Here is a 56137-nt window from a genome sequence, read left to right as displayed (position 1 = left end):
GTGCTGGCCACCGCGCGCACCGGCAGGAAATGGTCCGGTGGTGGCGCCGGCGGGCTGCCCCCCGCCCGATGATGGCGGTACCGCTCGGAATCACTCCTCGGCGTCAGGTCACGGTAAACCCGCCACTTCCACTCCCGCTGGTCGTCCGCGCGCGGCGGACGGCCAAGCCGGCGTAGCACGCCGAAGAGCGTGGAGAGCCGCTGATGACCGTCGAGCACGTAGGACACCGGTCGCCCGGCCGGTGCGTCCGGTATGGCGACCTCGCCGACAGCGTCGAGCGACAGCACTGGTTCGTTGGTCTCCCACAGCAGGACGCTGCCGATGGGATAGCCGCGCTCGATGCTGTCGAAGAGTTCGAGCATCTGCTCGGGACGCCAGACGAAGGGCCGCTGAAACGCGGGTACCCGGAGCGCACCGCTCGCGATGTCCTCTAGGACATGGTCCAGGTGAAGAACGGTGGGTTCCAGGCGGCTGTCGCCCCGGTCACTCAGCATGACGCCAGTGTCCTACAGAATCCGGTGAATCATCGCAAGCACCTGCCGCAGCTCATTCACCACGTCCGGCCCCAGCTCATGGAAGTCCGCTTCATTCAGCCGCATGTCCGTCGGCAGCAGCGGTGACGGCATGGATTTGTTCTTCCCCACGAAGTGCGTCTTGAGGTGCTCATAGCCCCTCCTCTGCGGAGTCCACGCGCGCAGCTCCTTGCGCTTCGCCGTCTTGTACGGAAAGTGGCGGTCCCACACCCGGAAGGGGACGTAGTTCTCCACCATCCGCCAGGTGAACATGTGGATGTGCGGGACTCCACCCTCGCGTGCCTCATTGACCTTGCGGTGGTTGCCGAGTTCGGCTGGCCCGCTCCGGTCGCTGTCGATCAGCATCGCCACCCGCACGATCATCGAAAAGTCGCCGCACTCGTCGACCGCGATGGCGGCCATCTGCCCAGTGCCGCCGCTGTGGCAGAACTTCAGCCAACGTTTCCTGAGGGCGTGCACCACCCGCTTGTCACCGAGTGCCTCGGCCACCGCCTGCACGAACCCGCCGTCACCGATCCGGTTCTCTACCACCAGGACCGCCGGTCGGCCCAGATCCTCGGCGGCCGAGGTGACGTTAGCCGAGTTGATTCGCACCGGCTGTCCATCAGGAGACGAGGTGGCCGATCCGCCACGGTCGGCGGCGGCCTCCGCCTCTTTCTGCGCCCAGAGCTCCAGGGCCGGCAACCTGATCTTGACAGCATCCATGTTAGCTACGAATGACGTGGCTCGGACCGCGTCCGCCGTTGTCGGGCGCCAATCGTGACGGCCACGCGCGACCTGCTTGAGGACCTCGATCACCGGCAGGTGATCGGCCCCGGCGAAGACCTCGACGTCGATGTCAAGAAGCATCGTCGAGCCGCTCCATCTGCGCCGCCGCGAGCGCCCGCACCTCGTGATAATCCTGCGAGAAGTAACCGTCCGGCCAGGTGTCCTCAAGGTTGCCCAGCTCGTCGACCTTGACCTGGCGTACCACCGAGGCTCCGTCCCGCTGCTCTACGACGTACACCTTGAGCATGTCCGCAGAGAACTCGTTGTCGACCTCGGCGATCCGCCGGCGCAGCCGCAGCAGCAGCGTCTCGCTGTGCGTCTCGATGAGGAATCGGGTGCCGGTCGCCTTGGCGGTGGCCAGGTAGAGGTCGGCCAACTCGGCGTGGGCGGCCGGGTGCAGGTGCATTTCCGGCTCCTCGATGATCTGCAACGGCGCACGGTCGGGCTCGCCGCGCAGCTCGTCTAGTGCGCACTGCACCAAGATCGGCAGCACCTGCGCCAGCCCCGTGCCCGCGTCAGCTAGGTTCACCCGCACCTCACTGCCCTTGCGGGTCAACACCGTCGACCAGAGCGGCCCGGCCGGCACCTCGGCGATCCTCCAGTCCGGCACGATGGTCGCCAGCAGCTCGTTGACCCGCTCGACCAGCGCCCCACGGTCCCTCCTGAAGTCGTGGGCGAGGATGCCCGCCATCCCCTCGCCCTGCGCGCCCAGCACCGAGGGCGTTCCAAGCGGCAGCCGGTGATGCCGTGCGACCCTCTCCCGGTAGGGACTGAGATAGCGGATTGGCCCGGGGCTCAGGTCGAGTGTGCCGACGTCCCCCAGCCCGGGCACCCCGCTCAGGTCCGGCACCAGTCCCCGGAAACCGACCCGGTGGGCTAGAGGCTCCTTTCCGGGCAGCCGAATTTCGTACTCGAGCTTCTCCCCACGCCGGATCTGCGGTTCGGGTGTCACCGCGATGCCATCAATATCCGGGGTGTCCTGCTGACCTGCCCCGACCAGCCGGGACGAGACGATCACCGCCTTGAACTGCGGGGACATGAGATCCAGGCTTGACACCACCGCGCTGTTGATGCTGTCTACATACTGGATTCCTGCTTCCAGGGAAAAGAGCAGCCGGTCGTCTTCGGCCACCAGCCCCAGCTTGATGGGCCGGCCCGTCAGGTGGTCGTGGAAAAGCTCCCGAAAGTCGTCCACGGTGTCCGGCCCGAGCCGATCAAGGTCCAACGGCGCGGTGGAGTCGGTATTGAACCCGGTCGCGATAACCAGCGGAGCGCGGGTCAGCACGCTCTTACCAGAGTTGTTCTTACCGAGGACGACCGTGACCGGGGCCAGCTCGATCTCCTGGCGATCTCGGAAGCAACGGTAGTTTTGAAGCACGATCTTGCGCAGGGGCATTCCTAGACTCCTACCACAGAGAGAGACTGGGCGCGTACCCACGCACGTCCAGCATGGAGTGGCCTACTGGCCGGCGATGGTCCGGACCCGCTCGCCTTCGTCGCGACGAGCAGGCTGGCGTGGCAGAACAGCTGCAGCAACCGGTCCGGTCAGCTTCCGCCACAGGAACTCCAGCGTCAGCGCCCACACGAAGGCCCGCTGCTCGTTGTTGGCCGCGGCACCGTGCCCGCCTTCGACGTTCTCGTAGTAGGACACGTCGTGGCCGTGCTCGCGCAGCCGGGCCGCCATCTTGCGGGCGTGCCCCGGATGCACCCGGTCGTCCCTGGTCGAGGTGATGAGCAGGACCGGCGGGTACGGCCGGTCGCCGCGGACGTTGTGGTACGGCGAGTACTCCCGCAGGTAGGCCCAGTCGGCCTCCCGATCCGGGTCGCCGTACTCGGCCATCCACGACGCCCCGGCCAGCAGCCGGTGGTAGCGCCGCATGTCCAACACCGGCACCTGCGCGACGACAGCCCCGAAGAGCGCGGGGTAGCGGGTCAGCATCACCCCCATCAGCAGCCCGCCGTTGCTGCCGCCCTCGATGCCGAGTCGCTCCGGCGTGGTGATCCCACGCGTCACCAGGTCGGCCGCCACCGCCGCGAAGTCCTCGTACGCCCGGGGCCGGTTCTCCCGCAGCGCGGCCCGGTGCCACTCGGGGCCGTACTCCCCGCCGCCGCGGATGTTCGCCACCACGTAGCTGCCGCCCCGGGCCAGCCAGCCCCGCCCGATGATCCCGCTGTAGTGCGGGGTCAGCGAGACCTCGTAGCCGCCGTACCCGGTGAGCAGCGTCGGCCCGCCGGCCGCGCCCGGGTCGCCCACCACGAAGTACGGCACCCGGGTTCCATCGACCGAGGTGGCGAAGAACTGACGGACCGCCAGGCCGTCCGGGTCGAAGAACACCGGTCCCCTCTTGAGCGTCTCGACCGCGCCGCCGACCTGGCCGAGCCGCAGCGTCGCCGGTTGCAGGAACCCTTCGGAGGCAAGCAGGTAGGCGTCGTCGTGGTCCGGGTCGGTCTCCACGATCCGGCTGTGGTCGAACTCCGGCACCCCGGCGAGCGGCTTCCGCCGCCAGCCCGTCTCGCCGGGCGTCAGCACCTCCAGCCGGCTCCGCACGTCGACGAGCGTGGCCAGGATCAGATGGTTCCGGGTCCAGAAGTAGCCGCTCAGCGCCGTGCGGGCGTCGGGCCGGAAGAGCACCGTAAGCTCCCGTTGACCGGCGAGGAACGCCTCGAATCGGGTCGCCAGCAGAACGCCGGCGGGATGGGTCACCCCACCGACCAGCCACGGCGAGCGCAGCCGGATCAAAAGCCACTCCCGGTGTACCTCCCACCAGGCGTCCTCCGGCACCTCGATCCGGGTCAGCTCACCCGCCCCGGTCAGCATGTAGCTATCGGTGCGGTAGAAGTCCAGGCTGCGAACGACGAAGTCGCGCTCGAAGTCGGGGCTTGGATCGTGCGAGGCGAACACCCCGACGTCCTCCGGCCGCCCCTCGTGCACCGTGTCGGCCGCGGACAGCGGCGTGCCTCGCCGCCAACGTTTCGCGACACGTGGGTACCCGGAGGAGGTCAGCGACCCCGGCCCGAAGTCGGTGCAGACGTAGATCTGGTCCGCGTCGATCCAGCAAACACGGCTCTTCGCCTCCGGCAGCGTGAAGCCGTCCTCGACGAAAGCCCGGCGGAGCAGGTCGAACTCGCGCACCACGACGGCATCGGCGCCGCCCCGGGACAGGCTGATCAGGCAGCGCTCATAGCCGGGCCGTAGCACTGTCACCTTCTGCCAGACCCAGTTCTCGCCCTCCTTCGCTGCCAACGCGTCGAGGTCGAGCAGCACGTCCCACTCCGGCTCGCATCGGCGGTACTCCTCGCGGGTCGTCCGTCGCCAGACCCCACGCGGGTGCGCCGCGTCCTTCCAGAAGTTGTAGTAGAGGTGATCCCCACGCCAACCCGGATAGGGAATGCGATCCTGAGCATCGAGCACCTGCCGGATCTCGGCCCGCAAGCCGGCGAACGCCTCGCCTCCGGTCAACGCGGAGACGGTCTCCGCGCTGCGGTCCCGCACCCACCCGGCGGCGTCCGCACCATCAAGATCTTCCAGCCAGAGGTACGGGTCATCGCCCTCGTCGGTCAGCCTCGCCACCTTCGCAACTATCCCGACGGGCGATCCGTATCCATGTCTGTTGTCAGCATGGCGACTCAGCGGGCTCTGATATCAAGAAGGCGTCAGATTGATATCATCGGCGAGTAGCGCCCACTAGAGGAGGCATCCGTGAGCCGGACGATCCTAGATGTCGATGACGAACTACTCGCCGAGGCCGGCAAGATCCTTGGCACCACGACGAAGAAGGCCACCGTCAACGCTGCCCTCAAGGCTGTCGTCGACCGCGAGAAGCGGCGGCAGTTCGCCGACTGGCTCAAGAGCGGAGGGCTGCCCGATCTGACGGGTCCCGTCGAGGCGGCCAAGCCGGACGCAGCGTGAATCACGAGCACTACCTGCTGGACAAGTCAGCCCTCGCCCGCTGGCCCAAGCCACGCGTGTCCCCGGTGCTCGGCGAACTCTCCGACCGAGGGCTGCTCGCGGTGTGCGGGGCGGTCGAGATCGAGGTCATCCACAGCGCCCGCACCGCCAAGGACGCACAGCGCGCCAGGTGGCTCATGAGCGGCTTTCGGTGGCTGGCCATGCCCGACGAAGTCTGGGATCGAGCGATCGACATCCAGGTGCAGGCGTTGCACAAGGGCAACCACCGAGCCCTGTCGATGGCGGATCTGCTGATCGCCGCTACCGCCGAACGACACGGAGTCACCGTCCTGCACTACGACGGCGACTTCGACCTCATCACCGCGATCACCGGCCAGCCCACCGCCTGGGTAGTCCCGGCCGGCACAGCCGACTAACCCAGCGTTCTCAAGCTCGCTTTACTCGTCGTCGATCTTGTCGCTTGCCGGACCGGTGTAGCCAAGCGCCAAAAGGTGACCTTCGAGGACCGTGTAGAGGGCGTTGCCCTCGTCAACGTAGAGGCGTCGCTCGCCACCACCGGCCTTGGCGGCCACGTAGTGGATGCGTCCTGCTTCGCCGCGTTGCCGCCAAGCCCTCAGAACGACACGATCGCTGATGTGTGGCATAGGCCTCCCTCTCGCCGCTGATCATTCAATCTGCTGTCAGAAGCCCCTGGTTGTCATCGATGGGATCTGGAAGCGCCAGCTTCAGCAAGCCAGCCGCTTCGAGGGCCTTCATCGTCACGAGAACCGGGTTGTTCCGGTACTGCTTTTTCTGCGCCGCTCGGACAACCTTGGCGACGACATCACTGACGCCGAAAACGCGGATCGGGCCGGCCCCGACCTTCTGCGTCGCACACCACTGCCTGATCTTCACTTCATGCACCCCGGTGGTCGGCGCCGCAAACCGACCAACATAGAGGCGAATCTCGATCTGCTCTGGGCGATAACCGAACCGCTGGGACGCGCCAAGGACGACCGCGTCTCGTACGGCGTCGTTGTTGAGCAGCGCGTAGAGCTTCCTCGCGCGGAGATTGGCGGTCGCGCCTGTGACATGCTCAGCGACCACACCCCGGGATCCGAAGGCTGACTTGACCGAAGCCAATACCAGGCGATCGCCACGAGCGGCGACCAGGTCGACTTCGAATCCGTGTGTCTGCACCTCGACATACGCTGATTTGGCGGTCGGCTGCTTCACTGGAAACTTCACTGCCTCCGAAACCACGAAGCCCTCGTCCTCAAGGGCGACGGCGACGAAGGACTCGAAGGCTTCCATGTCCGGAGACTACTGCCCAAGGTCCACAGTGCACCACTGTATCGAGCTGGGTCCGACGCACTCGACACCCCGATGCCTGCTACAAGGCTCGGGTCCTCGGCACGGCGGCTGCTTCGATCCAGTCGTTGGCGAGCCACAGCGATTGGCTGGCCGGTGAGGTCAGTGGCAACTGCACCCCGTCCAGCACCGCCGGCTCGGGGCGGCGCGCCGGCACCAGCAACAGCCGGGCCGCCGGCCGGGGCCGGGTCGGGTCGGCCAGCTCCTGGAGCAGCCCGAGCTGCCCGTACCGGGCCAGCGGCGCCGCCTCGGTGATGAGTACCGGCCCGTCGGCGGCGGCGATCGCCGTGCTGACCGCCGGCACCACCTGGTGCCGGACCAGGTCCACCAGGCTGCGGAAATCCGCGTCCAGCGCGGAGCCGTTGTCGGCCGCCACGATCGCCTCCCACGGGAAGCCCAGCGCACGCAGCCGGTCCAGCAGGATCGCGGTGACGTCCACCTCGGTCAGCGGCAGCCGGTCCAGCAGCGCCCGCCGGGCCGGCCCGAGCCGGCGCAGCGGCGCCAGCACCGCGAGGAAGGCGCGCCGGTCGATGGCAGAGGTTAGCTTGTCTCCCACCTCGTCGGCGGCGGTGAGCCCGAGCAGCGGTGCGTGGGTGGTGGCCAGCCGGGTGCCGGTCACTGACGCCGTCGTGGTCGCCGGCCCGTACACCCGGTCGTGCGGGTGCCAGGTCAGCGGTACCTCGGCCGCGGCGAGCAGGTCGTTCAGCGCGGGCCGCTTCGGCAGCCGCTCCGCGCGGGGGAAGCGGCTCTGCACCCGGTCGCGGATCTGCTCCTCGCTGAGCCGCTGCCCGATCAGGCTGCCCACCGACAACCGCAGCGCCCGCTCCGCCGGCATCCCCACCGGGTAGAGCTGTCCCTGCGCGTTGACGTCGACCCGATCGTTGCGGGCGGCCGCCGCGAGCTGCAACAGCCGCAGGTCGGCCACGGCCGGCATCCCCGCCGGCACGGGCAGCCGGCGCAGCTCCTCGACGGCACGTTGCCGGGTCGGCAGCGGATCGGCGCCGACCAGCTCGACGGCCCGGCCGCCCAGCTCCACCACGTACCCCAGGAAGTCGGCGGCGGTGACGTCGGACGCCGGATCGTCCGGTTCCCGGCCGACCAGGACCGTGCCGGAGGTGCGGAACCGGTGGATGGCCACCCGGGCGTCCCCGCCGGTGCTCAGCTCGGCCTCGACGGCGGCGCGGACCAGCCCGATTGCCTGTGGCAGCCGCTTCGGCGCGGGTGTGTACGAGCCGCGGGCGGCAATCAGCGCCTGGGCCAACTCCTGGGCGGACATCACCGCGCCGCGGGCGTCGAGCAGCGCCACGATCTCGTTGCGCACCGCCTCCAGTGCCGGCTCCCCCAGCCAGTTCCTGGCCTGGGCAGCGAGCAGCTTGGAGATCTGGGGCTGGCTCCGGCCGGTGGCCCGGGCCGCCTCACTCTGCGCCGGCCAGCACAGGAACTCACCGTCGTCGGTGGGCGTCTGCCCGAGCAGCACGGCCAGCGTCCGGTGGTTGCGGGACGTCGAGGCGGGAAGCAGAGTCGCGCAGAGCGCCTCCACGCCCTGCGCCAGCGGCTGCTCGTCGACGGCGGGCGACTCGCTGCCGCCGGGCAGCACGGCGCGCAGCGCCCGCGCCTGGGCGAGGACCTCCTTGCGGGTGGCGTCCGGCACTCCCTTGGCCCGGGTCAACGCCGACGGTTCCGCGTCCAGCAGCTCGCCGACGGTGTGCAGGCCGAGCCGTTCCAGCGCCGAGCGGGCCCGGGCGGTCAGCTCGGTGACCTCCAGCGGCGACTCACGAGTCAGCCCCACCGCCGCCGGCACCGGGCCGACCGGAGTCACCGCGGGCTGCGGGACCTGCTGGAAGATGGCCCGCCAGGCGTCGGTCATCTCGTCGACCGTGTCGAACCGCGCCGCCGCGTCCCTCGCCAACGCCCGGCCGAAGAACTCCACCAGCCGGTCGGCGACCGCCGGGTCGAACACCGCCGGGTCGAGGGCCACCTCGTCGCTGACCACGGCCGGGTTGGCGTTGTCACCCCAGCGGGGCAGCACGCCGGTCGCCATCTCGTAGAGCACGACGGCCGCCGCGAACCGCTCGGCCGCCGCGTCGTAGCGCAGCCGGCGCGGCGGACCGAGGAACGGATCGAGGTAGCCGACGGTGCCCGCGCCGAGCTGGTCGGCGGGGGCGGACGAGAGCGAGAAGTCGAAGACGCACAGGTGCGGCTGCTTGTCCTTCGGCCGGGGCCGGGCCGCCAAGTTGGCCGGCTTCAGGTCACGGTGCCAGACGCCTTGGCCGTCCAGGTAGTTGACGATGTCGAGCAGGTCCCGGCCGTATCGCTCCAGCAGGTCCAACGCCAGCCGGCCACCGCGCAGTTCCTCGGCGAGGGTCCGCGTACCGGCGCTCTCCATGAGCAGCGCGGTCCGGCCGCCGACCCGCACCGGGCCGTCGACCAGCGCGGCCACCTGTGGGTGCTTCAACCCCGCGAGGGTACGCGCCTCGGCCGTCAGCCGTTCCTCGTGCTGCTCGTCGCGGGCGACTTTCAGCACCAGGTCACGCGACTCCCCGTCGCGAGCGACCAGGAAGGCGACGGCGGTGGCACCGGAGCCGAGCCGGTCCTTCACCTCCAGGCCGCCGTCGAGCACGTCACCCCGGTGGGCGGAGAGCGGGTCGGCGACCGGCTCGGGCTCAGGCGCGGTCAGCTCCTCCCAGACCTTCTCCAGGTCCTTGTGGAACCGGGAGACGCTGGGCAGCCGTTGCGCCGGATCGCCCCGGGTCGCGTCATAGACCAGGGTGACCAGCGTGTGCGGCATGCCGTCGACCGCAGCATCGAGGTGCAGGCCGCTGTCGCGTACCGCGTTGACGAGTTCCTCCGGCGTGGCGGCCGGCACCGCCCCGGCGAAGATCCGGTACGCCAGAGCGCCGAGGGAGAACACGTCGAGCTGGTGGCCCGGCAGCCGGGTGGCGTTCTCGGCCTCCGGCGCCTGGTAGCGGCGGACCTCGTCGTCGAAGAACAGCTCCAGGCTGGCCGGGTCGCTCGACGGGCCCAGTCGGGTGAGCTGGGTCGTGCCGGCCAACCGGCCGCCGGTCTGCCAGTCGGTGACCACCAGCGTGGGGCGTGGCCCGTCCGGGTTACCGACGTAGATCGCCCGGGGCGAGAGCGCCCGGTGGGCCAGCCGGCGGGAGTGGGCATAGTCGATGATCTCGGCCAGATCCTGCACCAGTTGCAGTCGCTGGGCCAGGGTCAACGCGTCGCCGCGGCGCAGCAGCCACTGGTCGAGGCGTACCCACTCCTCCTGGTGGTCGAAGATGACCGCCGGGCCCCACGAGTGCTCAACCAGGTCGTGCGCCCGGGCCACGCCCGGATGGTGGATGCCCTGCAGCAGGCGGAACTCCCGCTCCGCCGCCCTGCGGATCGCCGGAACCTCATGCTCGGCGGCCCGGCTGGTGAGGTAGAACCGCACCCGACGCACCAGCGATGTGTCCAGCGCGTGCCCGGCGAGGAAGTCCTGCCAGCCGAGACCCTCGGCGAACGGCTTCGGGTGCAGCAGCAGTTGACCGACCTTGCGGTCCGCCACCGACGGCCGGATCTTCGCACCGCGCACCAGCTCGACGATCTCCCTGCCGCGCGCCTCGTCCACCAGATGGTCCGGGTTACGCGGCAGGGCGAGCAGCAGCTTCTTCAGGCCGGGCAGGCCGGAATCGTGCTGCTCCAGCCCGTAGATGTGCTGGCTGCCGATCGCGTCCAGCTCGGCCCGCATCGCCTTCGCGTGCAGGAAGACCGCCGCCCCGACATAGGGCGTCTCGCGCTGCCGTCCGTGTTGCTTGGCGTAGTAGCGGATCAGGCTGGCCAGCCGCTTCGCCTTCCGGTTGGCCAGGATGTACGGGTTGTCTTCGGGGATCAGTCGAGAATTCGGCGCCCGGCGCAGCCACTGGGTGCCGTCACCGCGGATCTCCCCCTGCCAGTGCTTCAGCTCCAGCACGTAGAGCCCGCTCGGCGTCAACACCAGGGCGTCGACCTCGTTGATCGAGCCGTCGGCGCCGACGAACTCGACGTTCGTCCAGACGTGGTACGGGTCGGCATCGGGCAGATAGCCGGCCAGCTCACGCAGACCGTCCTGCTCCCAGATGTACGAGCTGGAGTTGATCTGCTCCCAGCGCGGTGAATCCTCCCGCATGCGCCGACCCTTCCGCCCTGGCCGTCATGTTCCGGCTCAGGCTGCGCACTTTACCGTTTCGGCGCTTGATCAGCGGAGACCACCGCTCCGAGCACGTAGTGCATCTGGCCAAACACTGTGGGTGTCAATAGACTTCGCTCGACGTCCTTCCCAACCCCTCGGGAGGTCGGCATGGGCACCTCGACCCGTCTACCAGGTCCGAAGAACGGCAGCTGGACCGCTGCCAAAGGCCGGCTGGGCAACTGGACGCCGGACGCCAGCAGCCGGCCTGATCAACTACTCGAGCATGACCAACAGCGCGCCGAGGCGATCGCGGCCCAGTACCAGCGAGCGTTGCGAGACGCCCTGAACGCAGATCCGGAGGCGTTCGGCATCCGTGCCGCAGCGGAGCAGGCCGGCGGACGGCTGATCGAGCTGCTCGATGGCCTCGGGCGAGCGGATCTTCCGCTGGTGGCGGACTTGGCCGCGCAGGATGACGCCGACGAGTTCGTCCGGCGGTTCGTCGGACAGGTCGCCGGCGATGGCCAACTCATCGTGGACGCTGCCATCCGCCGGGCCGCCCGACGCGTCGGGGAACACCTGGTGACGCAGGAAGGACCACTCGCCGATCCTGGCCGTCCAACACCGGTCACCGGCGAGCTGTTCTGCGCCTTGTATCGCGCGTTCTTCGGTGAGGTGGTCGGCGAGTTCGTACACATTCTCATCGCGGAGAACATCAAGATCGCCGTACCGGCACTGGCCATCCTCGACCCGACCGACATGGTGGCTGGCTTCGTTGCCGATCAGGTCGTCAAGGTGCTGCCCAACCCCTGCGCCGAGGCGGTCAAACGTGGGCCGGAGCCACCACGGCTCGCCGATGTCGCCAAGGACCTGCTGACCACCACCGTGGCGGAGGCCCTCGGGCTCGGCGACAGCGGACTGGAGTTGGCGGCGTGAGCCGGGCCAGCTTCGCGTATCACTACGCCACCCGGGGCGGGGTGTCCACCGACCGGAAGCGGGAGACCATCGGATGGCCGCTGCTTGAGCATGCCGACGAGCGATTGCAGAAATTGGCCGAGGTACCCCAGGACCGCCCGGACTGGGCCCAGGACCTGCTGCAGATCGCCCGAGCCGTGTACCTGGCCGACAAGCTGTCGCTGCGCGAGTGCGCGATCGACGGCTGGACCCGAAGGATCGACCTGTCCGTGGAGGTGGTCAACTCCTCCGTCTGGAGCCCGCCGACGTTACGGCTGCTGTCTCACCTGTCGGAGACGTTAAGCGCGGATCAATGGACGATCAACGTCCGGACCGGCGGGCGTAGGTGGCCCCAGCAGGGACGGACCACCTACGCCGATGTGGGAGAGGTGGCCCTGTTCTCCGGTGGGCTTGATTCCACCGCGTGGGCGGCAGAGCGTGCCAAGGTTGCGGCCGGCCCTCTCCTGCTCGTCTCCTATTTTGAACCCCAGTGGGGCAGCCAGCAGGACCAGACTCTCAGCGCGATCGAGAGCTCAGCCTGTCGCGACATCGAGCAGCTCAAGGCATCGCAGCAGGTCCGTCTTACCAGGAAGCTGGAAAAATCTGCGCGTACCCGCGGGCTGCTCTATCTCGCCACCGCCATCTACCTCGCCGCCGCCCACGGGGTGCCACAGGTGGTCGTACCGGAGAACGGGCAGCTCGCCGTCAATCCCCCGCTCACACCGGCCCGGGTAGCCGCCTGCTCCACGAAATCTGTACATCCCGGGACACTGCACCTGCTCAACTCGTTGATCGACGCTCTCGGCGGCGGGGTGACCGTCATCAACCCGTACCTGCACCTCACGAAGGGAGAGGTCTGCCGGCAGGCCCTGGACGCTGGTTTGGCTCCGGCGACCCTCACCCATGCCACCATCAGCTGTGGGCGCCCACCACGGGACCGGCCGGGTGCAGAGCACTACCACTGCGGGACCTGCTACCCCTGCCTGGTACGCCATTCCGGTCTCCTTAGCGCACTGGGAACGGACAGCACCCCTTACAGGACGGATGTCTGGATGCTGGGCGACCGGGAGAAGGCTGCCGTCGATCGGCGGGCGCTGCACCGGTGGCTGTGCCGCCCCATCTCCGTTCGAGACCTGACCACCGACACTCCGCTGCCGGACACCATCGCCCCCGGTCCCCTGCTCGAGGTGGTGGAGCGCGGTCGGACGGAACTTGGGCAGATGTTCTCTTGGCATGACCAACCGATCACACTCACCGAGACGCCGCCTCGTCGACTGGCATGGGCAGGCTAAGCAGGGGTATGAGTCCGGAATGAGGGCAAGTTTCCGGCTCGGACGGATCGCAGGGGTGCCGGTCGGGGTCAACTGGAGCGTTCTGGTCATCTTCGCGCTGATCGCGTGGGGGCTGGCCGCGAACCAGTTTCCCCGCTCGTACCCGGACCGCTCGCCGGTGGCGTACACCCTCGCCGGTCTGGCCGCGGCGGTTGTCTTCTTCGTCGGCCTGCTCGCCCACGAGGTCTCGCACGCCGTGGTCGCCAAGCGCAACGGGCTGACCGTCGACGGCATCACGCTCTGGCTGTTCGGCGGGGTGGCCGAGCTGAAGGGCGAGCCGCGCGACCCCGGCGCGGAGCTGCGGATCGCCGGCGTCGGCCCGCTGGTCAGCCTGCTGCTCGGGGCGTTCTTCGGTGTCATCGCTCTGCTGTTCGCGCTGGCCGGGCAGGGTGGACTGCTCTTCGGCGCGATCGCGTGGCTGGCCGGCATCAACGTGCTCCTGGCGATCTTCAACGTGCTGCCGGCCGCACCGCTGGACGGTGGCCGGCTGCTGCGCGCGGCGGTGTGGAAGGCCACCGGCGACCGGAGCCGAGCGTCCGTGGTGGCCGCCCGGGCCGGCTGGGTGCTGGGTGTGCTGCTGATCGGCCTCGGGCTGTGGCAGTTCCTGTCCGGTATCGGCTTCGGTGGGCTCTGGCTGGCGCTGATCGGCTGGTTCCTGATCGGCGCCGCCGGGGTCGAGGAGCGGCAGGCCCGCGCCGGAAGCGCGCTGCGCGGCATCCGGGTCGCCGACGTGATGACACCGCAGCCGCAGACCGCCTCGGCGGACATGACGGTCGCCGACTTCGTGGACCACTACCTTTTCGCGTACCGGCACTCGGCGCTGCCGTTGACCGAGGACGGCAGACCGACCGGCCTCGTCACCCTGGACCGGGTGCGGGGCGTACCGGCCGATGCGCGGACGTCGACGACGCTGGCCGAGGTGGCCTGCCGGGCCGACCATCTGGTCCTCGCGCAGGCGGGGGAAGAGCTCAACGACCTGCTCCCCCGGCTCAGCGAGTGCGCCGACGGCCGCGCCCTGGTGGTGAGCGACGACGGCCTGCTCACCGGCATCGTCTCCCCCAGCGACATCAGCCGCGCCGTTCAGCGCGGCAGCCTGCGCACCCCGGTCGGTCAGCGGGGGAAGTAGCGGTCCAGCAGGTCGGTGCGGAACGTGCCGGTCGGGTCCAGGCGGGTCAGCAGGGCGGCGAAGTCGGCGTGGCGGGGGTAGCGGGCGGCCAGCTCGGTGGGGGCGGTGACGAAGACCTTGCCCCAGTGCGGGCGGGGCGCGAACGGCGCCAGCCGGTCCTCCACCTCGGCCAGCACCGGCAGCACCGCGTCGGCGTCGTCGACCCAGGTGAAGTGGACCACGAAGCTGTCCCGCTGGTGGTTCGGGCTGAGCCACAGCTCGTCGGCCGCCACCGTCCGCAGCTCGCACACCTGCAACACGGGGGCGATCAGGTGCGCCACCTCGGCCAGCGCGGCGAGCGCCCCGGCCGCCGCCGTACGCGGCAGGTGGTACTCGGACTGGAGCTCGTCACCGCTGCTCGGGGTGAAGCCGAGCTTGAAGTGCGGCAGCCGCTCGTGCCACGGGCCCGGCACGCCGAGCTGTGGGGTGCAGTTCTCCGCCGGCATGCCGAGCACCGGGTGTCGCGGCTGGTCGGCGGCCGTGGTGCCGAGCCAGTCCATCTCCGGCGGCGGCTGGTCCGCGAGCTGCTTGCGCCACACCTCCCGCAGACGCGGGGTACGCCAGTCGGTGAACACGCTCACGCTGTACGCCGAGTCGAACGCCTCGTCCAGCGCCTCGACGGGCAGGTCGAGGCGCACGTACTGACGCAGCTCGAACGCCGGCACCAGGTCCAGGGTGACCCGGGTGACCAGGCCGAACGCGCCGAGCCCGACCACCATGCCGGCGAACGTGTCGCCGTCGGTGTCGCGGTCCACGGACGTCAGGTCCCCGTCGGCGTTGACCAGCTCCAGGGCGGCTACCGAGGTGGCCAGGTTGCCGTGGGTGGGGCCGGAGCCGTGGGTGGCGGTGGCCACCGCGCCGGCGACCGAGATGTGCGGCAGCGAGGCGAGGTTGGCCAACGCGTACCCCTGGCTGTGCAGGTGCCGGGCGACGTCGCCGTAGCGCAGCGCGCCGGCCACGGTGACCCGCCCGCGCTCGCGGTCGATCTCGATCGTCGGAGGCAGGCCGGCGAGCGAGACCAGGTCCCCCGTGGTGTCGCCGAGGCGGTTGAAGGAGTGCCCGGTGCCCACCGCGCGGATCCGGGAGCTGCCGGCGACCAGCCGGCGTACCTCGTCGACGGTGGTGGGGCGGTGGAACTCCCGCGCGGCGTAGCGCACGTTGCCGGCCCAGTTGCGGCGTGGCACGTCGGTGCTCGACGTCAGGTGCTGTCCCTGCGCGGTCATGGGGCGGTCTCCCGATCGGTGGACTGGTGGTCGGCCAATGCGGCGACGAGGGCTTCCAGAACGGCATCCGCCTGGTACGTGGGGTAGCCGCGTTGAGCGATCGGCAGACCGGCGGCGGTGGCGCGTTCGATCTCGCCCCGGGCCGCCTGCCGGGTCGCCGCATCCCCGGAGATCAGGGCGTCCTGGCCGCGTCGGATCAACCTGTCGACCCGATCCATCTGGTAGCCACGCAGGCCGACCGGGAGGTCCGGGGCGGCGAAGGCGGCGCGGCGCAGAGCGAGCAGGTCGACGAACCGGTCCCCAGCGCAGCGCGCGAGCGCCTCGGCCACCTGCTCGGGTTGCTCCCGGACCTGGTCGAAGACCAGCAGCTCGACGGCTGGCCGGCCGTCGATCGGGTGGCGGGCGGTGACCGATTCGAATGCCGCACCCGGGGCGGGCACCAGCAGCAGGCGCGGCGGGGTGGAGTAGCCGTCGCGGCGGGGCGGCTCGTCGAGGACCAGCGCGTCGACCTCGGCCCACCGGATCTCCCGGCGCAGGCCGGGCCGCCGGATGCTGAGCCCTTCCGGGGTGATCCCGAAGCGGAACGGCCGCAGCGCGCTGACCAGCACCACCGCGCCGAGCGCGATCGCACCCACGGCGACGATCGTCCGTAGCAGGGCGCCGTCGCTGGGGTAGACCAACAAGAGCACCCCACCGAGTACGCACACCAGGGCGAGCACCCGGGCCCCCCGGCTCCGGCGCAGCTCCACGCTCGGACCCCCGTTCATGACCGTGGCGTCGGTCCTCGCATCCTCCGACAGACCGGGCGCCACGGACACCGGACGATCGGGCACGGTTGTTCTCGCCATCGTCGGGGAACCCTACGCCCATGAGCAGCTACCGTGATCCGGCCCCGCGGGGCGATGTCTTCCCCTCGGAGGAGGAGCTGGACCCGACCGGCAGCGCGGTCGAGCCGGCCAGCGCCCCGCCGGGCGCCCGGTTGTCGAGCCACCCGGCGCCCACGCCCGGCCCCCGTCCGACACCCGCCCCCGCGCCCGCGCCGACGCCCGTACCGTCGCCCGGTCCGCCGCCGCGCGAGCCTGGCGGCGGGTCACGGTCGATCGTGACGCGCCACCTGGACGGGTCGGTCGAGGTGGTCACCGACCTCGACGGCGACGGCCTCGCCGACGTCGTCCAGATCGACGTGGACGGTGACGGCGTACCGGACATCACCTATGTGGACAGCGACCGCGACGGCCGGCTGGACACCGTGCTGCGCGACCCGGGCCGCCCGGCCCACCACCGCGCCTGACGCGACGGCCGGCCGGCGGTCGGGTTGCCGGGCTCAAAGGTTCGCCATCACCTCGGTGGCGACCAGGTCGAGGTGGTCCAGGTCGGTCAGGTCGAGCACCTGGAGGTAGAGCCGCTGGCTGCCGATCTTCGCGTACCGGCCGATGGTGTCCAGGACCTCGTCGGGCGTGCCGGCGAGACCGTTGGCCCGCAGCTCGTCCGGCTCGCGGCCGATGGCGGCGGCCCGGCGGGCCACCTCGGCGTCGTCGCGCCCGCAGCACAGCACCAGGGCGTTGGACCAGACCAGGTCGCCCGGGTCCCGACCGATCTCGGCGCACGCCGCGCGGACCCGCTCGAACTGCGCGGCCGAGTCCGCAGGCGAGGCGAACGGCAGGTTGAACTCGTCGGCGTAGCGGGCGGCCAGCCGGGGCGTGCGCTTCGGACCCATGCCGCCGAGCAGGATCGGCGGGCGGGGCTGCTGCACCGGCTTGGGCAGGGCCGGGGAGTCGCTGACCGGGTAGTACCGGCCGTCGTGGCTGAACCGCTGCCCGTCCGGGGTGGACCACAAACCGGTGATGACCGCGAGCTGCTCCTCGAGCCGGTCGAACCGCTCGCCCAGGGCCGGGAACGGAATGCCGTACGCGGTGTGTTCGTCGGCGTACCAGCCGGTGCCGATGCCCAGCTCCACCCGGCCGCCGCTCATCTGGTCGACCTGCGCCACGGTGATCGCCAGCGGGCCGGGGAGCCGGAAGGTCGCTGCGGTCATCAGCGTGCCGAGCCGGATGCGGCTGGTGTCCCGGGCCAGGCCGGCCAGGGTGGTCCACGCGTCGGTGGGGCCGGGATCGCCGCTCACCCCGCCCATCTTGAGGTAGTGGTCGGACCGGAAGAACGCGCCGAAACCGGCGTCCTCGGCGCGGCGGGCCACCGCGAGCAACTGGTCGTAGGTGGCACCCTGCTGGGGCTCGGTGAAGATCCGCAGTTCCATGCGTCCGAGCATAGGGAGCCGATCGGCGGACCGCGTCCGGACGGGCGGCCCGGTCATATTCCTTGACGGTCATATAACGCTTGAGGCATATTGGCCTGGTGTCCACCGACGCCTTCACCGTCCTCGCCGAGCCCACCCGGCGACGGATCCTCGATGCGCTCCGCGACACCGACCGCAGTGTGGGCGAGCTGGTCGACGGGCTCGGGGTCAGCCAGCCGGCCGTGTCCAAGCACCTGCGGGTGCTGCGCGAGGCCGGCTTCGTCACCTGCCGGACCGCGGCCCGGCAACGGATCTACCGCCTCGAGCCGGGCCCGCTGCGGGCGGTGGACGGCTGGCTCGACCCGTACCGCCGGCTCTGGACGCGGCACCTGGACGCCCTCGAACGACACCTCGACAGTCAGGAGCAGTGAATGAACCGCGACGCGTTCCGCCCGAGCCCACCCGCCGAGGTGCGCGCCGAGCCCACCGACGGCGGCGCCGTCCTGGTCTTCGTCCGTGACCTGCGGCACCCGCCGGCCACCGTGTGGGCGGCGCTGACCGAGCCGGCACAGCTCGCCCAGTGGGCCCCGTTCCTCGCCGACCGGAACCTCGGCGACCCCGGCGCCGCCGTGCTCACCCTCATCGACGGCGAGACCACCGCGGAGCAACCGGCGACGGTACGCCGGGCCGAGCCGCCCCACCTGCTCGAATACACCTGGGGTGACGACCTGCTGCGCTGGGAGCTGACTCCCGTGGGCGCCGGCACCCGGCTCACCCTGCGGCACACCGTCGCCGACCGGGGCATGCTGCCGATGGTCGCGGCCGGCTGGCACCTCTGCCTCGACGTGGCCGAGAAGCTGCTCGACGGCGACCCGGTAGGCCCGATCCGGGGCGCCGAGGCCAAGGACTTCGGCTGGGCCGAGCTGCGCGACACGTACGCCCAGCGGTTCGGCCAGGGCTGAGGCGCGGCCCGACGCCCCGGACCTCAGAGCAGCCTGGCCAGGGCGTACGCCGAGGGTGTCTCCGGCGCCGCCTGGTAGGCGATGATCACCTGACCGTCGGCGCCGGCGACGGCAAGCGTCTCCCGCCGGAGGGTGAGCGGCCCGACGACGGGGTGGTGGAATCGCTTGACCTCGTCGCGTGTCGGCCGGACGTCGTGCGCGGTCCAGACGTCGCGGAAACGGCCGTCGGCCAGCAGCTCGGCGATGAGGTCGGTCGTCGCGGGGTCGCGCGGGTCGGCTTCGGCCCGGAGCGCGGCGACGCTCTGCGCGGCGATCTGGGCCCAGTCGGGGAACAGCGTGCGCACCGTGGGGTCGCGGAACATGCCGCGGACCAGGTTCTGACCGGGTGTGTAGAGCGGGGACAGCGCCATGGCGAGCTTGTTCGCCGCCAGCACGTCGAAGCGGCGGTCGCGGACGTACGCGGGCGTCTGGCCGAACGAGTCGATGAGCTGCTGCACGGCGTCGGAGGCCGCGGCGTGCTCGCGCGCTGGCGGCGCGGGGGTGGCCAGCGCGGTGAGATGTGCCCGCTCGTCCTCGTTCAACTGCAACGCGCTCGCCAGGGCGTTCAGCACCTGCGGCGACGGGTTGCGGTCCGTGCCCTGTTCCAGGCGGGTCAGATAATGCTGGCTGACGCCCGCGAGACGAGCCAGTTCGTCACGGCGTAGTCCTGGTACGCGTCGGCGCCCGAACGAGGTCACCCCCGCCTCGCCCGGCCGGACCCGCCCGCGACGCGCCTTCAGGAAGTCGCCCAGCGCGTTCTCGCCGTTCATTCCCGCCAGCCTAGCCCCGTCAGGGTGCTGGCAGGCCGGCGTCCGCTGGCGCAGGGTCGAGTCATGAAGACATGGTTCATCACCGGCGCGTCCCGCGGTTTCGGCCGCATCTGGGCCGAGGCCGCACTCGAACGCGGCGATCAGGTCGCCGCCACGGCACGGGACCTCCGGACGCTTGAGAATCTGACCGGGGCGTACGGGGACCGGGTCCTGCCGCTGACCCTGGACGTGACCGACCGCCCGGCCGTGTTCGACGCGGTGTCCCGGGCCGCGGCGGCGTTCGGCCGGCTCGACGTCGTCGTCAACAACGCGGGTTACGGGCTGTTCGGCATGGTCGAGGAGACGACCGAGCAGCAGGCCCGCGCGCAACTGGAGACGAACTTCTTCGGCGCGCTCTGGGTGACCCAGGCCGCCCTGCCGGTGCTGCGGGCGCAGGGCACCGGCCACCTCCTCCAGGTTTCCAGCATCGGGGGCATCGGCGCCTTCCCCACCCTGGGGCTCTACAACGCGTCGAAGTGGGCATTGGAAGGGCTCAGCGAGGCCCTGTCGGCCGAACTCGCCCCGCTCGGGGTGACGGTGACGATCGTGGAGCCGGGCCCGTACGGCACCGACTGGTCCGGGGACTCGGCCGCGCACACCGAGCCGATCGAGGCGTACGAGCCGGTACGACAGGCACGCCGCGCCGGGGCGTCCACGCGTACGCCAGACGATCCGGCGCTGACCGCCGGCGTCATCCTGCAACTCGTCGACTCCGCCGAGCCGCCGTTGCGCCTGTTCCTCGGGCCGTACCCGTACCGTCTCGCCGAGACGTTGTACGCGAACCGGCTCGCCACCTGGCACGACTGGCGCTGGCTGGCGGAGCAGGCCGGCCCGCCGCAGGGGGCGTGAGCGCTGGCCGGCGGACGGCGTGCCGGGCCCACTGCGAACGGTGGACGGCCGGGTCGACCGTACCGCCGGCTCCGGGCCCGCGTCAGACGTACGGCCGGGTGGCGTACGCGGTGCGCAGCGCGGCCAACCCGGCCGACTTCGGCGACAGCGTGCCCCACCCGGAGTTGAAGTAGTTGGTTCGCGCGATACGGGGTCCACGCTCGGCGTTGAGCTGGGCGATCGCCGCGGGAACTGTAGCGATCCAGGCCGCCTGGTCCGGGATCTCGGCCGACCGCACCCCGTACTCCGCGATGATCACCGGTCGGGACAGCGCCACCGGGCCGAGATCCGCGACCGCCCAGTCCTTCGTCCGGCGGAAGCGGGCCAGCGCGGTCTGGCCGACAGCTGTCGCGTAGGCGTTCCACTGCAGGTAGTCCAGCCGCGACATCAGCGACTCCGGGTGGGTGCGCTGGAAGCACGCCCGGTCGAAGCCGCCCAACCCGACCGAGAAGGTCGTCCCGGCCGGCAACGTGCGGGCCTTGAACCAGGTGACGATGTAGGTCATGGCCTGCACCGCCCGCGCGTCGGACTCGGCCCAGGTGTACGCCTTGCCCGCCTCGGTCGTGCCGAACTCGTGGTCCGTGTCCAACTCGGACGCGAGCTGGATGTTCACTCCGAAACCGAGCGTCCGGTACTGGGACAGGGCACGGGCGAACAACCCGTCGCACTGACCGTTGAGCACCTGGGTGTACCCGTACGCCTTCGGCCAGGTGGTGCCGGGTCGCTGCTGGATGGTCATCGACGGTGCCGGCACGGTGTAGCTGACGCCGTCCACCGTGAAGGTCTGCGGCCCGGCGTCGCCAGCGCCGTAGTGCTTCAGCTCCAGGACCATGTTGATCTGCACCCCGGCCTTGCCCAGGTTGATGAGCCATGGCCGGTTGTAGCCGGGAAAGACGTACCCGTCGGCGAAGCTGCGGTACTGGGTCAGCGAGCGGAAGTTGCCGCCGGCCATGTCGGCCGTGGGGTCGGCGCCGCCGGACAGGTAGTAGCCGCCGAGGACCGGTTGGCGCAGGCTGTAGTCGACGCCGGCCGTCGCGGTGTTGCCGGCCGCGTCGCGGACCTGGACGGTGACCCGGGGCATCACGCCACCGCCCGGTACACGGCGACCGAGCCGTTGTCGGAGACCCGGGACCAGGTACGCCCGGAGTTGTCGCTGACGGTCACGGTCAGCGGGTCGATGACCGCGGTGACCTTGACCGGCGCGCTGCTGTTGCCCTGCGCGTCGGTGACCACGATGGTGACGGTGAGCGGTTTGGTGTCGGCGTCGGAGTACGTGACGGTCAGCAGCATCTGGTCGCCCGGTGCGAAGACGGACGCGTTCAGGGCTGCGGTCGCGGTAGGAGCCGCCATGTCACTGCCTCTCTGATGAGGTCGCCGGGGCGGACGCGCGGGTGAGCGACGCCGGACCAGGCGAGATCCACGATGCGGGAAGGCTGGTGGAGCACGGGAGCGGCGGCGCGACCGGTGGACGGCGGCGCCGGCGGTGGGCGATGGCCACCGCCGCGGGCACCCGCGGCGGTGTGGGCGACCGCGCCGTACGTGTGGTCGGGCCGGCGGCTGTGCCGTGCCCGCCGTGGCGGGGTCGGGCTGGGCGAGGGCGGCACCGACGTGGACGATGCTGTCCGCGATGGGCCGGAGGACTGGGATGTGGCCCGACATCCGTCCGCCTCCTCGCCTGCCCTAAGCGTGCTCTACCAGGGGCTTTACCGTCTTGTCCGGTTAGCGACAATCGCCCTGGTGTCGGGCCATGCGTCCGACGGGTGGTGCTGGGCTACCGGCGTGCCGCGAGCGGACGACAGGTGGTGTCCTTCGCCTGTCGCGCCGGCCTCCGGCAACCGGCCCGAGCCGTCCCTGCTACGGCGCCGTGCCCGCCACGGCCCAGGCCCGCGCGGTAAGCCGGATCGAGCCGTCCGGCTCGATCGGCAGCCGGGCCGCCAACAGGTCCCGCAACGCCGCCCGTTGCGGCTCACCCAGCGAGGTGACGTACGACGGGGCGCTGCCCTGCCCGCCGAGGAACGGCCGCCAGTAGTCGTCGAAGTCGGCGAACACCGTCGGCACGTCCACCGGCCGGACCGACACGTCCCGCAGGCCGGCGTCCACCCACAGGTCTCGCAACGGTTCCGGCCGGCACATGCTGAACCGGCTCGCCTCGTCCCGCCCCGCCGCACCCGGGTCGAGGTGGGCGACGGCGGCCCAGAAGTGCCGCATCATCGCCATGCCCTCCGTGTAGTCCCACACGTACGCGGACACCGCCCCCGCCGGCCGGACGACCCGGGCGAACTCGGCGACCGCCCGCGCCGGCTCGGGCACGAAGTTGAGCGTCAGCCCGCTGACCACCACGTCGACGGCGCGGTCGGGCACCGGCAGCGCGCGGGCGTCACCGACGTGGAAGCTCGCCCGCGCGTCCTGGACGCGGGCACGCGCCTGGGCGACGAAACCCGCCGAGGGGTCGATGCCGGTGATCCGGGCGGGATCGGCCTCGGCGAGGACCGTCGCGGTCAACGCGCCGGTGCCGCAGCCCACGTCCAGCCAGTGCCGCCCGGGTGCCACGGCCAGTCCGCGTACGAAGTCGGCCGCGACCAGGCGGCTCCACCGACCCACGTACGCCTCGTACGCGTCGGCGTCCGCCCACACCGGGTGTGTCATGTCCGCACGATACGACAGCGTCCGTGGGCGCAAGGGCGAAGCGCCTCGTTGCCCCGGGCTGGCACACTGCCGCCGTGACGATGACCCAGACGTCGGCGGTACACCGGGTGCACGCGTGGCAGCGCCTCCTGGTGGTGGCCGCGCTGGTGGCTTCCGTGGTCCTTCTCGGCTGGGCGTACCAGACCGGGGGCGACACCCTGCGTTTCCGGTTCGGGTGGGTCGCGGTCGCGCTGACCGCGGTCCCGTTGTTCGTCACGCGGGGGCGGCAGTTCACGTACGCCTGCCTGGCGGTGGGTGTCTCGTTGCTCGTCCTGGCCTGCGGGCCGGTGCCGGCCGGGCTCCTGCCGGCGATGCTGGTCCTGCTGGCCACCACCGCGGACCCGCGGCGGTCGCCGTGGCGGGCCCGGCTGTCGGTGCTCGTCGGCGCGGCGCTGGTGGTCGTCCCGGTCGTGGCGTCAGCGGGAGCGGTGCACGACTCGCTGACGTCCCCGCCGGTCGGCTTCGTCGTCCACACCGACGCGGACACCGAGGTGACCGACCTCGTCGGGCCGGGAGACGTGAGCGTGGTCGGCGTGCACACCCGGTACGACGACGGCGACGGGGGGCCGATCAGCTTCGTCGAGTTCACCCCCGGTCTGTCGGCCGACGGGCAGGATCAACTGCGCCGCCAGCTGGCGCAGAAGCCAGGCGTGTCGAAGATCTGCTCGTGGTACCGGAACAATCACCTGCGGTCCGCCTGCTGAACCGCAGGTTCCGACCGCCCGCCGCGCCTCGCCCACTGCTCGGCGGGCCGCGCGACGGACGCGGCTACTGTCGAGCCATGCCGCTGCGTCCGGATGAGGTCGAGGTGTTCGAGCGCTCCAGGGGCCGCCTGGAGGCGATCGCCTACCGGCTGCTGGGCTCGGCCAGCGACGCCGAGGACGCGGTCCAGGACACGTTCCTGCGCTGGCAGTCCGCCGACCGGGAGCACGTCGAGACGCCCGAGGCGTGGCTGACGAGGGTGCTCACCAACCTGTGCCTCAACCAGCTCACCTCGGCGCGCGCCCGGCGGGAGACGTACGTGGGGACGTGGCTTCCCGAGCCGGTGCTCGCCGGGGACCGGATGCTCGGCCCGGTCGACACCGTCGAGCAGCGCGAATCGGTCTCCATGGCGGTGCTCACCCTGCTGGAGCGGCTGTCGCCCAACGAGCGCGCGGTGTACGTGCTGCGCGAGGCGTTCGGCTACCCGCACGGTGAGATCGCCGAGATCCTCGGCGTCAGCGAGTCGAACTGCCAGCAGATCTACCGGCGTGCCCGGCAGCACGTCACCGCCGACCGGGCCCGCGCGGAGGTCGACAGCGCCGCCGCGCGCAAGATCGTCACCGAGTTCCTCATGGCGGCCAACAACGGCGAGGTCCAGCGGCTGGTGGCGCTGCTCACCGACGACGCGACAAGCGTCGGCGACGGCGGCGGCAAGATCCCGGCCCGGACCACGCCGATCAGCGGCGCGCTGGCGGTGGCGAAGTTCCTGCGGGGCCTGTTCCGGCCCAGCGACGCCAAGCGGAACCTGGTCAGCGGCAGCCCGGCCCTCTACGCCGAGGTCGTCAACGGCGGCCCGGCGGTGGTCGTGGTGACCGGTGACCAGGTCGTCGGCGTCATGTCCCTGGAGGTGACACCCGACGGTGTCGCGGCCATCCGCATCCAGGTGAACCCCGACAAGCTCGAACGCGTCACGCGCCAGTGGTCCACCACCGAGCACTCGGAACCGCTCCTGCACGTCTGGTGACCCAGGTCATAGCCACCTCCTGTCAGCAATCGCGTCGCCGTCCGGTTCAGGAAGCGACCATCACCGAGACAGGAGTGCCGCCATGAAGCACCGCATCGTCGTCCTCGGAGCCGGATACGCCGGAGCGATCGCCGCCGGGCGTCTCGCCCGGCGACTGCACCCCGACGACATCGAGATCACCGTCGTCAACGCCGAGGCCGACTTCGTCGAGCGGGTCCGCATGCACCAGCTCGCCACCGGCCAGGACCTCAAGCGCCGCGAGCTGAGCCAGGTGTACGCGGGCACCGGCGTGCGGGTGCGACGGGCCCGGGTCACCGCCGTCGACGTCGACCGCAGGACTGTCGCGCTGACCGACGAGAGCGGCGCCGACGAGATCGCCTACGACACCCTCGTGTACGCCCTCGGCAGCGCCGCCGCCGACCACGGCGTGCCCGGTGTCGCCGAGCACGCGTACGACGTCGCCGGCCGGCCGTCGGCGCTGCGGTTGCGTGACCGCCTCGGCCAGCTCGCGGCCGGCGCGACGGTGCTCGTCGTCGGCGGGGGCCTCACCGGCCTCGAAGCGGCCACCGAGATCGCCGAGGCCCGGCCCGACCTCGACGTCGCGCTCGCCACCCGCGGCAGCCTCGGTGACTGGCTCACCGGAAAGGCACGACAGCACCTGCGGGGCGTCACGGCCCGGCTCGGCATCACCGTCCACGAGCACACCGACATCGCCCGGGTGGAGGCGACCGGCGTCGTCACCGTCGACGGTCGGACGATCCCAGCCCAGGTGACCGTGTGGACGGCCGGCTTCGCCGTCCACCCCCTCGCCGCCGCCACGACCCTGACGGTCGCGGCCAGCGGGCAGATCGTCGTCGACGACACCATGCGCTCCGTCTCGCACCCCGACGTGTACGCCGTCGGCGACGCCGCACTCGCCGCCGGGCCGGGCGGCAAGCCCCTGCGGATGTCCTGCGCCTCGGGAGGCCCGATGGCCTGGCAGGCCGCCGACGCCATCGCCGCGCGCCTGACCGGTCAGGTGAAGATCCCGAAGGCCCCGCTGGGCTACTTCAACCAGTGCATCAGCCTCGGCCGCCGCGACGGCATCATCCAGTACGTGACCGCCGACGACCGGGCCAAGCCGTCCCTGCTCACCGGACGGCTGGCGGCCCGCTACAAGGAGGTCGTGTGCCGGGGCGCCGCGTGGAGCATCACCCACCCCATCCCGTACCCGGTGCGCCGCCGCCGCGTCACCGCCAGCCGGACGGAGACCGCCGCGACCCTGTCGTGACCTCGCTGTCAGGAGAACGGGTCGGTCCCCGAACCCACGCGTCACACGGGCAGCGCCCCGCAGACCGGTGATCCGGTCCGCGGGGCGCGGTTGGAGCAACAGGTGCCGCCGCCTCAGTGGACGGTGCACAGCGCCGCGTCGACGCTGCCGTTCACGTCGGCGAGCATCTGCTCACCGGTCGGCAGACCGGTCACGGCGACGACGGCGCCGCGGCCGTCCTCGGTGACGAGGTTGCGGGTCTCGAAGCCCTGGATGTCGCCGCCGTGGCCCCAGGCGTCGCCGCCGCAGGGCAGCTCGTGCCGGGCGATGCCCAGCCCGTACTCGTACTCGCCGGACGGTTCGAAGCCGGGCGCGGGCACTGTCGTCATCATGGCCGCCTGCTGCGCGGGCTTGAGCAGCCGGCCACCGACGAGCGCCTCGAAGAAGGTCCGCAGCTCGTCCGGGGTCGAGACCAGTTGGCCGGCGGCCCAGCCCAGGGACGGGTCCATGTCGGTGACGTCCACCCACGCAGCGCCCGGGGCCACCGCGACGTAGCCGTGGGGGTGCGTGCCCCGAAGGCGCTGCTCCCCCACGCCCGGCCAGTACGTGTCGCGCAGACCGAGCGGCCCGATGACACGGTCGGTGATCTCCTCGCCGATGGGACGTTCGGTGACCTGCTCGACGATGAGCCCCGCGAGGACGTAGTTGGTGTTGCTGTACTCCCACTTCACCCCGGGCGCGAAGTGCGGGGCGTTCGTGAGCGCGGCGTCCACCAGCCGGCGCGGCTGGTAGTACGAGTGACTCTTGTCGATCAGGTCCTGCGGCTGCGTGAACAGCACGTCGTCGTAGTCGGGCAGGCCGCTCGTCTGCTGCAGCAGCTGGCGTACGGTGATCGCTCCGCCGTCGTTGCCGTTGCCCCGTACGACGCCGGGCAGGTAGTGCTCGACAGTGGCGTCGAGGTCGATGCGGCCCTCCCCCACCAGTTGCAGGACGACCACGGCGGTGAAGGTCTTGGTGTTGCTGCCGATGCGGACCTGGCCGTCGCGGGGAACCGGAGCGTGCGAGCGGAGGTCGCGCACGCCGGCGGTGTAGTCGTGGACGCGTCCGTCGGCTCCCCGCACCGAGGCGAGCACGCCGGGAAAGCCGTCCTCGCTGACCAGCCGGTCCAGTTGCCGCTGCACGGCGTCGCGTGGGCCGGCGGGCCGACCGGATTCGGCCGCGGCGAACGCCGGAGGGCCGGTCAGGACGGCGACGGCGGCCAGCGTCCCGGCGGCCGCCCGCAGGGTCCGGCGACGGCGGGCGGACGTGCGCTCTTGCAGGGGCATGACGGGCTCCTCGGTATCGGACTCGCTTGACTCCATCAATGGTTCAAGGATTCCGATTCCGGGACGATCCCTCCTGCTGCCCTCCTGCGGTACAGCCTGCGCTACCCCGTAGCGGAGCGGGAGGCGGTCAGGCCGACGCGGAACGTTCCAGATCGTGTCGACTGAGGGCGGCGCGCAACCCCAGCCCCTCGGCGGCGAGGTTCTGCCGCCCGCCCTGCTCACGGTCGATCGCGCACACCACGGTGTCGATCACCGCGCCGCCCGCGCGCAGTTGCCGGCACGACGCCAGTAGCGCCCCGCCCGTCGTGACCACGTCCTCGATCACCACGACGCGCCTGCCGTCCACCGGGCCACCCTCGGCCGCCTTGCGGGTGCCGTACTCCTTGGCCTGCTTGCGGACGAAGACCGTCGGCAGCCCGGTCATCTGTGACATGACCGTGGCGATCGGTATGCCGCCCATCTCCATCCCGGCCAGCACGTCGCACCCGGGCAGCAGGGCGACCATCGCCTCGGCCACGTCGCGCAACAGAGCGGGCTGCCCCTCGAACAGATACTTGTCGAAGTAGTCGGGGCTCACCTGACCGGATCGCAGCCGGAACGATCCGGTCAGGTGACAGGCTTCGTACACGCGACGCGCGAGTAGGGACGGCACACCCGTCAGCCTCGCATCCCGGCTGGCGCGGTCATTGGCCAGGCTCACCCGCTAGCCGGCGTCGGGGCCCTGAATCCTGGCCAGCGCGGCGGCGAACTCGGCGTCGGTGAGCGCGCCCCGCTGGTGCTGCCGGGTCAGCGCGTGGACGTCCCGTCGCTGCTCAGCCGTCGGGCCGCCACGGTTGGTCACGGACCGGCCAACCCCCGCGGACCGGCGTCCCGTGGCGGCACCGGCGGTGGACTGCCGCGCCGGCCCATCGGCCTGCGCGGCATCTCGGGGCTGCGCGTCGCGCTGGTGTGCCCGCAGTGTCGTCAGGATCTCGTCGTAGTGCTCCGGCCAGGTGGCCAGCCGTCCCAGTTCGGGCCGGAACGTGAACGGCCGCAGCAGGTCACCGCGCTGGAGCGCGGTCTGGACCGCGACCCCGTCGGTTCGCTCGATGATGATCGCGGAGCGACCCATGTCCAGTCCCGCGATGGTGGCGATGCCGCTGTGGATGGACGCCACCGATGCCCACGGAACCGTTGTCGTGCGCAGTAGCGTCCGGGACCGGACGCCGGCCGCGCTGACGTAGACCCCGAGCATCGCCTGCCGTACGGCGACGGCGAGGCAGATGGCCATCCACGCCCCGAAAAGGATCGCGACCGGGGTCGGCACCGGCATCGGCCACCCGCGCACGTACGCGATCACGAGTAACGAGACGGCGGCGGCCACCCCCACCAGCCCCAGCATCGCGAAGCCGGTCGTGGCGTCGAGAGAGTACGGGCGTTGCCACTTACCCATGCCGTCATGGTGACCGGTGGCGTCCACCCGCCGGATGTCCTGGACCGCGCGTGCGGGTGTTCAGTACCGGACGCCGTTGCCGAGGAAGGGCGACGGCGGGCTGGGCTGGCCGTCCACAGTCGCGCCGGCGAAGGCGAGCCTCGGCGCGAGGTACCGGTTGTTGTCGGCCGGGAAGTTGAGAGCCGGTGCCGACACCTCGTCGAGCCGTGCGGTCTGCTCCGGCGACAACCGCACGTCCACCGCGGCCAGGTTCGCCTTCAGTTGGTCGAGACGCCGCGCCCCGATCAGCACCGACGACACACCCGGTCGGGCGCCGATCCAGGCCAGCGCCACCGCCGCCGGTGTCACGCCGGCGTCGGCCGCGACCTCGTGCAACACGTCGATCACCTGCCAGTCGCGCTCGCTCGGGCCGCCCACCAGTGCGGCGCGGGTCGTGTCGATGTCGCTGGCGCCGCGCACGTACTTGCCGGAGAGCCAACCGCTCTTGAGCGGACTCCACGGCAGGACGCCGAGACCGTGCTCGCCCGCCATCGGGATGAGCTCCCCCTCGACAGTCCGTTCGAGCAGCGAGTACTCCAACTGCATCCCGATCGCCGGCGTCCAGCCCCGGAAGTGCGCGACGACCTGCGCCTCGGCGGCCTTCCACGCGGGCAGGTCGGACAGGCCCACGTAGCGGATCTTGCCGGCCGTGACGAGGTCGTCCAGGGCGCGCAGCGTCTCCTCGACCGGTACGCCACGGTCCCAGTTGTGCAGCCAGTAGATGTCCAGGTGGTCGGTGCGCAGCCGGCGCAGCGACTCCTCGGCCTGGGCGACCACCGCCTTGCGCCCGGCGCCGCCGCCGTTGGGGTCGCCCGGGAAGAGGTTGCCGAAGAACTTCGAGCCGAGAATGATCCGGTCGCGCAGGCCGGGCCGGGCGGCCAGGTAGTCACCGATGATCTTCTCGGAGTGACCGTTGGTGTAGATGTTTGCGGTGTCGATGGAGTTGCCGCCACGTTCCAGGTACTCGCTGATCATCGCCTCCGACTCGTCGACCGGGGCGCCCCAGCCGTGGTCCTCGCCGAAGGTCATGGCACCCAGCGTGTACGGGCTGATGCGCAGGCCGGAGCGGCCCAGCGTGACAAAGTGATCGAGTGGCATGCGCCCAGTACACACCCGGAAACCGCCGACCCCGTAGGTCGATACTGCCAGCGCATTGCCTGATCCTGCCATTCTCGGCAGGATGGGCCCATGACCGCTCTGCCGGAGATCCGCGACCTGGTGCTGCGCCACGCCGGCCGGCCCACGCCCGGCGGTCTCGTCCTGCACCGCACCGACACGCCCACCGAGCCGATGCCGGCCCAGACCGCGCCACTCTTCGCGCTTGTCGCGCAGGGCGCGAAGTACGCGGTGCTGGGCGACGGTGTCTTCTCGTACGGCGTCGGGCAGTTCATCGTCGCCTCCATGGAGCTGCCGGTGATCAGCCACGTCAGCCAGGCCAGCCGCGCCGAGCCGTACCTGGTGCTGGGCCTCGCGCTGCGGCCGTCGCTGATCGCGGACCTGCTGTTGGACGCGCCCCCGGCCACCGGCGAGCCGGCGGCCGGCATCGCGGTCAGCACCGCCGACGACGACCTGCTCGACGCGGTGGTGCGGCTGCTGCGGCTGCTCGACCGCCCCGACGACCAGCGCGTGCTCTGGGCGGGTGTGGAGCGCGAACTCGTCTGGCGGTTGCTGACCAGCGAACAGGGCGGGACGGTCCGCCAGATCGGGGTGGGCGACGGCAACGTCGTCCAGATCGAGCGGGCGATCCGGTGGATCCGCGAGCACCACGCCGACCTGTTCCGCGTCGAGGACGTGGCGCGCGTGGCCGGGATGAGCGTGACCTCGCTGCACCGCCACTTCCGGGCGATCACGACGATGACACCGATCCAGTTCCAGAAGATGGTGCGCCTGCAGGAGGCGCGGGCCCGGCTGCTGGCCGATCCAGGTGACGTGGCGGCCGTCGGGTTCGCGGTCGGCTACGAGAGCGCGTCGCAGTTCAGCCGCGAGTACCGACGACTGTTCGGGCTGCCGCCGGGCCGGGACGCGGCCCGCCTCGCCCGGCTCGACCCGGCGCGGCTGGCGACTGTGTGAGGCCTCGAAATCGGTGGCACGATCCGGCAGCGGGGTGTTTCCTGACACCGGCCTGATCAACACCAGGGTGGGAAGGAACCACGTGATCGTCGTCTCCGCTGCCTCCGGAGCACTCGGCCGGCTCGTCGTCCGGCAACTCCTGACGCGGGTCCCCGCCGATCGGGTCGTCGCGGTGGTACGCCAACCCGCGCGCGCCGCCGAACTGGCCGCGCTCGGCGTTGCCGTGCGGCACGGCGACTACGACGATCCCGCGAGCCTCGGCTCGGCGTTTCGCGACGCGGAGCGGCTGCTGCTGATCTCCTCGCCCGAGCTGGCTCCGGACCGCCGGGTCGGGCACCATCTGGCCGCGCTGGAGGCAGCCACCGCCAACGGCGTACGCGCGATCGCCTACACCAGTTTCCTGGGCGCCGACCGCGACGGCTCGGGAATGAACGCCGCCCACCACGCCACCGAACGGGCGATCATCGAGAGCGGGATCGCGTACGCGATGCTGCGGAACCCGTTCTACAGCGAGGCGTTCCTCAACGCCGGCCTGCGTGCCGCCGCCGCGTCCGGGACGCTCACCAGTGGCACCGGCGGGCGTGGGCTCAACACCGCACTCCGCACGGACCTCGCCGCGGCGGCGGTGCGCGTGCTGACCGACGACGCGTACCTGGGTCGTGGCTACGACCTGACCGGCCCCTTGTGGACGTACCCACAGCTCGCCGAGGTCCTGAGCGACGCCACCGGGAAGATTGTCGACTATCACGAGGCCGCCGACGAGACGCCGGGGCCGATGGGCTTCCTGATGGGCCTGGCCCGGTCCGGGGCGCTGGAACGGCAGACCGAGGACCTGACCCGGCTGCTCGGCCGCCCACCGGCGACCCTCCGGCAGGCCGTGGCCGGCGCGTTGAGCGAGACCTGAGCCGCAACCCCTACCGCGCCGTGACGCGCCGATCCCGCTCCGCCTCGACCGACCGGTCGACGCGGAGCGGACTCGTCGACAGCTAGAACCCACCCCACGGGCGGGCCGAGCACTTCCAGGTCTTCCCGTCGTTGTGCGAGACGCAGACCACGAGGACCTTCCCGACGAGTGGCAGCCCGACAGTGAAGATGTGGATCCTCGTCTTCACATAGGGGACGCCCGACTTCTCGGCGACGTCGCCGAGCGCCCACCCGGCGTCCGGCCCCGGCACGCTCGCCACCCGGCGCAGCGAGCCGACGTCCCTGCCGGCGAGCAGCGTCTCGATCTCCTGCGCCGACGGTTCGCCGTCGCCGGTCAACGTGTCGACGGCGTACGGGCCCTCGGCGGCGACGCCGTTGGCCTTCTCGAAGGCAGCCTTCATCCCGCCCACAGTGGTGTCGCCGCCGAGGTCGAGGGTGAGCGTCTGGTCGCCGCGACGCGACAGGACGCACTCCCAGAAGGACTTGCCCGAGGCCATGCACATGGTCAGGCACCACTCCCGGCCCTCCGGCGTGGACGAGGCGAAGAGCAGGGAGGACGTCGCGGTCCCACTGTCACCCCTGCCGTCGTACACGCCGTCCGCGAGGTCGGCCATGGTCGTGTCGAGGACGTCCCGGCCGCCGGACATCGCCCCCAGGACCGTGACGCCGTCGACCTCTTTGCCGGCGACGAGCGCTTCGAGTTGGTCGGCGGTGAGGGTCCGGCCTCCGGTGTCGACGGCCAGCACCGTGTCCAGGTCGCCGACGGGTTGGCCGGTCATCTCCTCGAACCGTTGAAACATGATTCCCGGAGCGCCGGGCTGGTCGGTGACCGTCTGCCGGGCCGCGTCGTCGGCGGCGTGCGAGGGAGCGTACGAGGCCACCAGCGCGACGACCAGTGCCGCGGTGACGATGGTGACGCGCCTGATGACGTCCCGCAGAGCTGTCGGGGTCGTACGGGCTACCAGCGACATGTGACCACCACGCCCAGGCCGCTGGGAGAGGGCCCCCAGTCACAGTGCTCGCCGATCCACTCACCGATGTCGCTGATCGTGTCCGCGACCCACGCGAGCGCCGACCTGATCGCGCCCAGGATGCTGAAGTAGACGACTGTGGACTCGGGGGTGCCGCCGGCCTCGTCGATGATGTCCTTCGTCGACGCGGCGGGATCCGGCTTGTCGATGGTCTTCAGCACGCGTACGCCTGTGGTGTCCTTGCCGGCCAGCAGCGCCTCGACCTGCTCCGGGGTGCGTTCCTTTCCGTCGTCGACCGCCACGATCGCGCGGTCGATCAGCACCTCGCCGCTGCCGGTGACGGCCTGGGCGATGGCGGTGATCTCGCGCAGTGTGAGGTCGTTGCCGAGCGCGGGACCGGTGAACCGTCGGACCGAGACGGTGCCGGACGGGTCGAGCCAGAGCTCGTCGGCCACGATCATGTCGTCCGCCTCGTACGGGGCCCAGGCGAACGTCCACTGCCCGGCGACGCAGCGGAACTGACCGTGCTCCCGACCCTCGGGTTCGGTCTCGGTGCGGACGATCCCGCCGCGGTCGTCGAGGTACTGGACCAGACAGTCGCCCCCTCTGGTCGGCGGCTTGTCGGTCCGGGCCACGGCTGGGGAGGATGTGGCCAGCGCCATCGCGCCGACCACCCCCACCACCGCGAGGTTACGTGCCGATCGACTCATCGGATGCTCCATTCCTGGCGAGGGAAACTGGTGCCCGAAGAGTGCCGGGCCGGGCTGAAACGGCCCGGAAACCGCGCTGAAAGCGCGGGGCGTCAGGACAGCCGGGTGCCGTCGAGCTGTTCGAGGTCGGCACGCAGCGAGTCGGCGTCGGCGTCGCCGAGGTCGTCGAGGATGCTCAGGGCGCGGCGCCACGCGGCACGGGCGGCGCCCAGGTCGGCGAGCGCCCGGTGGCTGCCGCCCAGATTGACGTACGTGCTCGCTACCGCGTACCGGTCGTGGACCTGCGCGAAGAGTTCGAGTGCGTGCTCGTAGCAGGCGACCGCCCGCCGGTCGTCGCCGAGCTGGTGATGGGCGTGGCCGAGGCTGTCCCACGTGTCGGCCTGTCCCTGCACGTCGTCCACCTCCTGCAACACCCGCAGCGCCTCGCCGCACGACGTGAGGGCCCGGTGGTGGTTGCCGAGCAGCCCTTCCTGCCAACCCACCGCGTTGAGGGTGTACCCCTGCCCGGCACGGTTCCCGGCCCGCCGGAACAGCGTCAGCGCCCGCCGGGAGTGGCTGAGCGCCTGCTGGTGCCGCCCCTGCCGCTCGGCCAGCTGACCGAGGTTGAGGCAGGTGTGTGCCCGCCCGGCGTCGTCACCGACAGCGGTGAACAGGTCGAGCGCGCGCCGCAGGTGGTCGTCGGCCTCGTCGTACCGCCGGAGCCGGGAGCAGGCGAGGCCGAGGCTGCGGTGGGCGTGGCCCTGCCCGGCCCGATCGCCGACGCGGGACGCGGCGGCGAGAGCGATCCGCTGCGTACCGAGCCAGTCCTGCCAGTGCCCCTGCCGGTGCAGGAAGCCGGCCATGGCCCAGGCGAGCCGCCAGGCGTGCCCCTCGAAGCCGGACCGCGCCGCGAGCGGGACGGCGGCGAGCAGGACGGGGACCTCGGCGGTGAACCACGCCGTGGCCGCCGACCTGCTCCTGGGGTTCTCCGGCGTCACGTCGGGCCGGGGCGGCGGGAGACTGATCTCGCTGAAGTGCGGGTGCAGTGCGAGGTCCGCGGCGTGTGCCGCGCGCAGGCAGTGGTCCAGCAGCCGGTGCACGGCGTCGCGCCGGTCGGCCGGTGACTCCGCGTCGTCGGCGAGGCTGGCCGCGTACGCGCGCAGCAGGTCGTGGAACGCGTACCGCCCGTAGGTGTGCTCGGTGAGGAGGTTCGCCCTGGTCAGCTCGGTGAGCAGCGGACCGGTCGCCGCCGGGGCGACGCCGGCGAGGCTGGCCACGGCCGGGGCGCAGATGTCCGGGCCGGGATGCAGGCTCAGCAGCCGGAACAGCCGGACCGCTTGCGGGCTGAGCGTTCGGCACGACCAGGAGAACACCGCCCGGACGTCGGTGGCCTCGTCGCCGCCGTGAAAAGCGTTCAGGTCGCCCAGCTCACCGGCCACGGCGGCCAGGGAGAGACGCCTGTTGGTGGCGGCTCGGGCCGCGACGATGGCCAGCGCGAGGGGCAGCCCCGCGCAACGGTGGGCGATGTCGTCGGCAGCGGCGGGTTCGGCGGCGACCTGGTGCGCCCCGAGCCGGCGGACCAGCAGGTGGCGGGCTTCGTCGGGGCTCAGCAGGTCCAGGATCACCGGCTGGGCGCTCTCGGTGACGACCAGCGGGGTGAGCTGGTCCCGGCTGGTGATGACCGCCAGGCAGTCGGGTGAGCCGGGCAGCAGCGGTCGGACCTGTTCCGCGTCGCGCGCGTTGTCCAACACCACCAGCAGGCGCTTGCCGGCCACCGCCGTGCGGTACGCGCTCACCATCAGATCCTCGTCGCTGGGCATCCGCGCCGCCGGAACGCCGAGCGCCTCCAGGAATCCGTGCAGCGCTCGCGCCGGTTCGGTGGGGGTGGCCGCCGGGTCGAAGCCGCGCAGGTTGACGTAGAGCTGGCCGTCGGGGAAGCGCGCGGCCGCGCGGTGCGCCCAGTGCACGGCGAGCGCGGTCTTGCCGACGCCCGCGGTGCCGGACACCACCACGGCGCCACCGGAGTCGACGAGCGCGTCCAGGGTGGCGAGTTCCGCGTCGCGTCCGGTGAACGTCGGTACTCCGGGAGGCAACTGCGCCGCCACCGCCACCGGCCGAGCCGTCGCCGCTGGCGCGGGCGCGGGCGCGGCGATCGCGGTGTCCTGGCGCAGGATGGCGCGCTCCAGCTCCCGTAGCCGCGGACTGGGGTCGATGCCGAGGTTGTCCCGCAGGGCGGCGCGCAACCGCCGGTACGTGGTGACCGCCTCGCCCTGCCGGCCGTCCCGGTACAGGGCGAGCATCAGCTGCGCGTGCAGGTGCTCGTCGAAGGGATGCTGCCGGACGAGGCGTTCCAACCCGGGGACGAGCCGGGCGTGTTCACCGACCGACAGCCGGGCCTCGGCGAGCGCGCGTTCGGCCTCCAACCGCAGGCGTGCCAGGTGCTCGGCCTGCTCCTCGAGCCAGGCGGACCCGGCCACGTCGGCCAGCGGCGGGCCGCGCCACAGTGCCACCGCCTCCGTCAAGTGGGTCACCTGCTCGGCCCGGTCCGTCGCGCGGCGGGCCAGTTCCAGGAGGTGCTCGGCGACCTGGACGTCCGTGGACTCCGGCCCGGTGTTGAGCACGTAACCGGGCCGACGCGCCACTATCGATCCGGGCTCGCCGAGCACCCCACGCAGGTAGGAGACGTGGCGCTGGAGCGTGTTCTCCGCGGTGGCCGGCATCCGCTCGCCCCAGACCACGTCGATGAGCCGGTCGACGCTCACGACCCGGCCCGCGTGCAGCGCCAACGTCGCCAGTACCGCCTTGCGGCGCAACCCGTTCACCGCCTGCGGGCCGTCGGCGGCAACCACCTCCACCGGGCCGAGCAGCCGGACGCGTACGCCCGCGCCAGCCATCGACATCACCAAATCAGGCTAAATCCGCAGGCCGCAGGCTCGATCCGTTCGTCGCGCAATGGACACGACGCCTGATCGGTCCGGTGTACGGGCCCGTCGCGGGCGTCGCCTGACGTGCCGTCGTAGCGGGTCACGCGGGTTCTCGATCAGACTCCGTCGGGCCGGCGTACCCGGCTGTCGGCCTCGCGGATCATCGCGTCCGTCTCGGGATCGGGCATGAGCTCCCGGACGTCCTGCGCACACCGGCACGAGGCGGCGATCCTGGCAGCCCACGCCAGCGCGTCCTCGCGGGTGGGCACGTCGACGACCGAGAACCCGCCGACGACCTCCCTGGTCTCCGGGTACGGACCGTCGGTGACCGTTCCGTCCGTGGCCACGATGCTGGCCTGCTGCCTCTCCAGTCCGCCGCCGAACACCCACACGCCCGCGTTCACTGCCTCCTCGACCACCGCGTGCGAGGCCTTGCCGACGTCGGGCCAGTCCTCGGCGGGGATGTGGTCCATCGCGCCCTCGTTGAACGAAATCAGGTACCGCGGCATGACACGACTCCCTCGTCCCGGCGGTCTCCTCCGACCGCCTCCTGCATGTACTACGAACGGCTCGGCACGGATTCGACGCTACGCCGGGCCGCCGGATCGAAGGGCCCCACCGGGATGGTCGCGGCCGGCACTGTCCCGCCGCGTGGTTACTGTGTCGGAAATCGAAGCATCGAGAGGGGCGGCACAGGCGATGACGACGCCCAGGCCGGGACGGCAGGTACGAGGATCGAGCACCGGGCGCCCACTGATGGCAGCCCTCGACCTGTTCGGGCGGCGCTGGAACCTGCGGATCGTCTGGGAGCTGCGCCATGGACCGGTCGGGTTCCGTGCGCTGCGGCAGCGCTGCGACGACATGTCCTCCAGCGTTCTGCGGCAACGGCTCACCGAACTGCTCGACGCCCGCCTCGTCGCGCAGCAACCGGACACGACCTACGCCCTCACCGAGCTCGGCCACGGCGCCCATCAGGCCCTGCGCCCACTCGTCCGCTGGTCCGACCAGTGGGCCTCCGCCATGACCGAGGACGGCGCGCTCTAGCGCAGCGCAATCCTGGCGCTTCTAAAATCGAATCGTTATGGTGCGGTGGAGCCCGTAGTCGCGGGAGGTGACCATGGCTCGCATAGCTCCGCTCGACGCGCCGTTCACGGCCGACGTGGCAGCACAGCTCGCCACCATGATGCCGACCGGCATGCCACCGATCGCCCTGTTCCGGACGTACGCCAAGAACCTGCCGATGACCGTTGCGATGAGTCAGTGGGGCAGATACGAACTCGGTCGGCACCTGTCCCTGACGCTTCGCGAGCGGGAGATCGTCATCCTTCGCACCTGCGCGCGTTGCCGCTGCGAGTACGAGTGGGGCGTCCACCTGATGGTCTTCGCCCACCGCGCCGGGCTCACCCGCCCCGAGATCGCCTCGCTCACCGACGGCGTGCCGGACGACGCGTGCTGGACCACCGGTCGCGAACGGGCGCTCATCCAGGTGATGGACGCCCTGCACGACTCGTCGGACATCGACGACAGCCTGTGGCAGTCCGCCCGCGAGGTGCTGGACGAGCCGCAGGTGCTCGACCTGCTGCTGCTCTGCGGCTGGTACCACGCGATCTGCTTCGCCGCCCGCGCCGCCCGGGTCGACCTCGAGCCGGGTGCCCCTCGCTTCGCCGACGTCATGGCCTGATGCCCGGCCCACGGGTGATCATGGTGGACGCCTGCACCCGCGACGGGCGCGGCGGCAGCCCCACCGCGGTCGTGCTCGACGTTGCCAGCCGCACCGACGAGGAACGGCGCGCTGTCGCATCGACGGTCGGCGCGTCCCACACCGCGTTCGTCGACAGCAGCGGCGTGGGCCCGCCCCGCGTACGGTTCTTCACGGGCGAGGGAGAACTCCGCAACTGCGGCCACGGCACCATCGCCGCGCAGGCCGTCCTGCTGCACCGCGCCGGCGCCACCGAGCACCGCGGCCACCAGAACACCGGCGGCCGCACCGTCGCCGTGACCGCCACCCGCCGCCGCGACGGCATCGAAGTCTGGTTCGAGCAGGGCGTCATCGCGCTGTCGGGCCGCGCCGAACCGGCCGACAGCGCCGTCATCGCGGCCCTCGGTCTGACGCCTGGCGACATCGTCGCCGACGACCTGCGGGTCGCCTCGCCGGGCACGCCCCGGCTCCTCGTCCGGGTCCGGGAACGCCGGACGCTGTCAGCGCTGCGGCCCGACGTCGCCCGGCTGGCAGCCGAGTGTCGCCGGCTCGGCTATCTCGGCTGCTTCGCCTACGTGCTCGCGCCGACCGCGGGACCAGCCACCGCCCGCATGTTCGCCCCCGCGATCGGTGTGGACGAGGACATCGTCAACGCCAACAGCGTCGGCTGCCTCGCCGCCCACCTGCTCGACACGTCCCGCGACAGCGGCATCGCCGTTCACCAGGGTGACACGCTCGGTCGTCCGTCAGCCGTCCTCGCCACGGCGACACGGACCCCGGACGGCATCGTCGCCAGAATCGGCGGCCTGGTTCACCACCCGAGGGCACAGCCGACCGCCTCGCGGACCACCTGAGTCGCCACCGTCCCCTGTCGACACGGCAAAAAGACGCATGACGAGCGGACGGTGTCCGCCCTGGACGGCCGCCGGTGACGCCATCACCGCACCCGTGGGCGGACGACAGGAAGTGATTCCGTCTCCTAAAATCGCGGTGAGGCATGGCTGAGCGCGGATCCGGGGGTTGAGATGGCGTCGACGGACCCGTACGGGATCGACAAGGTGCTCGCCGACACGATGCGTGCGCTGTCCGCGCAGCAGTCGGGCGGGGCGCAGGAGGCCGACGTGCCCCAGCCTGAGGGGCGCGGTGAGGCGGCGGACGGGATGGTCCGGGTCTCCGCCGCGCCGCCGGGCCGGCTGACCACGTTGGAGGTTGACCCACGCCTGCGGCGACTCGACCTCACGACCCTGACCGAGCACATCATGACCGCCGTCAACGACGCCCTGGCAGATCTGCAGCAGGCGACGACGGCCACCGCCGGGCCGGTCGATCTGAGCGACCTCGGGCGGCAGCTGACCGAGATCCAGCAGGATGCCGCCAGGCAGTTCACCACGTTCCTCGACGGGCTCGCCGACGCGCAGGACCGGCTGGGCCGTCGAGGCGGGTGACGACGCCGTGCAGATCGACCCGGAGAGCCTCGCGGCCGCCGGCACCACCATGCGGTCGCTGGCGGACGGCTTCGCCGACAGGCTGACCGCCTTCCAGGCCCGACTGGCGTCGATAGGTCCCGCGTTCGGCGACGACGAGACCGGGTCACTGCTCGGTGTGGCGTACGGCGAGGCAGCGTCCTTCGTCTTCGAGTCACTGGTCGAGGCGCTCGACGAGCTCGGTTTCGCTGGCGACGACCTCACGGCGATGGCTCGCTCCCACGAAGCGAACGAGGCCGACAACGGCGACCTCTTTCGCGTACTCCTCAGACGGATGGATGGCTGACGCGTGGGTCTGCAGATTCCGGGCGAGCTGCGCAGCCTGCTCGACATCCTGGGCTACACCTGGCCGGCTTCGGACGAACAGAAGCTCTTCGAGCTCGGCCAGGCGTGGTGCGAATTCAGCAATGAGGTGGCCGAGTTCGTCCAGCAGGCGGAGACGGCCGCCAGGAACGCGCTGACCGGCAACGAGGGTGTCGACATCGAGGCATTCCGGGCCTGGTGGGGCCAACAGGAGAGCCCGATCGACAGCCTGCAGAGCAACGGGACCGGCGCCGTGGTCGGCGGTGCCGGGCTCATGATCTGCGCCGCGATCGTGCTGGCCCTGAAGATCGCGGTCATTGTGCAACTGACCCTGCTGGCGATCCAGATCGCGCAGGCGATCGCCACCGCCGGCCCGACGTTCGGTGCGTCGCTGCTGGAGATTCCGGTGTTCCAGACACTGACGCGCACCATCGTCGGCAATCTGATGCAGGAGGCCCTCTGGCGGTTGGCCGATGGGTAAGAACCGCACCGGCAAGATGGCCGCGAAGTTCGCCCGGGAATGGGTCAGGGACCTGCGCAAGGTCAAGCGTCGACGCCGTGGCGATCCGGGCGCACGCCCCACCAGGAACGCCTCTCCCGCCCGGCAGGCGTCCTACCGCGCCCGCCAGGAGGCCGACCGCCAGCAGCGCAACGGTCGGGTCAATGGCACCGCCGAGGCCGTGACCACTGCGGACGGGCGGCACACCGCCGTGTCGGTGAGCGACGGCCCCGACAAGATCTATCCGCACCACCGCGAGGTGGCCGGCGCGCTCGACCGCGTACCGCAGAACCTTCGCGCGCCGTGGCACGGAAACTGTGCGCTACCGCAGTCGTTGTCGAAGCTGCTGGACCGTGGCGTCGACCCGCGTGGTGGCGCGATCGGCGCCGCGCGGATCCGCGCACCGGGCAACCCCGGCCACGGGGCGCACAACCCGTGCTGCAACAGTTGTAAGGCGTTGCGCAACGAGTTCGACCTGAGGGAGGTGCTGTGATGCGGGGAGACGACCGCGCACTGCCGGACCGTGCGGCCCAGACACTCAGGACGGCAGGTTGGACGCCACGCCGCCGGGTGGACGTCGACGAGTGGGAGTCTGCGCTCGCCCCGGAGGGCTTTGCCATGCACGCTCCCGCTCGCGCCTTCCTGACCGAGTTCGGTGGACTCGTCGTCCCGGTGAGCGGTCCCGGTCGGGACTCCGCCCGCATCGGCGTACGCCTCGACCCGACGCTGTGCCTCGGTCAGAAGGTGTGGTTCGACAGTCTCTCCGGACCCACCGCCGGTCAGCTCTACCCCCTCGGCGAGGAGCACGACGGGCACGCCAGCCTGGCCATGGATGCCGACGGCACGATCCATCTGCTCTTCAACGACCAGATCAAGCGGATCGGCCCCGGCCTGACCGGCCTGGCCCGACTGCTCGAAGGCGAAGAGGCCCCGGCCGGGCAGTGACGGGTGCCGGGCCCTCGGCGCAAGCCCTGGCCTGCGGCTTCGCGGGTCTTGGACCCCCGTTCGTATCCGTACTGGTGGGGCGGGCGGGACTCGAACCCGCGACCGAGGGATTATGAGTCCCCTGCTCTAACCGGCTGAGCTACCGCCCCGACACCGCGCGGATCTTATCCCGCTCGGTGGATCACGGGCCAGCACCGGTGTGGCCCCGCCTCATCCCCGCCGCCGTCGCCACAGCAGCACGATGGGCAACGCGAGGATAACAGTGAGCAGCCAGCCCACCACGATGACGCCCCAGAACCATTCCTCGCCCGGCTCGGTGCCGGCGGCGACCATGACGTACGTCAGCAGCAGGCTCACCGCGCCCATCACCAGGACGGCCACGCCGCTGACCACGATCGCCGCGATCTCCCACCAGGGGCGGTCGGCGGGCGTCGCGGCCGGCTGTTCGGCTGCCGACGGCTGCGGGATGGCGTCCGGTGAGCGGGCCGGCATGGCGATGTGCCGGTCGGCCGGCACCTGGGCGTCGATGACCGGAAGCGCCGCCGGGTGCAGGTTGAACATCGTCGGCTCGACGTGCAGCACGATGGCGTCCGCGCCGATCAGTTGCCGCGCCCCGTCGGGCCAGGCGAGCATCGCGGAGCAGTCGGCGTACCGGACGGTCAGCGGCCCGTCGGTGCCCAGGTAGGTCACCCCGTCCACGCCGATGCGGAGCGCGCCGGCGCCCTGCTTCGCCGCGTACGTGGTGCCGTCGACGGTGTCGCTGGAGTGGGTGGGGGCCGCGACGAAGCCGGCCCAGTCGGCGCGGAGCCCGCCCGGCACCATGAGCAGCGCGGACGACGTCACCTCGCCGGCCACCTGGTGCAGGTCGGCGAGGCTGACGGCCTTCAGCTCGGCCCGGTGCTCGTCGATGCTGAGGTTCGGCTCGCCGGTCAACACGTTGAGGGCGTACCCCGGCAGGCGCGCGGCGTCGACCTCGGCGGTGCCGAGCACGTCCTGCCGCTTGGCGACTGTGGCGTCCAGGTCGGCCTGCTCGATCCGCCCGACCCGCAGCTTCGCCAGCACGTCGACGAAGCCGCCCAGCACGGCGTCCTGCTTCTCCGCCAGCGCGTCGGCGAGCGCCCGCAGCGTGGCGTACCCGTCGCCGCGCGGCTCGTACCCCGTGGTGGTGGTGTAGGAGAGCCCCGACTCCTGGCGCAGCGACCGGTACAGCTCCCGCTCGAGCACGCCGGAGAAGACGGTCGCAGCGGTGCTGCGCCGCACCACCGAGTCGAGCACGACGGCGCGGGCGCCGCTGACGAAGTACGCCGGGGTCTGCGGCAGCGCCGACGAGACCGCCGGCACCGGCTGCCGGACCCCACTGGGCAGCGCGAGGCGCAGCCCGGCGGGCACCCGGTCGCCGGCGATCCAGAGCACCGCGTTCTCCCGGGTGAACGAGCGGGCCGCCCACTCGCGCAGGTGGTCGGCGGTGAGCGCGCCCAGGCCCCACTCCGGGTAGCTGCTGAGCCCGAAGTCCCGCGCGCCGTGTCGCCACAGTGGGATGTCGTCGATCGCGGCGGCGCCCCGGCTGCTCCACTCGGTGCGCAGGATGTCCTTCTCGACGTCCAGCCGCGCCACCGGCAGGTCGGCCAGGTGCCCGCAGACGGCGGTCAGGAACGCCGCGATGTCCGCCTCGGAGCCCTGGGTGTGGAACATGGTGAACGCCGGGGCGGTCACGCCGTTGACGTGATAGTCGGCCAGGCCGAGCGGTGCGAGCGCGAGGTGCTCGATGAGGTGGGTGATGCCGGCGCGGCTGAGCGTCTCGTCGGCGGTGCCGACCCGGAAGGTCAGCCCGGCGCGCATCGGCCCACCGGTGGGGGCGAGCAGCGTGGGCACCCCGTCCACGTCCAGGTGCTGGATCATGACTGGCCACCCTTCGCGTACGCCTTGGCGCGGTACTTCGTGAAGCCCTCGGCGTCGTCGACGTAGGCCCAGGGGTATTCGGTGCCCAGGTTGCCCAGGGCGGTGAACTGGCTGGCGGCGGCGGGCCACTGCTCGGTGAGGCTGAACATCAGCGCGAACGTCGAGCGGATCCAGACCCAGCCCGGCCGGTCGACGAAGTCCGGGTGCAGCACGGATCGCTGCCCGGCCTGCATCACCTCGTCCACGACGGGCGCGCTGCGCACGTACGCGGTGCGCTCCCGGTCGGTGTCGAAGTCCAGCCAGCGTTCCAGGTGCGCCTCGGCGACCAGCACGGCGTTGGGCGCCCCGGCGGGCGCGGCCTGCGCGCACTCGCGGGCGAACGCGAAGGCCCGGTCCCAGTCACCGCTCCACTTCGGGCAGAGCTGCTGGAGCAGGGCCGCCTGTGCGGGGGCGTGGTGGGGGTGCTGCTGGGCGAGCCGGTCGTAGCGGCGGCGTGCCTCGTTCTGGCCCAGTTGCAGACCCCGGGCGATGGTGATCCGCTGCGTCCAGGCGGCCGCGTCGTCGGGGTACCGGGCGGTGACGTCGATGAGCACCTGCTCGGCGCGACGCAGGTGTTCGTGGAACTGCTCGAACTGCGACCGGCTGACGTGTTGGGCCCGGTAGGAGCTGCGGATCCGCCAGCCGTCGCAGATGAGGTGAGTGCCGTGCAGGGTGCCCGCCAGCCGGTCGGTGGTGTCGTCGTCGTACACGCGGTGCAGGAACGCCGCGGACGCGGCGTGGTCGCCGGCCTCCCTGACGAGCAGGGTGTGAAAGGCGGGGTCCCGGTCGGCGAACACGGCCCGGACGGCGGGCCAGTCGGCGGCGTCGAGCGCCTTGCGCAGGTCGTTGACCTCGGGGTACGCGGCAGCGGCATCGAAGGTGGGTGCCGGGAGGGGGGCGGGCATGGCGGCGATCATAGGTGATCAACTACGGCTGCGGTGCCCTCGTTCGAGGCGGGCTCAGCCGGCGCGCAACTCCTTGAGCACCGCCCCGGCGGCACGCCAGCCGCTGGCGAGAGCGCCCTGGATCGATGGACTGTCGCGGTGGTCACCGGCCACGAACAGCCCCTCCCCCATCGAGACGGGCTTGCGCAGCCGCCCCTGCGGCGGCGGCGCGGCGGGCAGCGCGTCCGGAACGACCACTGTGGTGAGGTGGGTCCAGTCGGTGGTGGATCGACCGTACAGCCGGGTCAACTCGGCCCGGATGGTCGACTCGGGCGGGGCCGTGGGACCCACCACCGACGTGGCCACGAGGTGCCGGCCGGCGGGCGCGTAGGTGCGTGCGGCGTTGCTGAGCACCACGGTGTTCGCGACGATCTCCCGCCGGTCGCCGTCGACGAGCAGGATCGGCTCGGCGAGCGGCGGCTCGGGCGCGCTGTGGTAGTACGTGGTGTAGCTGTGCATGCGTACCGTCGCCAGAGCCGGCAGCAGCGCGGCCGCGGCGGGCGGGTCGACGGCGACCACGACGGCCCGGCAGCGGATGTCGCCGGCCTGGGTGCGGACCAGGCCGGGCGCGACCCGCGCGACAGGGGTGTCCAGGTCGAGCAGTTCGGTGGGCAGTGGGTCGGCGATGGCCCGGGGCAGCGCGGCCATCCCCTCGGCGGGCAGGCCGATCCGGCCGCGGGCGAACGAGCGCAGCACCATCGCGAGCACGTGGCTGGACGTGGCCAGCTCCCGGTCGATGAACACGCCGGACAGGAACGGCCGCAGCAGCTCCTCGATGATCGCGTCGGAGAGACCGGCACGGCGCAACGCCGTCTCGGCGCTGGTCTCCGGCGCGGTGAGCAGCCGGGACACCGGCAGCGTGGCGCAGCCGGTGGCGAGCGCGGCGAAGCGCAGCCGGTCGAGCAGCGAGCCCACGCCGGCCAGCGCGGTACGCGGCCCGCCGGCCGGCTCCCGCAACGGGTTGACCAGCCGCAGCAGGTCGTCGCCCCGGCGCACCAGCACCCCGGACGTGAAGTAGCCGAGGTTGAGCCGGTCGGTGTCGAGCAGCGTGCCGAGCCGCGGGTAGGCCGTGTTGAGCACCTGGAAACCCCTGTCGATCAGGTAGCCGTCCACGACGTCGGTGGCGACCCGGCCGCCCAGCCGGCCGCCGGCCTCCAGCAGGCGCCAGGGCACGCCGGCGCGGTGCAGCCGGCGGGCGGCGGCGAGGCCGGCCAGGCCGCCGCCGACGACCACCACGTCGGTCTCAGCCAGCATCGCGCGCCTCCCGCTCACCGTTCGCCCGGGACAAGCGGCCCGGCCACCAGATCTTCGGCCCGATGTCGTACGCGAGCGCCGGCACCAGCAGCGACCGGACGATGATCGTGTCGATCAGTACCCCGATCGCGACAGCCGTGCCCAGCTCGACGAGCACCACCAGCGGCAGGACGGCCAGGGCGGAGAAGGTCGCGGCGAGCACGATGCCCGCGGAGGTGATCACCCCGCCGGTGACGGCGAGCCCGGCGAGCACACCGGCGCGGGTGCCCCGCTTGACCGACTCCTCGCGGACCCGGCTCATCAGGAAGATGTTGTAGTCGATCCCGAGGGCGACCAGGAAGACGAACGCGAACAGCGGAAACGACGAGTCCACGCCGGGGAAGTCGAAGACGTGGCGGAACAGCAGCGCGCAGAGACCGAGCGTCGCCGCGAAGCTGAGCAGCACCGTGCCGATGAGCAGCACGGGAGCGAGGAGGGCCCGCAGCAGCAGGGCCAGGATCACCGCGATGACCACCAGCACCACCGGGATGATGACGTTCTGGTCGCGTTTCGCGGCGTCGGAGGTGTCCACGTTGATGGCGGTGAAGCCGCCGACGACGGCGTCCGCGCCGGGCACCTGGTGTACGGCCACCCGCAGGTCGCGGATGGTCCGCTCGGCCCCGTCGCTGTCGGGCGGGTCGGCGAGCGTCGCCTCCAGCTGCACCCGCCCGTCGACGACCTTCGGCGGGGCATTCTGCTCGGGTGGGCCGGTCTGCGGGCCGTTGGAGAGTGGACGGACGTCCGCGACGCCGCGTACGCCCTGGGCCACCTGCGCCACCTGCCGCGCGCTCTGCTCGGTGGCGAAGATGGTTGCCGGGCTGCCGGTGCCGGCCGGGTAGTGCCGGGCGATGACGTCCTGACCGTCCACCGAGTCGGTGCGCTGCGTGAACAGGTCGGACTGGCCGAGGGTGGTGGCGCCGAGCTGGGTCAGGCCGAGCGTGAGGAGAGCCAGGACGACTGCGGTGCTCAGCCAGATCGGTCGGGCGTGCCGGGCCACGAAACCGGCGATGCGACTCCAGATGCCGTGCTCGGCCCGCGGGTCGGCCTGGTCGACGTGGGGCCGTCGGGGCCAGAACGCCCACCGGCCGCCGAGCACCAGCAGCGCCGGCAGGAAGGTGAGCATCACCAGCAGGGTGGCGGCGATGCCGATGGCGGCGACCGGGCCGAGCGCCCGGTTCGAGTTGAGGCTGGACAGCAGCAGGCAGAGCAGACTGACGATGACCGTGCCGCCGGACGCGATGATGGCCGGAGCGGCACCCCTCCACGCGGCACGCATCGCGTCCCACGGGCGGTCGTGCCGGTGCAGCTCCTCGCGGTAGCGGGCGATCAGCAGCAGCGCGTAGTCGGTGCCGGCGCCGAAGACCAGCACGGTGAGGATGCCCTGCGCCTGGCCGTTGAGCTTGACGATGTCGGCGTCCGCGAGCAGGTAGACGAAGACCGAGGCCAGCGCGTACGACATTCCGGCGGCCAGCAGCGGAAAGATCCACAAGACGGGGCTGCGGTAGACGATCAGCAGGATGATCAGCACCACCACGAGCGTGACCAGCAGCAGTGGCCCGTCGATGGCGGAGAAGACCTCGATCAGGTCGGCGAGCAGGCCGGCCGGGCCGGCGACGTCCACCGTGAGCCCGTCCCGGTCGCCGCCGGCGATGTCGCGCAACTGTTCGACGACCGAGCCGATCTCCTCGCCCTCGGCGTCGTCCACCGGCACGACGACCTGGAGTGCTTGGCCGTCCTCGCTGGGAATCGGCGGGGGCAGCGGGTTGACCACGCCCGGCACCTGGGCGAAGCGGGCGGCGTCGGCGCTCACCCGCTGCCGGTCCACGTCGGTGATCCCCGACGACCGCTCGTAGACGACAAGCGCCGGCACGGTCTCCCGGTCGACGAACCCAGCGGCGAGGTCCTGGGCACGGGTCGCCTCGGCGTCGGTGGGCAGGAAGGCGGCGTTGTCGTTGGTGGCGACCTCGCTGAGACGTCCGGCGTACGGGCCGGCCACACCGCCGATCACCAGCCAGGCCAGCACGACCGCCACCGCGACCAGTGTGGCCCGGCCGAAGCCGCCTCGTCCCGACATTGCGATCACCCCAAGAATCGACGCATCAATCGACGCAGCTGGAGTCTAGGTCGACATCGACCATCCTGCCGGGCACGAGACCCACAAGCAGCCCAAACCCCCCATTCCACCCACGCCCCCCACGCACGCCGCGCCGCCGCCCCAAGATCGTCACAACTTCGGGGATATTGCTGCCTCAGGCACGCGGGAGACAGCAACATCCCCGAAGTTGCTGCAGCGAATACCGACCCCACCCCGCCAGCACAGTCGCGGCCTCAGAACCCGCGCCGATCTTGCAGTTTCGGTCGTGGATATGCGCAGAGCGCCCCTTATGCCGGGACAGTAAGTGCAAGATCGCGGAGGCAGGGGGCGGAGGCGCGGGGGCAGCAGAAACGCCCGTCGGCGTGTTGCCGACGGGCGTTGGTGGAGAAGCTCCCCCGATTGGACTCGAACCAATAACCTGCCGGTTAACAGCCGGCTGCTCTGCCAATTGAGCTACAGGGGATCGTGCACCGCCTGGAACCGGATCTCGCCGGTGCCGTGCGACGGGACAAGAGTACAGGACATTCCCCGGTGGTGGTCCAGTGGGTTCCACAGGCATCGGCCCTTGATCCAGATTCGCAGGTCAGCGCCACGGGCGGATCGCAATCGGGGCAAATCGCCATCCCGGCACAAGCAGGCTTGAGCGGGGAGCAGGATGGGTAGTTAGCTGCGGACAGAGGACGCAGGCGCGAATTTGTCGCGCCCGACGGGGCAACCCGCCGGCGCGACGGCGCGTCAGGTACGGAAGGAGCCGCCATGCGCGGAAAGATCATGTTTCTTGGCGGGCTGGCTGCGGGATTCGTCCTGGGCGCCCGTGCCGGCCGGGAGAAGTACGAAGAGCTCGTGGTCCGGGGCCGCAAGGTGCTCGACCACCCGACCGTCCAGGAGGCGGCCGGGGTCGCGCAGGCCCAGGCCAACAAGCTCTACAGCGAGGGCAAGGACAAGCTCGGCCAGACCAAGCTGGGCGAGAAGCTGGGCACCGGCAACGGGAGCACCGGCAAGCAGGAGCTGACCGCCGCCGACGACGCGTTCGCCGGCACGCCCGCCACCGTGGGCGCCAAGGCGGGCAGCAGCTCGGTCGGCACGACCTCCGGGTCGCCGTCGGCCACCAACCCCCGCACCAAGCCGTCCGGCTCGGGCACCAACGCCAGCACGCTCTGATCCATCGCACGCAGACCCATCGCACGTCGACGGGCCGGTCGCCGAGAGGCGACCGGCCCGTGGTCTGTCCGAGCTGTGGTCAGTCCTTGCTGCTGAACGCCGCGTCGAAGGCGGCGCTCGGGGCGTCGAAGGCGAGCCGGCGGACGAACTGCAGCGCCTCCGGGGCGCCGACCAGGCGGTCCATCCCGGCGTCCTCCCACTCGACGGAGATCGGGCCGGTGTAGCCGATCGCGTTCAACGCCCGGAAGCAGTCCTCCCAGGGCACGTCGCCGTGGCCGGTGGAGACGAAGTCCCAGCCGCGGCGCAGGTCGGCCCAGGGCAGGTGCGAGGCGAGCCGGCCGCGCCGGCCGTCGCCGGTACGCACCTTCGCGTCCTTGCAGTCGACGTGGTAGATCCGGTCGGCGAAGTCGAAGATGAAGTTCACCGGGTCCAGCTCCTGCCAGACGAAGTGCGACGGGTCCCAGTTCAGCCCGAACGCGGGCCGGTTGCCGATCGCCTCCAGCGTCCGCTTGGTCGTCCAGTAGTCGTACGCGATCTCGCTGGGGTGCACCTCGTGCGCGAACCGCACCCCGACCTCGTCGAACACGTCGAGGATCGGGTTCCACCGATCCGCGAAGTCCTGGTAGCCGCGCTCGATCATCGACGGCGGCACCGGCGGGAACATCGCCAGGGTGTGCCAGATCGACGACCCGGTGAACCCGACGACGGTCTTCACCCCGAGCTTCGCCGCGGCCCGCGCGGTGTCCTTGATCTCCTCGGCGGCCCGCTGGCGGACCCCCTCGGGCTCCCCGTCGCCCCAGATCCGGGCGGGCAGGATGTCCTGGTGCCGCTCGTCGATCGGATGGTCGCAGACGGCCTGACCGACGAGGTGGTTGGAGATCGTGAAGACCTGAAGGTTGTGCTTCGCGAGCGTCTCCCGCTTGCGGTCGACGTACGAGTCGTCGGCGAGCGCCTTGTCGACCTCGAAGTGGTCGCCCCAGCAGGCGATCTCCAGGCCGTCGTAGCCCCACTCGGAGGCGAGCCGGCAGACCTCCTCGAACGGAAGGTCGGCCCACTGGCCGGTGAAGAGCGTGATGGGTCGCGCCATTGTCCTTCTCCCCTGATGTGATGGGGATTCCGTTGTGCGGACCGGGGCGAGGGTGACCGGTCAGACCGGTGCGTGGCACCGAGGCGGAACACCGGTGGGTGCCGAGCGCACCTGAGCCCGACGGGTTGCGCCTCCCACCGGGCCACCGGCCACCGTCACGGTCGCCGCCCCCACCCTATTTCCGCCGGGGTCATCGCGAAAGCCCCGGAGCGTCACTCGGCCGCTTCTTCGGGCGCGGGCAGGACCGCCCGGACGGTGAACCCGCCGCCGGGATTCGGGCCGGCCGAGAAGGTGCCGCCGGCCCGCTCGGTGCGCCCGCGCACCGCGGCCAGCCCCCGCCCGACGCCCCGGGTCTCCCCGGCCGGCGTCGCGGCACCGGCGCCGTCGTCGCGTACCTCGATGGTGATGCCCTCGGCGTCGTAGCGCAGCCGGACCGCGACCGCCGCGCCGGGGGCGTGTCGGCGCACGTCGGCCAGCGACTCCTCGATGATCCGGTACGCCGCCACGTCGACCGCGCCGGGCAGCGGCCGGGGTGCCCCGCCGAGGCTCCAGCGCACGGGCTGGCCTGCGGCGAAGCCCTCCGCCAGCGCGTCGAGACGGTTCAGGCTGGGAGCCGGCCCGGTCAACGGGTCGGGCTCCTCGGCCCGGTGCAGCGCTGCGCGCAGGCGGTGCCCCTGGGTCCGCGCCATCCGGCGCCATCGCGCGAAACGCCCCATGCTGGTCAAGGTACGGCAGGCTCCTGAGAGCGGGCCCGCGGCGTCCACACAACGCCCCCATCGCACCGGTGGCTCCGACCATCGAGAGGCGTATACCTGTGAGTCATATCTATGACTCACAGGTATACGCCTCTTCGGTGACATCGGCCTCGCCAAGGACGCGCCCGGTGAGGCGGAGCGCGTCCGGTGTCGCTGAGCGGGCGGCGTCGGGAGCGGGTGGCTCGCAGGGGCCGTCGGCCGCGACCGGCGGCCCCTGCGCGCTCAGTGAGCCTGGTGGGCTCGGTGCGGTTGGCAGGTCAGGGCAGGGTCCACTTCTGGTTGGCCGCGCCGTTGCAGGTCCAGAGGTGCACGACGGTGCTGTCGGCCGAGTTGTTGCCGGAGACGTCCAGGCACTTGCCCGAGGCGGTGTTGCGCAGGCTGCCGTCTGACTGGGCCGCCCAGTTCTGCGCGCCGGTGCCGTTGCAGGTCCAGAGCTGGATCTTGGTGCCGTCGGCGGTGCCGCTGCCGGACACGTCGAGGCACTTGCCGAGCGCCTTGATCGTCGAGTTCGGCGTCACGGTCCAGGTCTGCGCCGTACTGCCGTTGCAGGTGTAGATCTGGATCTGGGTGCCGTCGGCAGTGGCGCCGCTGCGTACGTCGAGGCACTTGCCGCCCAGGCCCTTGACCGGGCCGACCCCGGTGCTGCCGCCGGTCCCCTTGACCAGGGTGAAGTCGTCCACGTCGAAGAGCCCGGTGCCGCTGCCCCCGAACGTGAGGTAGAGGTTCTGGGCGCCGGACGGGACGTTGGACAACGACGCGGTGACGTTGGCGAACGTCGTCCAGCTGCCGGTGTTGGGCACCGTGACCGTGCCGAGCACCGGACCGGTGGCCGAGCCGGTGCGGACTGCGATGGTGCCGCCCGCGCCGCCGGAGACGACCCGGGCGGTGAACGAGGTGACGCCGGTCAGGTCCACGCCGTTGTACGCCGCCCAGTCGCCCGGGTCGATGTAGCCGACGGTCTGGCCGCCGTTGGCACCCGCCTTGGTGAACGCGGAGACGCCGTTGGCGGAGCTGAACGCCTCGGCCTGGATCGTGCCGGTCGGCGGAGGCGTGGTGCCCAGTTCCTTGATCCGGATGTTGCGGAACGAGGCGTCGTCGCCGGTGCCGTGGTTCTGGATGCCGATGTGGCCGGCCAGCGACCGTACCGGATTGGTGTTGGTGAAGTCGTTGATCTTCACCCCGTTGAGGAAGATCTGGAGCCGCTCGCCCTCGACCAGCAGCTCGTAGGTGTTCCACTCCCCCGGCGCGTTGAGCGCCGCGTCGCGGGCCGCGAGGTCCGCGGACTTGAAGGTGTAGACCGAGCCGGTGGTACGGTCCGCCGCGTCGGTGGCGTCGATCTGGATCTCGTAGCCATTGTCCACCGCCGACCACGGGTCGCTCGACGGCGGGAAGCCGATGAACACGCCCGAGTTGTCGTCGCCGGCCAGCTTCCAGTCCAGCTTCAGCGAGTAGTTGGTGAACTGCTTCGCGCTGTACCAGTACAGGCCCATGCCGCCCACCGAGGTGAGGGTGGCGTCGGAGTTGGTGAAGTTGCCCGGCCCGGCCTGCGACCAGCCGGTGGTGGAGCCGTTGTAGAGCGGGGTGTAGCCGGTCTCGGGCCGGCAGTCGGCCTTGCTCCGACCGGAGGCGTACCGGATGCCGCCGAGCAGGTGGTTCCGGAAGTTCGGCTCCGCGTACGACGCCTGGGTGTGCCCCGCGCCGGTGTAGAAGGAGCGGCCACCGTTGTAGCTCTTGCACCAGCTCAGCGGGTGGTCGGCGCCCATGCCGCCGCCGGAGTACGACGACTCGTCCAGGGTGGCCAGCACGTGCGCGGTCGACCGGGCGTTGGTGCGGTAGTTGTACCACTCGTCGGTGCGGGTCCAGGTCTGCGGCAGGTGACCGGTGGCGGCGTGGCCCCGGTCCTCCACCTTCATGTTGGCCTGCTGGATGGCCGGGTGCGAGGCGAACCACGCGCCGACCAGGTTGCCGTAGAACGGCCAGTCGTACTCGGTGTCGGCGGCGGCGTGCACACCCACGTACCCGCGACCGGAGGCGATGTACGACTCGAAGGCGGTCTGTTGGCTGGCGTTGAGCACGTCGCCTGTGGTGTTGAGGAAGACGACCGCCTCGTACTGGGCGAGGTTGCTCGTGGTGAACGCGGCGGCGTCCTCGGTGGCGGTGACGGTGAAGTTGTTCGCGGCGCCCAGGTCACGGATGGTCTGGATGCCGACCGGGATGGCGTCGTGCCGGAAGCCGGCGGTCTTGGAGAAGACCAGCACGTCGTACGGGGCGTCGGCGGCGCTGGCCGGGGTGGCGGGGGTGGTGCAGGCGATGACGGCGAGGACGGCGGTGGTGGCGCCGAGGACGGTTCGCAGGAGTCTGCGCATGTCGCTCTCCTATCGACGGTGGGAAGGGGCCCCCGCGCGACGGGGGCCCCTTCGCTCAGCTCAGGGCAGGGTCCACTTTTGGTTCGCGGCGGCGGTACAGGTCCAGAGGTGCACCACGGTGCTGTCCGCCGAGCTGTTGCCGGAGACGTCCAGGCACTTGCCGGACGCCACGTTGCGGAGCGTGCCGTCGGCCTGCGCGGACCAGTTCTGCGCCCCGGTGCCGTTGCAGGTGTAGAGCTGGATCTTGGTGCCGTCGGCGGTGGCGGCACCGGCGACGTCGAGGCACTTGCCCAACGACTTGATTGTGGAGTTCGGCGTGACCGCCCAGGTCTGGGCCGCGCTGGCGTTACAGGTGTAGATCTGGATCTGCGTGCCGTCGGCGGTGGCGGCGTTGCGCACGTCCAGGCACTTGCCGCCCAGACCCTTGATCGGACCGGTCCCGCCGGTGGGGGCCGAGCCGGTGGTGAAGGTGAACGCGTCCAGGTCGTAGAGCGCGCCGGTGCCCGTACCCGCGAACGTCAGGTAGAGCGTGGTGGTGCCGGTCGGCGGGTTGGTGATCGCTCCCGTGACGGTGGTGAAGGTTTCCCAGCCGCCGGTCACCGGGACCGTGGCGGAGCCGAGCACCGTGCCGGTGGCCGAGCCGGCCCGCACCTGGAGGGTGCCGCCGGAGCCCGCCGAGGAGACCCGGGCGGTGAACGAGGTGACGTTGCCGAGCCGGTACGGCTGGAACGCGATCCAGTCGCCGTTGTTGATGTCGCCGACGGTCTTGCCGCCCTCGGCCGGGGTCTTGCTGAACACGTTGATCCCGGACGAGCTGCCGAAGAACTCGGCCTGGCGGTGACGCGGCGGCAGCGTGTGCTGGGTGTGCGTGGTCAGCCCACCGGCGTCGGTGTACTCGGCGTCGAAGATGGCGAAGATGTTCGCCGCGTCGTCGTGCTCACCGTCGACCGGGATGGTGATCGAGCCGGAGCAGCCGGTCTTCGAGGTGATCTGGTGCCCGTGCTGGTCGTGCCCGAGCACGTAGGTCATCTTGACCTTCGTGCAGTCGATCGTGCCGTCCTCCGGGTCGGTCACCGTGATGCTGTACGGCACGGTGTCACCGAAGCTGAACAACTGCCCGTTGCCCGGGTTGTTGATGGTCACCGTGGGCGCGGTGTTGCCGACGTTGATCTGCACGCTGGCGCTGCCGGTGGCACCCTGCGGGTCCCGTACGGTCAGCGTGGCGGTGTAGGTGCCGTTGGTGCTGTACGTCTTCGTCGGGTTCGCCGCCGTGGAGGTGGTGCCGTCGCCGAAGTTCCACGAGTAGGTCAGCGCCCCACCCTCGGGGTCGGACGAGCCGGCCGAGGAGAACGTCACGGCCAGTGGGGCCGCGCCGGAGGTCTTGTTGGCGCTCGCGGCGGCGTTGGGCGCCCGGTTGCCGCCGGCGACGTAGTCGAAGCGGTAGAGCGCCGAGTTGGCGTCGCCGTTGAAGTAGCCGGTGCCGTAGTCGAGCACGTAGTAGGCGCCGTCCGGGCCGAAGGCCGAGTCCATCACCTGCTTGCCGACCCACGGGAAGGTGTCGATGGTGCCCCGGGAGCCGTCGGAGTTGACGTGGATGGGCTTGATCCAGCCCCGGCCGAACTCGGTGGCGAAGAACTGGCCGTCGAACGACTGCGGGAACTTGGTGGTGGAGGTCGACGAGGCGTTGTACCGGTAGACCGGGCCGCCCATCGGTGACTCGGAGCCGCCGCCGAACTCGGTGGGGGTGCCGGCGTCGCCGGCGTACCGGATCCAGGCCGGCTGGGCCGGCGGCAGGGTGGTCAGGCCGGTGTTGCGGAACGAGTTGTTGGTCGGCCCGCCGGTGCAGTTGTACTTCGCCCCGCTGGCGTTGGTGGCGAAGTCCCACTCGTTGTACGTCTCGGTGGTGGTGTTGGTGCCGGTGCAGTACGGCCAGCCGTAGTTGCCCGGCGCGGTGACCCGGTTGAACTCGACCTGGCCGGACGGCCCGCGGGTGGAGCTGGTGCTGCCGGCGTCCGGCCCGTAGTCACCGACGTAGACGACGCCGGTGCCCTTGTCCACGCTGATCCGGAACGGGTTGCGGAAACCCATGGCGTAGATCTCCGGCCGGGTCTTGGCCGTGCCGGGGGCGAACAGGTTGCCCGACGGGATGGAGTACGTGCCGTTGGCGTTCACCTTGATCCGCAGGATCTTGCCCCGCAGGTCGTTGGTGTTGCCGGCGCTGCGCTGCGCGTCGTACGCCGGGTTGCGGTTGGTCCGCTCGTCCAGGGGCGAGTAGCCGGCCGACTCGAAGGGGTTGGTGTCGTCGCCGGTGGACAGGTAGAGGTTGCCGGCGGCGTCGAAGTCGATGTCCCCGCCGACGTGGCAGCACAGTCCGCGGTCGGCCGGCACGTCGAGGACGTCGACCTTGCTGGCCTGGTTGACGGTGAAGTCGCTGTTGAGGGTGAACCGGGAGAGGCGGTTCACTCCCTGCCAGGCCGAGAAGTCGGTGCCGGTCGCTGGCGCGTCCCCGGTGGGGGTGGACAGCGGCGGCGCGTAGTAGAGGAAGATCTGCCGGTTGCTGGCGAAGTTCGGGTCGACACCGACGCCCTGCAACCCCTCCTCGTCGTGGTTGTAGACCGACAGGGTGCCGATCACCGACGTGGTGCCGTTCGCGTCGGTGCGGCGCAGCGTGCCGTTGCGGGCGGTGTGCAGGACCGAGCGGTCCGGCAGCACGGCCAGCGACATCGGCTCACCCATGTCGGACACGCCCCGGGCGAGTTCGACCTGCTGGAAGTCGGTGGCGTTGATCGTGTGCGCCTGGGCCGGTGTCGAGCTGGCCGCCAGGGTGACCGTGCCGGCCGCGGCCACGAGGAGCAGGGCCGATCCGGCGGAGAGCCATCGTCGGGATCGACGAGGGGGTGCGTCCTTGTTGGACATCTGTGCTGTCCCTTCCTGACGAGTGAGGCCAGGCCGGGCGCGCGCCGTCGCGCCGGATGCCGTAGCGGTGGTGGGGGTCGATGGGTTACCGCGCCGCCGGTTCACCTCGACGAAACAATGTCGTGTTGGCCCCGACACTAAGTCGCGCATGTCGATGTGTCCATACCTTCCGACGATCCAGCATCAACTTTCGTCGATTTGATCGAAAGTTGCCGGGTCGGGGCCGTACGGAAGGGTCCGGGGCGCGCCGACGCCACCCTCGTACTCAAGCGGGCGCGTAACCAGGGTGACGGCGTGCTG

The 56137-nt window shown here is 71.3% G+C and carries 53 protein-coding genes and 2 tRNA genes (1 of these 55 cut by a window edge); 23 read left to right on the top strand and 32 right to left on the bottom strand.

The window, feature by feature from the left end:
- From AB0B39_RS20685 to AB0B39_RS20670, 4 genes are all read right to left on the bottom strand, one after another.
- Positions 1-494, bottom strand: partial view of a DUF262 domain-containing protein gene (locus tag AB0B39_RS20685; RefSeq protein ID WP_357575093.1) — the 5' end (the start) only. Its footprint begins 1204 nt before the window's first position; 494 of the gene's 1698 nt are visible here — the first part of the coding sequence; it begins with the start codon at positions 492-494; its stop codon lies off the left edge, out of view.
- Positions 495-506: 12 nt separating this feature from the next.
- The gene (locus AB0B39_RS20680) at positions 507-1382 is read right to left on the bottom strand and encodes a hypothetical protein (protein WP_357575092.1); all 876 of its coding nucleotides are present in this window, start codon (positions 1380-1382) and stop codon (positions 507-509) included.
- Entirely contained in the window at positions 1372-2697 is a 1326-nt protein-coding gene (locus AB0B39_RS20675; protein ID WP_357575091.1) for an AAA family ATPase, read from the bottom strand. Before AB0B39_RS20675 ends, AB0B39_RS20680 begins: the two co-directional genes overlap by 11 nt.
- 63 nt (positions 2698-2760) lie before the next feature.
- Entirely contained in the window at positions 2761-4872 is a 2112-nt protein-coding gene (locus tag AB0B39_RS20670) for a prolyl oligopeptidase family serine peptidase (protein WP_357575090.1), read from the bottom strand.
- Between the two features lie 129 nt (positions 4873-5001).
- Here AB0B39_RS20670 and AB0B39_RS20665 point away from each other — a divergent pair, with 129 nt between their 5' ends.
- Complete coding sequence (locus AB0B39_RS20665; RefSeq protein WP_350794902.1) at positions 5002-5211, top strand: type II toxin-antitoxin system VapB family antitoxin; 210 nt, start codon at positions 5002-5004, stop codon at positions 5209-5211.
- Positions 5208-5627: a PIN domain nuclease gene (locus AB0B39_RS20660; protein WP_357575089.1), complete on the top strand. Its 420-nt coding sequence runs from the start codon at positions 5208-5210 to the stop codon at positions 5625-5627. Before AB0B39_RS20665 ends, AB0B39_RS20660 begins: the two co-directional genes overlap by 4 nt.
- Before the next feature lie 21 nt (positions 5628-5648).
- Here AB0B39_RS20660 and AB0B39_RS20655 read toward each other — a convergent pair whose 3' ends face one another.
- The 3 genes from AB0B39_RS20655 to pglW form a co-directional block, all read right to left on the bottom strand.
- Complete coding sequence (locus AB0B39_RS20655) at positions 5649-5855, bottom strand: hypothetical protein (RefSeq protein ID WP_357575088.1); 207 nt, start codon at positions 5853-5855, stop codon at positions 5649-5651.
- A gap of 25 nt (positions 5856-5880) precedes the next feature.
- Positions 5881-6504, bottom strand: a complete 624-nt coding sequence (locus AB0B39_RS20650) for a hypothetical protein (protein WP_357575087.1) — start codon at positions 6502-6504, stop codon at positions 5881-5883.
- Between the two features lie 79 nt (positions 6505-6583).
- Positions 6584-10714, bottom strand: coding sequence for a BREX system serine/threonine kinase PglW (gene pglW / locus AB0B39_RS20645; RefSeq protein WP_357575086.1), 4131 nt, complete (start codon positions 10712-10714; stop codon positions 6584-6586).
- Positions 10715-10885: 171 nt separating this feature from the next.
- Here pglW and AB0B39_RS20640 point away from each other — a divergent pair, with 171 nt between their 5' ends.
- Genes AB0B39_RS20640 through AB0B39_RS20630 form a run of 3 tightly spaced genes read left to right on the top strand, consistent with a single transcriptional unit; the run spans position 10886 to position 14125 of the window.
- Positions 10886-11650, top strand: coding sequence for a hypothetical protein (locus tag AB0B39_RS20640; RefSeq protein ID WP_357575085.1), 765 nt, complete (start codon positions 10886-10888; stop codon positions 11648-11650).
- Positions 11647-12960 carry a 7-cyano-7-deazaguanine synthase gene (locus AB0B39_RS20635; RefSeq protein WP_357575084.1) on the top strand — a complete coding sequence of 438 codons (1314 nt, stop codon included), beginning with the start codon at positions 11647-11649 and terminating at the stop codon, positions 12958-12960. Before AB0B39_RS20640 ends, AB0B39_RS20635 begins: the two co-directional genes overlap by 4 nt.
- Before the next feature lie 19 nt (positions 12961-12979).
- Positions 12980-14125: a site-2 protease family protein gene (locus tag AB0B39_RS20630; RefSeq protein ID WP_357575083.1), complete on the top strand. Its 1146-nt coding sequence runs from the start codon at positions 12980-12982 to the stop codon at positions 14123-14125.
- Here AB0B39_RS20630 and AB0B39_RS20625 read toward each other — a convergent pair.
- Positions 14110-15387 (bottom strand): FAD-binding protein, encoded by a 1278-nt coding sequence (locus AB0B39_RS20625; protein ID WP_357575082.1) that lies wholly within the window; start codon positions 15385-15387, stop codon positions 14110-14112. The two genes, AB0B39_RS20630 and AB0B39_RS20625, sit on opposite strands and share 16 nt — an antisense overlap.
- Positions 15384-16154 (bottom strand): hypothetical protein, encoded by a 771-nt coding sequence (locus AB0B39_RS20620; RefSeq protein ID WP_357575081.1) that lies wholly within the window; start codon positions 16152-16154, stop codon positions 15384-15386. The genes AB0B39_RS20625 and AB0B39_RS20620 overlap by 4 nt, the downstream gene beginning before the upstream one ends.
- Positions 16155-16255: 101 nt before the next feature.
- Here AB0B39_RS20620 and AB0B39_RS20615 point away from each other — a divergent pair, with 101 nt between their 5' ends.
- Positions 16256-16678, top strand: a complete 423-nt coding sequence (locus AB0B39_RS20615) for a hypothetical protein (RefSeq protein WP_357575080.1) — start codon at positions 16256-16258, stop codon at positions 16676-16678.
- 33 nt (positions 16679-16711) lie between these two features.
- Here the strand turns inward: AB0B39_RS20615 and AB0B39_RS20610 are convergent, their stop codons facing one another.
- Positions 16712-17641 (bottom strand): LLM class F420-dependent oxidoreductase, encoded by a 930-nt coding sequence (locus AB0B39_RS20610; protein ID WP_357575079.1) that lies wholly within the window; start codon positions 17639-17641, stop codon positions 16712-16714.
- Between the two features lie 98 nt (positions 17642-17739).
- Here AB0B39_RS20610 and AB0B39_RS20605 point away from each other — a divergent pair, with 98 nt between their 5' ends.
- Together AB0B39_RS20605 and AB0B39_RS20600 are read left to right on the top strand one after the other, a co-directional pair.
- Positions 17740-18051, top strand: a complete 312-nt coding sequence (locus tag AB0B39_RS20605) for a metalloregulator ArsR/SmtB family transcription factor (RefSeq protein WP_357496413.1) — start codon at positions 17740-17742, stop codon at positions 18049-18051.
- Entirely contained in the window at positions 18052-18582 is a 531-nt protein-coding gene (locus tag AB0B39_RS20600) for an SRPBCC family protein (RefSeq protein ID WP_357496411.1), read from the top strand.
- A gap of 23 nt (positions 18583-18605) precedes the next feature.
- On the opposite strand, the gene AB0B39_RS20595 is transcribed toward AB0B39_RS20600, so the two are convergent.
- On the bottom strand, positions 18606-19391 hold the full coding sequence (locus AB0B39_RS20595) for a helix-turn-helix transcriptional regulator (RefSeq protein WP_357496409.1): 786 nt from the start codon (positions 19389-19391) through the stop codon (positions 18606-18608).
- 63 nt (positions 19392-19454) lie between these two features.
- Here AB0B39_RS20595 and AB0B39_RS20590 point away from each other — a divergent pair, with 63 nt between their 5' ends.
- The gene (locus AB0B39_RS20590) at positions 19455-20279 is read left to right on the top strand and encodes an SDR family oxidoreductase (RefSeq protein WP_357575078.1); all 825 of its coding nucleotides are present in this window, start codon (positions 19455-19457) and stop codon (positions 20277-20279) included.
- A gap of 82 nt (positions 20280-20361) precedes the next feature.
- Here AB0B39_RS20590 and AB0B39_RS20585 read toward each other — a convergent pair whose 3' ends face one another.
- The 3 genes from AB0B39_RS20585 to AB0B39_RS20575 all read right to left on the bottom strand — a co-directional run bounded on the left by AB0B39_RS20585 (position 20362) and on the right by AB0B39_RS20575 (position 22964).
- Positions 20362-21399, bottom strand: coding sequence for a hypothetical protein (locus tag AB0B39_RS20585; protein ID WP_357496405.1), 1038 nt, complete (start codon positions 21397-21399; stop codon positions 20362-20364).
- Positions 21399-21668: a hypothetical protein gene (locus AB0B39_RS20580; protein ID WP_234584413.1), complete on the bottom strand. Its 270-nt coding sequence runs from the start codon at positions 21666-21668 to the stop codon at positions 21399-21401. The genes AB0B39_RS20585 and AB0B39_RS20580 overlap by 1 nt, the downstream gene beginning before the upstream one ends.
- Before the next feature lie 504 nt (positions 21669-22172).
- A complete protein-coding gene (locus AB0B39_RS20575) occupies positions 22173-22964 on the bottom strand; it encodes a methyltransferase domain-containing protein (protein WP_357575077.1) in 792 nt (263 codons plus the stop codon).
- 74 nt (positions 22965-23038) lie between these two features.
- Here AB0B39_RS20575 and AB0B39_RS20570 point away from each other — a divergent pair, with 74 nt between their 5' ends.
- From AB0B39_RS20570 to AB0B39_RS20560, 3 genes are all read left to right on the top strand, one after another.
- Positions 23039-23707: a hypothetical protein gene (locus AB0B39_RS20570; RefSeq protein ID WP_357575076.1), complete on the top strand. Its 669-nt coding sequence runs from the start codon at positions 23039-23041 to the stop codon at positions 23705-23707.
- Between the two features lie 77 nt (positions 23708-23784).
- Positions 23785-24729: an RNA polymerase sigma-70 factor gene (locus tag AB0B39_RS20565; protein WP_234584410.1), complete on the top strand. Its 945-nt coding sequence runs from the start codon at positions 23785-23787 to the stop codon at positions 24727-24729.
- Positions 24730-24811: 82 nt separating this feature from the next.
- Positions 24812-25999, top strand: coding sequence for an FAD-dependent oxidoreductase (locus AB0B39_RS20560; RefSeq protein ID WP_357496398.1), 1188 nt, complete (start codon positions 24812-24814; stop codon positions 25997-25999).
- A gap of 113 nt (positions 26000-26112) precedes the next feature.
- Here AB0B39_RS20560 and AB0B39_RS20555 read toward each other — a convergent pair whose 3' ends face one another.
- From AB0B39_RS20555 to AB0B39_RS20540, 4 genes are all read right to left on the bottom strand, one after another.
- Positions 26113-27303: a serine hydrolase domain-containing protein gene (locus tag AB0B39_RS20555; RefSeq protein WP_357575075.1), complete on the bottom strand. Its 1191-nt coding sequence runs from the start codon at positions 27301-27303 to the stop codon at positions 26113-26115.
- Positions 27304-27430: 127 nt separating this feature from the next.
- Entirely contained in the window at positions 27431-27955 is a 525-nt protein-coding gene (gene pyrE / locus AB0B39_RS20550) for an orotate phosphoribosyltransferase (protein WP_357575074.1), read from the bottom strand.
- Between the two features lie 51 nt (positions 27956-28006).
- The gene (locus AB0B39_RS20545; RefSeq protein WP_357575073.1) at positions 28007-28735 is read right to left on the bottom strand and encodes a hypothetical protein; all 729 of its coding nucleotides are present in this window, start codon (positions 28733-28735) and stop codon (positions 28007-28009) included.
- Between the two features lie 60 nt (positions 28736-28795).
- A complete protein-coding gene (locus AB0B39_RS20540) occupies positions 28796-29872 on the bottom strand; it encodes an aldo/keto reductase (protein ID WP_357496390.1) in 1077 nt (358 codons plus the stop codon).
- A 90-nt stretch (positions 29873-29962) separates the two neighbouring features.
- On the opposite strand from AB0B39_RS20540, the gene AB0B39_RS20535 reads away from it, so the two are divergent.
- Positions 29963-30844, top strand: a complete 882-nt coding sequence (locus AB0B39_RS20535) for an AraC family transcriptional regulator (protein ID WP_357496388.1) — start codon at positions 29963-29965, stop codon at positions 30842-30844.
- An 82-nt stretch (positions 30845-30926) separates the two neighbouring features.
- Positions 30927-31748: an NAD(P)H-binding protein gene (locus tag AB0B39_RS20530; RefSeq protein WP_357575072.1), complete on the top strand. Its 822-nt coding sequence runs from the start codon at positions 30927-30929 to the stop codon at positions 31746-31748.
- Between the two features lie 82 nt (positions 31749-31830).
- Here AB0B39_RS20530 and AB0B39_RS20525 read toward each other — a convergent pair whose 3' ends face one another.
- The 4 genes from AB0B39_RS20525 to AB0B39_RS20510 all read right to left on the bottom strand — a co-directional run bounded on the left by AB0B39_RS20525 (position 31831) and on the right by AB0B39_RS20510 (position 36861).
- Positions 31831-32739, bottom strand: a complete 909-nt coding sequence (locus AB0B39_RS20525; protein WP_357575071.1) for a hypothetical protein — start codon at positions 32737-32739, stop codon at positions 31831-31833.
- A complete protein-coding gene (locus AB0B39_RS20520; RefSeq protein WP_357575070.1) occupies positions 32727-33449 on the bottom strand; it encodes a hypothetical protein in 723 nt (240 codons plus the stop codon). The genes AB0B39_RS20525 and AB0B39_RS20520 overlap by 13 nt, the downstream gene beginning before the upstream one ends.
- A 92-nt stretch (positions 33450-33541) precedes the next feature.
- Complete coding sequence (locus tag AB0B39_RS20515) at positions 33542-36328, bottom strand: BTAD domain-containing putative transcriptional regulator (protein ID WP_357575211.1); 2787 nt, start codon at positions 36326-36328, stop codon at positions 33542-33544.
- Positions 36329-36468: 140 nt separating this feature from the next.
- Positions 36469-36861 carry a YciI family protein gene (locus AB0B39_RS20510; RefSeq protein WP_357575069.1) on the bottom strand — a complete coding sequence of 131 codons (393 nt, stop codon included), beginning with the start codon at positions 36859-36861 and terminating at the stop codon, positions 36469-36471.
- A 247-nt stretch (positions 36862-37108) separates the two neighbouring features.
- On the opposite strand from AB0B39_RS20510, the gene AB0B39_RS20505 reads away from it, so the two are divergent.
- From AB0B39_RS20505 to AB0B39_RS20470, 8 genes are all read left to right on the top strand, one after another.
- The gene (locus AB0B39_RS20505) at positions 37109-37396 is read left to right on the top strand and encodes a helix-turn-helix domain-containing protein (protein WP_357575068.1); all 288 of its coding nucleotides are present in this window, start codon (positions 37109-37111) and stop codon (positions 37394-37396) included.
- Between the two features lie 73 nt (positions 37397-37469).
- A complete protein-coding gene (locus tag AB0B39_RS20500) occupies positions 37470-38033 on the top strand; it encodes a carboxymuconolactone decarboxylase family protein (RefSeq protein ID WP_357575067.1) in 564 nt (187 codons plus the stop codon).
- The gene (locus AB0B39_RS20495; protein WP_357575066.1) at positions 38033-38905 is read left to right on the top strand and encodes a PhzF family phenazine biosynthesis isomerase; all 873 of its coding nucleotides are present in this window, start codon (positions 38033-38035) and stop codon (positions 38903-38905) included. Before AB0B39_RS20500 ends, AB0B39_RS20495 begins: the two co-directional genes overlap by 1 nt.
- A gap of 171 nt (positions 38906-39076) precedes the next feature.
- Positions 39077-39496 (top strand): YbaB/EbfC family nucleoid-associated protein, encoded by a 420-nt coding sequence (locus AB0B39_RS20490; RefSeq protein WP_357575065.1) that lies wholly within the window; start codon positions 39077-39079, stop codon positions 39494-39496.
- A 7-nt stretch (positions 39497-39503) separates the two neighbouring features.
- On the top strand, positions 39504-39821 hold the full coding sequence (locus AB0B39_RS20485; protein ID WP_357575064.1) for a hypothetical protein: 318 nt from the start codon (positions 39504-39506) through the stop codon (positions 39819-39821).
- A gap of 3 nt (positions 39822-39824) precedes the next feature.
- A complete protein-coding gene (locus AB0B39_RS20480; RefSeq protein ID WP_357575063.1) occupies positions 39825-40319 on the top strand; it encodes a hypothetical protein in 495 nt (164 codons plus the stop codon).
- Positions 40312-40830, top strand: a complete 519-nt coding sequence (locus tag AB0B39_RS20475) for a hypothetical protein (RefSeq protein WP_357575062.1) — start codon at positions 40312-40314, stop codon at positions 40828-40830. Before AB0B39_RS20480 ends, AB0B39_RS20475 begins: the two co-directional genes overlap by 8 nt.
- Positions 40830-41282 (top strand): SUKH-3 domain-containing protein, encoded by a 453-nt coding sequence (locus AB0B39_RS20470; RefSeq protein ID WP_357575061.1) that lies wholly within the window; start codon positions 40830-40832, stop codon positions 41280-41282. Before AB0B39_RS20475 ends, AB0B39_RS20470 begins: the two co-directional genes overlap by 1 nt.
- 72 nt (positions 41283-41354) lie before the next feature.
- Here AB0B39_RS20470 and AB0B39_RS20465 read toward each other — a convergent pair.
- The 6 genes from AB0B39_RS20465 to AB0B39_RS20440 form a co-directional block, all read right to left on the bottom strand.
- Positions 41355-41431 (bottom strand) — tRNA-Ile (locus tag AB0B39_RS20465).
- A 61-nt stretch (positions 41432-41492) separates the two neighbouring features.
- Entirely contained in the window at positions 41493-43181 is a 1689-nt protein-coding gene (locus AB0B39_RS20460) for an insulinase family protein (RefSeq protein WP_357575060.1), read from the bottom strand.
- Positions 43178-44125: a hypothetical protein gene (locus AB0B39_RS20455; RefSeq protein WP_357496356.1), complete on the bottom strand. Its 948-nt coding sequence runs from the start codon at positions 44123-44125 to the stop codon at positions 43178-43180. The genes AB0B39_RS20460 and AB0B39_RS20455 overlap by 4 nt, the downstream gene beginning before the upstream one ends.
- Positions 44126-44179: 54 nt before the next feature.
- Entirely contained in the window at positions 44180-45418 is a 1239-nt protein-coding gene (locus tag AB0B39_RS20450; RefSeq protein WP_357575059.1) for an FAD-dependent oxidoreductase, read from the bottom strand.
- Positions 45408-47531, bottom strand: a complete 2124-nt coding sequence (locus AB0B39_RS20445) for an MMPL family transporter (protein WP_357575058.1) — start codon at positions 47529-47531, stop codon at positions 45408-45410. The genes AB0B39_RS20450 and AB0B39_RS20445 overlap by 11 nt, the downstream gene beginning before the upstream one ends.
- A gap of 411 nt (positions 47532-47942) precedes the next feature.
- Positions 47943-48015, bottom strand: a tRNA-Asn gene (locus AB0B39_RS20440).
- Positions 48016-48308: 293 nt separating this feature from the next.
- On the opposite strand from AB0B39_RS20440, the gene AB0B39_RS20435 reads away from it, so the two are divergent.
- Entirely contained in the window at positions 48309-48713 is a 405-nt protein-coding gene (locus tag AB0B39_RS20435; protein WP_234584388.1) for a hypothetical protein, read from the top strand.
- Between the two features lie 79 nt (positions 48714-48792).
- On the opposite strand, the gene AB0B39_RS20430 is transcribed toward AB0B39_RS20435, so the two are convergent.
- The 4 genes from AB0B39_RS20430 to AB0B39_RS20415 form a co-directional block, all read right to left on the bottom strand.
- Complete coding sequence (locus AB0B39_RS20430; RefSeq protein ID WP_234584387.1) at positions 48793-49800, bottom strand: sugar phosphate isomerase/epimerase family protein; 1008 nt, start codon at positions 49798-49800, stop codon at positions 48793-48795.
- Positions 49801-50012: 212 nt separating this feature from the next.
- Entirely contained in the window at positions 50013-50516 is a 504-nt protein-coding gene (locus tag AB0B39_RS20425; protein ID WP_357496349.1) for an ATP-binding protein, read from the bottom strand.
- A 296-nt stretch (positions 50517-50812) separates the two neighbouring features.
- Entirely contained in the window at positions 50813-52921 is a 2109-nt protein-coding gene (locus tag AB0B39_RS20420; RefSeq protein ID WP_357575057.1) for a ThuA domain-containing protein, read from the bottom strand.
- Positions 52922-52981: 60 nt separating this feature from the next.
- A complete protein-coding gene (locus AB0B39_RS20415; RefSeq protein WP_357496345.1) occupies positions 52982-55837 on the bottom strand; it encodes a PQQ-dependent sugar dehydrogenase in 2856 nt (951 codons plus the stop codon).
- Between the last annotated feature and the right edge of the window lie 300 nt (positions 55838-56137).

This window comes from Micromonospora sp. NPDC049114 (assembly GCF_040648635.1).
Taxonomy (GTDB): domain Bacteria; phylum Actinomycetota; class Actinomycetes; order Mycobacteriales; family Micromonosporaceae; genus Micromonospora.
Note: the sequence above shows the minus strand (reverse complement) of the source record. Positions and strands in the feature narration are given on the sequence as shown.

Bases quoted from the DNA above. Each gene is read 5' to 3' on its own strand.
- AB0B39_RS20580 (WP_234584413.1), bottom strand. From the start codon at position 21,668: ATGGCGGCTCCTACCGCGACCGCAGCCCTGAACGCGTCCGTCTTCGCA.
- AB0B39_RS20600 (WP_357496411.1), top strand. From the start codon at position 18,052: ATGAACCGCGACGCGTTCCGCCCGAGCCCACCCGCCGAGGTGCGCGCC.
- pglW (WP_357575086.1), bottom strand. From the start codon at position 10,714: ATGCGGGAGGATTCACCGCGCTGGGAGCAGATCAACTCCAGCTCGTAC.
- AB0B39_RS20680 (WP_357575092.1), bottom strand. From the start codon at position 1,382: ATGCTTCTTGACATCGACGTCGAGGTCTTCGCCGGGGCCGATCACCTG.
- AB0B39_RS20430 (WP_234584387.1), bottom strand. From the start codon at position 49,800: ATGGCGCGACCCATCACGCTCTTCACCGGCCAGTGGGCCGACCTTCCG.
- AB0B39_RS20675 (WP_357575091.1), bottom strand. From the start codon at position 2,697: ATGCCCCTGCGCAAGATCGTGCTTCAAAACTACCGTTGCTTCCGAGAT.
- AB0B39_RS20490 (WP_357575065.1), top strand. From the start codon at position 39,077: ATGGCGTCGACGGACCCGTACGGGATCGACAAGGTGCTCGCCGACACG.
- AB0B39_RS20445 (WP_357575058.1), bottom strand. From the start codon at position 47,531: ATGTCGGGACGAGGCGGCTTCGGCCGGGCCACACTGGTCGCGGTGGCG.
- AB0B39_RS20560 (WP_357496398.1), top strand. From the start codon at position 24,812: ATGAAGCACCGCATCGTCGTCCTCGGAGCCGGATACGCCGGAGCGATC.
- AB0B39_RS20610 (WP_357575079.1), bottom strand. From the start codon at position 17,641: ATGGAACTGCGGATCTTCACCGAGCCCCAGCAGGGTGCCACCTACGAC.
- AB0B39_RS20515 (WP_357575211.1), bottom strand. From the start codon at position 36,328: ATGTCGATGGCTGGCGCGGGCGTACGCGTCCGGCTGCTCGGCCCGGTG.
- AB0B39_RS20595 (WP_357496409.1), bottom strand. From the start codon at position 19,391: ATGAACGGCGAGAACGCGCTGGGCGACTTCCTGAAGGCGCGTCGCGGG.
- AB0B39_RS20625 (WP_357575082.1), bottom strand. From the start codon at position 15,387: ATGACCGCGCAGGGACAGCACCTGACGTCGAGCACCGACGTGCCACGC.
- AB0B39_RS20565 (WP_234584410.1), top strand. From the start codon at position 23,785: ATGCCGCTGCGTCCGGATGAGGTCGAGGTGTTCGAGCGCTCCAGGGGC.
- AB0B39_RS20505 (WP_357575068.1), top strand. From the start codon at position 37,109: ATGGCAGCCCTCGACCTGTTCGGGCGGCGCTGGAACCTGCGGATCGTC.
- AB0B39_RS20620 (WP_357575081.1), bottom strand. From the start codon at position 16,154: ATGAACGGGGGTCCGAGCGTGGAGCTGCGCCGGAGCCGGGGGGCCCGG.
- AB0B39_RS20545 (WP_357575073.1), bottom strand. From the start codon at position 28,735: ATGGGTAAGTGGCAACGCCCGTACTCTCTCGACGCCACGACCGGCTTC.
- AB0B39_RS20415 (WP_357496345.1), bottom strand. From the start codon at position 55,837: ATGTCCAACAAGGACGCACCCCCTCGTCGATCCCGACGATGGCTCTCC.
- AB0B39_RS20590 (WP_357575078.1), top strand. From the start codon at position 19,455: ATGAAGACATGGTTCATCACCGGCGCGTCCCGCGGTTTCGGCCGCATC.
- AB0B39_RS20470 (WP_357575061.1), top strand. From the start codon at position 40,830: ATGCGGGGAGACGACCGCGCACTGCCGGACCGTGCGGCCCAGACACTC.
- AB0B39_RS20575 (WP_357575077.1), bottom strand. From the start codon at position 22,964: ATGACACACCCGGTGTGGGCGGACGCCGACGCGTACGAGGCGTACGTG.
- AB0B39_RS20435 (WP_234584388.1), top strand. From the start codon at position 48,309: ATGCGCGGAAAGATCATGTTTCTTGGCGGGCTGGCTGCGGGATTCGTC.
- AB0B39_RS20420 (WP_357575057.1), bottom strand. From the start codon at position 52,921: ATGCGCAGACTCCTGCGAACCGTCCTCGGCGCCACCACCGCCGTCCTC.
- AB0B39_RS20585 (WP_357496405.1), bottom strand. From the start codon at position 21,399: ATGCCCCGGGTCACCGTCCAGGTCCGCGACGCGGCCGGCAACACCGCG.
- AB0B39_RS20540 (WP_357496390.1), bottom strand. From the start codon at position 29,872: ATGCCACTCGATCACTTTGTCACGCTGGGCCGCTCCGGCCTGCGCATC.
- AB0B39_RS20475 (WP_357575062.1), top strand. From the start codon at position 40,312: ATGGGTAAGAACCGCACCGGCAAGATGGCCGCGAAGTTCGCCCGGGAA.
- AB0B39_RS20460 (WP_357575060.1), bottom strand. From the start codon at position 43,181: ATGATCCAGCACCTGGACGTGGACGGGGTGCCCACGCTGCTCGCCCCC.
- AB0B39_RS20535 (WP_357496388.1), top strand. From the start codon at position 29,963: ATGACCGCTCTGCCGGAGATCCGCGACCTGGTGCTGCGCCACGCCGGC.
- AB0B39_RS20510 (WP_357575069.1), bottom strand. From the start codon at position 36,861: ATGCCGCGGTACCTGATTTCGTTCAACGAGGGCGCGATGGACCACATC.
- AB0B39_RS20630 (WP_357575083.1), top strand. From the start codon at position 12,980: ATGAGGGCAAGTTTCCGGCTCGGACGGATCGCAGGGGTGCCGGTCGGG.
- AB0B39_RS20425 (WP_357496349.1), bottom strand. From the start codon at position 50,516: ATGGGGCGTTTCGCGCGATGGCGCCGGATGGCGCGGACCCAGGGGCAC.
- AB0B39_RS20455 (WP_357496356.1), bottom strand. From the start codon at position 44,125: ATGCCCGCCCCCCTCCCGGCACCCACCTTCGATGCCGCTGCCGCGTAC.
- AB0B39_RS20615 (WP_357575080.1), top strand. From the start codon at position 16,256: ATGAGCAGCTACCGTGATCCGGCCCCGCGGGGCGATGTCTTCCCCTCG.
- AB0B39_RS20650 (WP_357575087.1), bottom strand. From the start codon at position 6,504: ATGGAAGCCTTCGAGTCCTTCGTCGCCGTCGCCCTTGAGGACGAGGGC.
- AB0B39_RS20655 (WP_357575088.1), bottom strand. From the start codon at position 5,855: ATGCCACACATCAGCGATCGTGTCGTTCTGAGGGCTTGGCGGCAACGC.
- AB0B39_RS20555 (WP_357575075.1), bottom strand. From the start codon at position 27,303: ATGCCCCTGCAAGAGCGCACGTCCGCCCGCCGTCGCCGGACCCTGCGG.
- AB0B39_RS20450 (WP_357575059.1), bottom strand. From the start codon at position 45,418: ATGCTGGCTGAGACCGACGTGGTGGTCGTCGGCGGCGGCCTGGCCGGC.
- AB0B39_RS20640 (WP_357575085.1), top strand. From the start codon at position 10,886: ATGGGCACCTCGACCCGTCTACCAGGTCCGAAGAACGGCAGCTGGACC.
- AB0B39_RS20495 (WP_357575066.1), top strand. From the start codon at position 38,033: ATGCCCGGCCCACGGGTGATCATGGTGGACGCCTGCACCCGCGACGGG.
- AB0B39_RS20500 (WP_357575067.1), top strand. From the start codon at position 37,470: ATGGCTCGCATAGCTCCGCTCGACGCGCCGTTCACGGCCGACGTGGCA.
- AB0B39_RS20525 (WP_357575071.1), bottom strand. From the start codon at position 32,739: ATGTCGCTGGTAGCCCGTACGACCCCGACAGCTCTGCGGGACGTCATC.
- AB0B39_RS20520 (WP_357575070.1), bottom strand. From the start codon at position 33,449: ATGAGTCGATCGGCACGTAACCTCGCGGTGGTGGGGGTGGTCGGCGCG.